This is a genomic window from Paenibacillus aestuarii, from assembly GCF_027789125.1.
Lineage (GTDB): Bacteria > Bacillota > Bacilli > Paenibacillales > NBRC-103111 > Paenibacillus_E > Paenibacillus_E aestuarii.
This window is the reverse complement of record NZ_JAQFVF010000080.1, coordinates 1-57,671: the sequence shown is the minus strand read 5'-3', so window position 1 is coordinate 57,671 and position 57,671 is coordinate 1. Positions and strand designations below refer to the sequence as shown.

Here is a 57,671-nt window from a genome sequence, read left to right as displayed (position 1 = left end):
ACGAGGACTTGGACGTGGTCATCGAACATGGGGCCAGGGATGAGTTTGGGTATTTATATGCACGTTTTAACCAGATGGTAGCTACGCTTCGTTCGCTGATCGACCAAGTCTATAAACAGAAAATTCTTGCGCAGCGAGCCGAATTGAAGCAGCTGCAATCCCAGATTAATCCCCATTTTCTCTTTAATAGCTTATTTATTCTCAGAACTATGGCGAAGACGGGGGATGTGGATCGGATCGAACAGTTCACGACGCAGTTGGGGGAATACTTTCAATTCGTAACTCGCAACGCTTCGGACGAAGTCTCGCTCAAACAAGAAATCCATCATGCCCGTACATATACCGAAATCCAGCAAATGCGCTTCTCCAGACGGATTCGAGTGATATTCGAGGATCTTCCGGAGGAAATCGAGCAAGTATCCGTACCTCGGTTAATCGTCCAACCGCTTATCGAGAATGCATTCGAGCATAGTTTGGAACGCAAGGTGGCTAACGGCCTTATGAGAGTTCAATTCGAGACAGATGGATCCGACATTCGCATCTTAGTCGAGGACAATGGGGATGACTTAACGGATGAGGTGCTACGCCGAATATCGGAGTCCTTAGCCAAGAGTGATGATCGAGTGGAGACGACAGGAATGGTTAATATTCATAAACGTCTGTTGATCACCTTCGGTCATACTTATGGATTAGAGGTAGAACGAAGCGAATTAGGTGGATTGAAGGCGACCATTCGCCTTCCCAATATAAGGGGGGATGCCCGTGTATCGGATGCTGATCGTCGATGATGAAGAGATTATCACCGAGGGACTTTACGACGTATTCCGCAAAATGGATCTCGACCTTGATCTCTGCAAAGCTTATTCTGGACAGGAAGCGCTTGAATGGATGTACCGGACTAGGGTGGACATCGTGTTGTCCGATATCCGAATGCCTGGTATGGGCGGCTTGGAGCTTATGGAGAATATCCGTAAAAACTGGCCGCATTGCAAGCTGATTTTTCTGACCGGATATAACGACTTTGATTATGTTTATACCGCTATTCAAACTAAGGGAGTCCGCTATCTGCTCAAAAGCGAGGGCTACGATAAAATCATTCGCGCCGTAACCGAAGCGATCACCGACTTAGAGAATAGCCTTAAGATGGATAATTTGCTTCAAAGGTCGAGAGAGAATCTTCATACACTCGAAACCTTGGCTCAAGGAAATTACTTCCGATATTTGCTTCAAGGGGGGAATGCTACGGGTGATTTGGAGGGGGATTTCCGCAAGCTCTCTATCACCTTGGATCCCGCATTTCCCGTCCTGATTGCAATAGGTGATGTGAAGAACGGGTCCTTGTATTCATCGTTTGCCGAGCGGCAGGAAATGACGCTTGCCGTCAAGTTCCTGGCACAGGATTTTCTCGAGGCAAGGACGAAGAGTCTCGGAATCATCGACCGGTATGGTAACCTTTTTTGGCTTATTCAACCGCTTCATCATCCAGGAATGGGGGAAGGGGATGAATATACGCGAACGGTACATTTCCTGGAAGGTCAATTCGAGATGATCCAACGGGTTTGCAAAGAATCACTGGATGTTTCGGTTGTGGTAACCGTTGGCAGTGATGCGTGCGAATGGGGTCAATTGCCTTCCTGGTACGACAAGATCAGAAGTCAACAGCATCTGAGAGCCGGCGACGGGACGGAGATGGTAGAAACGGTCCGTTTAGATATAACGGAACCGGTGAGCGCCAGCCGGGAGCGGCCGCTGAGAGATAGATCGGAAGCGCTTACGGCGCATTTGGAGGGAGGAAGGAAAGAAGAATTTCTCAAGCTTTTCGACGATCTCACGCAGCCCGCTCTCGATGTCCGGGCTAAGGGAATCCCTTACCTAATCGAACTTTATTACACGGTGGCGTTGGTTCTGTTATCTTACCTTAATCGTTGGAAACATGATGACAATATAGATGCTAATGCACTTATGAAGTATGATCTGCAGGCCTCTTGGCACGAGAGCTTCCGTTACTTGAGAAAGACGGCGGAATCTTTGTTCGATTTCAGGCAAAGCAGTGAACGTAACCGGGCAGCTGCCGCAATTGACAAAGTTCGAGCTTACATTGCGGAACATATTGCGGAAGATTTGTCCCTTGTTCACCTTGGCAACGTTATACATTTTAACCCATCCTATTTATCCCGATTGTTCAAGCAGGAATGTGGCGTCAATTTGTCGGATTACATCGAAGAGATGAGGATCGAGAAGGCAAAGGAATTGCTCAGAAGGAACGATCTCAAGATCGCGGATGTTGGTTCTCTTACCGGTTATGAGGCTGCACACTCCTTTACCCGCTTCTTCAAGAAAATGACCGGCGTGACACCTCAGGAATATCGGGAAATGCAGAGAAATTGAGATTATATATAATCGAGTCACTCGAAAATATCTAATGAAAGGAACAATTCTTTATGAGCCAAAAAGCAATCATCAATACGGACATCACCGCTGGTATCATTAATAAAAACATTTACGGCCACTTTGCTGAACATCTCGGCAGATGCATTTATGAAGGAATCTGGGTAGGAGAGGATTCGCCGATTCCTAATACGCAGGGCATACGCAATGATGTGGTGCAGGCGCTGAAAAAGATCCAAATTCCCGTATTACGCTGGCCGGGCGGCTGCTTCGCCGACGAATATCATTGGAAGGATGGGATCGGTCCGCGGGAAAACCGAAAAAGAATGCTTAATACCCACTGGGGCGGTGTCATTGAGAATAACCATTTTGGCACGCATGAATTTATGCTGTTGTGTGAGATGCTGGGCTGCGAGCCGTATATCAATGGTAATGTGGGCAGTGGAACGGTGCAGGAAATGCAGGAATGGGTAGAATATATGACGTTCGACGGGGAATCCCCGATGGCTAATCTGCGAAGAGAAAACGGTAGACATACTCCTTGGCACGTCAAATATTTCGGTGTCGGAAACGAAAATTGGGGATGCGGTGGCAATATGCGCCCGGAGTATTATGCGGATGAGTTTCGGCGTTACCAGACCTATGTGCGAAATTATGGAGACAATAAAATATATAAAATCGCCTGTGGATCCCATGATCATAACTATGAGTGGACGGAAGTCCTAATGAGAGAAGCTGCACGCTTTATGAACGGTTTAAGCCTGCATTATTACACAATTACCGGTACATGGCAGCACAAAGGGTCGGCAACGGACTTTACCGAGGATGAATGGTTTACTACCATTAAGAAAGCACTTGTTATGGATGAAATCATTTCTAAGCATGCAACGATTATGGATAAATATGATCCGGACAAACGAGTCGGAATGATTGTCGATGAATGGGGAACCTGGTTTGATGTAGAGCCCGGCACGAACCCGGGATTTCTATATCAGCAAAACACGCTTCGGGATGCCTTGGTAGCGGCTGTCACGTTGAATATTTTCCACAACCATTGTGAACGCGTGCAAATGGCGAATATTGCCCAAACCATCAATGTCCTTCAAGCAATGATTTTAACCGAAGGGGAAAAAATGATCGTTACGCCGACTTACCATGTGTTCGACATGTATAAAGTGCATCAGGATGCAGCTCGCTTGCCGGTAGAATTCAGCAGCGACACCTATGAGCATAATGGTGAGCATATTCCTCAGGTAAGCATTTCCGCATCCAGGAATGCGCAAGGTCAAATTCATATCAGCTTATGCAATATCGATCCTAAATCTGAAGCCAATCTGTCTATTGAATTGCGCGGATTGGAGGAAACAGCGAAATTGACCGGCACCGTGTTAACTGCAGCGGATATGCATCTGCATAACACATTCGAACAGCCCGAGGCGCTAAAGCCCGCTGATTTTCATGGTGCAACACTAATGGGGCAAGGTTTAAGCGCGAAATTGCCGCCGATGTCCGTCGTTGTTTTAACCATTGAGTGAAAACAATATGACTAATCAATCGAGAGATCATTCGTGCAAAGGGTGTTCGGCTAATGTCAACGTGACCGAACAGCAGATCGATCGAATGTTAGCTTCCCTGAACAGGAAGGGCTTCGACTGCGTATCAGATGAGATATATCAAGAAAGGCTCGCCGTGTGCAGGGAATGCCCTTCCCTGGCATACGGAAACACTTGTTTGCATTGCGGCTGCATTGTACAGATTAGGGCCAAATTCAAGGAAAAGGGATGCCCAAATCCTGGCTATTCCAAATGGCAGGAGTAAGATGGAGATGGGAGGTCCCAGCGTTTCTATATAGCTTTCCGCATCTCAGGTCTTAAGATGATCATGAGGTGTGCAAGGCTATTTTACCTTCCGGGATAATTATTTTGTTCCCCGAGGAAATATGACGTTACAAAATGAAACGCTTACAACAAGACGACATCGGGTAAAGAATGTAAAGAGTTGTACATTGTTTTGGCATTTAATCCCACCCTATAATGAAAACGTATACATCTACAGGGTGTATAACACAAGAGGATAATAAAGGTCTAGTCAAGACTGGGGCTCTTCCTTTTGCTACAGGAGATGATATGCCGCAGTGGGATCCCTATTAGCACGAAGCAACATATGGAATGATTTTCAAAGATATATCAGGAGTTTGTAGTTTGGTAGGAATCAACCGAGTGATTTAATGAAATCCCTTGTTAAGTAATATTTCAAGAACATATCAATGGAGGAGTATCTATGAAGCTGGTATGCGGAGACTATACCCTTGTCTTTAAGGACGGCGGTATTGAGGTACAAAAAAATAACATACCTCTATATTTCAACAAACGCCCGATGTTTGTGACGGTAAAGACGGTATTTGCCGTTAGCGAGTTTTACGATACTGCTTACAGCGAGATTGAAGATTCCGGTGATAAAATCATTGCCAAAGGTACATTGATCGTGCCTTCAGGCTCTGAATTTTCCTTTGCGGATGTATATGAAAGAGCTGGCGTTGGATTTAAAGTAAGCCGGAATGTCAAGGTGTTGAAAGAGGGGGATGATCTTGGTTTTTCCACAAAGTTATCGTTGGTGATGACGGAATCGGACGATCCCCATGACTATAACTGCTTCGCTCCCGGTGTGTGGTATAAGCAAAACGAATATGCTCCTGATTACGCGATTGGCAAAGACCTGGATTGCGAATATTTCTATCGGATGGAGACCAGTTATGCCTTGCCTTTGTTTGCCATGCAAAACATTGCGTCGGGAGAAACGGCGACTCTATCGCGATGGGCTGCAGACGTAACCATGCAGTCTGTGGACATTGTGAGGTCCGAAAATAGCTTGGACCGGAAGTTGACGATCGGCGCCATCGGCATGAGCAGGCCGGAAAGCAGGACCTTGAATTACCTGTATTATGGCTTTGCCGTGCGCAAGGAATTCGAGACAAAGGTTGACGGCCTGTCAATAGATTATATGTATCCCGGCTGCGATGGGCAGATGCCTAGAAGAAATCAGTATGCAGGTCTCGACTACAGCGGGAAATCAAAAAACTTTCAGCGCGTTTACCACCCTGTGGAGGTCGGATTTGAGCAAAACTACGCGGTTTCAGTAAATGTTGGTCATTACAGTAACTTCCAGCTGATGATGAGAGATGCCTGGCGCTTAGCATATGACCGGATGCGGGACAAGTTATTTGAGGTTGATAACGGGCTCCATTTCCACAACTGCATGAAGATCCTCACTAAATATACACGGCAATACGGAGATTCGTACGGTTTACCCTTTGCATGCCAGCTGCCCGACATGGACATCTCTTGTGTGTCATTCCAGTTTGGTTTTGTAGGGCAGCAGCCCGGTATCGGATATCAGTTGCTGCGTTACGGCGATAAGGAAAATGTGCCTGAAGCCTTTGAAAAGGGCGAGAAGATCATTGAGTTTTGGGTGAATACGGCCATGACCGAATTCGGCCTGCCGCAAATGTGCTACAATCCCAACATCAAGGCGTTTGAGCCGTATCCGCATTATGTACGCATGCTTGCCGACGGGATCGAAGCCATTTTGGACGCATACCTCTATATGCGCAGGAAGGGCGATGAGCGGCCGGCTTGGCTGGAATTCTGCAGAAAAACCGCTGATTGGCTTGTAAATATTCAAAACGAAGACGGCAGCTTTTACCGTGCGTACAACACCGATAATTCCATCCGCATGAACTCCAAGTCGAACACGCCCAGTGTGATTCGTTACCTCATACAGTTCTATCTGGTCTCCGGTGACGATAGATATAAAACCGCAGCGATCAAGGCCGGTAAATGGTCTTTCGATAACAATTACCGGAACATGGAATACCGGGGAGGCACATGTGACAACATGGACATCCTGGATAAAGAGGCCGGCATCTATGCTTTATTCGGTTTCCTTGCCCTGTTTGATTTGACCGGCGAGGACATATGGTTGGAAGGCGCGATCGGTGCCGCCGATTATACCGAAACCTGGACCTATGCCTGGGCATTTCCAATACGTACCCTTTGGCCGAAGCATCCCTTCAATAAGTATTCTATTAGCGGACAGAGCATCATTACCATCGGCGGAGGCGCCGACGTATATATGGCAGCCTGCGCGTATACTTACTACAGGCTTTATGTAATTACAGGCGACGAGCATTATCTCGATTTTGCCGAGTTCATCCATAAGAACACCCGCCAGTCCAATGACGTGGATGGCAGTAATGGATACATCATGCCCGGCCTGGGACACGAAAGCGGCAACTTTACCAGCCAGACCCTGCAAAGCCATTACCACTGGCTGCCTTGGTGCACTTATGTGGAAGTTGACCCTGCATCGAGGCTCTATGATACCTTTGGCGGCTATGAGATTGCAGACGCGCAAAGACTCAGCCCAGAGGAGAGGGTCAAGAGAAACCGTATCTATGAGACATTTGTTTAACCGATAGGAAATGGGGAGCCCTATGAGCCAAACTCAGACGAAAATCAAACTGCCTCACCTGCTCAGTGAAGGAATGGTGCTGCAAATCCAAAAGGTTCTACTTTTCGTTTTGGCATCCATAGGAACAGAATTCAAAAAAACCTATTTTATGAAACAACAATGGTCAGCGAGGGAAGCGTAGTTGCAAAAGATTTCAGGGAGGATTGCATAATATGAAAATTACGGATATTAAAACCTATTTAGTATCTACAACTAGACAGAATTGGTTATTTGTCAAAGTATTAACAGATGAAGGAATCTACGGCTGGGGAGAGGCCAGTGTTGAAGGTCAGGAGAAGGCGGTTGAGCAGAGTATTCATGATTTGGCGCAACGCAGCGTGATCGGTGAAGATCCCCGCAATATTGAGAAGATATGGCAGAAGATGTATCGCCACGGCTTTTGGAAAGGCGGATTTATCTATATGTCTGCCCTTAGCGGGATTGACCAGGCACTGTGGGATATTACCGGCAAAATTTATAATGTACCGGTATATATGCTTCTCGGCGGAGCTGTGCGTGATAAAATCCGTACTTATACACATGCAAGCGATGCGGAGTCCGCGCGGAAGGCGGTAGAAGCGGGCTTTGACGGCATTAAAACGGGTGGGGGGAAAGCCGGAGCCACTTACGATCCGGATACCGACGTCGAATTTCTGGATGAGAATCTTGCATCGATCCGCAGGGCGATTGGCAAGGATAAAGTCCTATGTATCGACAATCATGGCCAAGGGACACCGGCTGAAGCTATCAAGCAGCTCGAGGTAGCGGCCAAACACAACATTTATTTCTTCGAAGAGCCGATCGCTCCCGAAAACACGACCGCCTACAAAAGAATCCGCGAGACTTCGGGTAAAGTCCCGATAGCAGCCGGTGAACGACTTTTTAGCCGATTTGAGTACCGGGAGGTCGTCGAAAACCAGCTATTCGATTTCGTACAACCCGATATTTGCCACTGCGGCGGCATTACCGAAATCCGCAAAATCGCTTCGATGGTGGAGCCCTATCATATCAAGTTCGCCCCTCACAACCCGAATGGTCCGGTTGCAACTGCAGCGAGTCTGCACGTCAGCGCCGCCACACAAAATTTCGCAATCCTGGAATTTGCGGCCCATTCCGTTTACGCGAGGCCGGACATCTACAATATATCCCTAAAGCCTGAAAATGGGTATTTTCCTTTGCCGCAAGGACCTGGCTTGGGGATAGAGCTAAATGAAGAGGCGTTTGAAAAATACCCATACACATCTAAACAATATGAACCACGTTATAGCTTGGATGGAAGCGTGGCAGAAATTTAGGAACTGCTCTTTCATAATAACGACGTAACATGGAAAGAGAAAATTCAACCGGGATAACCCTGCCGGCTTTTCGCCGGTGGAAGTCGTCATTCGTAAATAGACCCAGCAATAGATTATAAATGATGGAGGTATTATAGATGAGTACAATTGTCAATCCCATTTTAAGAGGTTTTAATCCTGATCCTTCCATTTGCCGGGTTGGAGATGATTATTATATCGCTACCTCCACGTTCGAGTGGTTTCCTGGTGTTCAAATCCATCACTCTAGGGATCTGATCCACTGGAGATTGTTAACACATGTGCTGACGAGGAAATCGCAGCTTGATATGCAGGGGAATATCGATTCGGGTGGAGTATGGGCTCCTTGCTTAAGCTATGATAACGGAACCTTTTATCTGATTTATACGGATGTTAAAAGCAGAATTGGCGCTTACAAGGATACCCATAATTACTTGGTAACGGCAACCCATATTGAAGGCCCCTGGTCGGAACCCGTATACCTGAATAGCAGCGGCTTTGATCCTTCACTATTTCACGATGAGGATGGACGGAAATGGATCGTTAACATGCTCTGGGATTCCCGTAAAGGACACAACAGATTCGCCGGCGTTGTTCTTCAGGAATATTCCTTGAAGGAACAAAAGCTGATCGGCCCGATTACGAATATTTTCAGGGGAACGGAACTGAAGCTGACGGAGGGGCCTCACCTTTATAAATACAACGGCTATTATTACTTATTGACCGCAGAGGGAGGGACGCAGTACAACCATGCCGCCACGATGGCGCGTTCCAGAAATATTCAGGGACCGTATGAAGTCGACCCTACAAATCCGATTCTGACGTCTGCGGGAAGACCCGATCTTGCGCTGCAAAAGGCGGGGCATGCCAGCCTAGTGGATACTCCAGCAGGGGAGTGGTATATGGTTCACTTATGCGGGCGGCCAGTCAAGGATAAGTTTTGCAACCTTGGAAGAGAAACCGCGATCCAGCGCTGCGATTGGACGGGGGATGGATGGCTGCGTCTTTCTGGCGGGAGCCGCTATCCTCAGGTTCATGTGCAAGCACCCGATCTGGCGCCCCACCCGTTTGAACCTGAATCTGCAAAAGACGATTTCAACGCACCGGCGCTGAATATGAATTGGAGTACGCTGCGGATTCCCGCCGATCCGTCTTGGTTAAGCCTGGAGGAACGGCCCGGTTACCTTAGGCTGCGAGGAATGGAATCGATGATCTCAACGCATAAGCAAAGCCTGGTGGCCCGTCGGCAGCAGGCATTCCGCTGCGAGGCGGAGACGTATCTGGAATTTGCACCTGATCATTTCCAACAAATGGCGGGGCTCATTCTTTATTATGATACGAAAGATTACGTCTATTTGCGTGTCACGTATCATGAAGAACGGGGAGTTGGCTTGGGAATTTTGCAATCCGTTAATGGGGTTCAGGACGAGTTATTGGAAGCGGATGTTAGCATGAACGGCATCTCCAGATTCCGCTTGAAGGTCGTTATTGATCGCGAGATCGCCCAATTTTATTACATGAACACGGAAGAACATTGGACTGCCATTGGCGGACTAATCGACATTACTCATCTGTCCGACGACTATCCGGACTATATCCGCTTTACGGGGACATTCATCGGGATGTGTGTACAGGATCTGAGCGGGACCCGAAAGTACGCCGATTTCGACTATTTTGTTTATACCGAAAACGGGCAGTAACTCTGATTGGATTGCAAGCAGTTGCAGCGGAAGCTGAAAAGACTCCGGTGAAAACCGCCATAGGAGATTGCTTGATATTACTCGTTGTATGGACTCGATTGCGGCCAAGTATACAGATTTTGTAAGAAGTCTTGACCGCAATCCAAGTCGCTTGATGAACATTCCCGAAGGAGGCAGTAGTTATGCATCGTTTATACTATACTTCACCGGCAAAGGAGTGGACATTGATGTAAACCATCGCCACGTTTCGCACTTATTTGGCATTTATCCTGGAAGCAAACTAACTAGACCAGAAAACGCGGATTGCAGTCCCACAATGGTGTTCTTCGTTTGCTCCCGGCTCTACCCGACGCATGGCCAAAGGGACACTTTAAAGGCTGAGGGCAAGAGGAGGCTTTGAGCTTGAACTGGAATGGGAAAATGGGCAATGGAGTACCTGCACGCTTCGATACGAATCAGATGGAGAATGCACAATATCTTCCTCTCGACCATTTTTGGTGCAAGGGCAAGAAATCAAAGAAGTATTCTCCGAGGGGAATCCATCTACGTTCTAGTAAGATCAGATGAAGTTTATATTTTAACTGCTGCAGATCAAGGAGCTTAGGTTCAAATTCGGAGAATCTAAAATAAATAAAACGCTTTCAAATTGGTAAAGAGATGGTAACTAAGTAAAGATATGTACATTGTTGACCATTCTTTCCCATTTTATAATGAGAGCACAGTGGTCGAGAAGTTGTGCAGACGTTTTTTGAAAGCGGTGTATTCTAATAAAAGGAGAAGAATCAATGCTAACGAAAATTCGAATGAATGTTGATATGCCACTGAGTACGATCGATCGCAATATCTATGGGCATTTTTCCGAACACCTGGGTCGTTGCATCTATGAAGGAATTTGGGTGGGCGTGGATTCCCCGATCCCAAATACGGAAGGCTTTCGCACGGATGTCATTGAGGCGCTCAGGCACCTTCAGATTCCTATTTTGCGCTGGCCTGGCGGCTGCTTTGCTGACGAATACCACTGGAAGGATGGAGTGGGACCAAAGGAAAAGCGCAAGCGGATGATCAACACACATTGGGGCGGTGTCATTGAAAACAACCATTTCGGAACGCATGAGTTTATTAGGTTCTGCGAGTTGATCAACGCTGAACCTTATATTTGCGGAAATGTGGGAAGCGGGACTGTCTCCGAAATGTCTGAGTGGGTCGAATATGTAACTTTCGGCGGCGAATCTCCAATGGCGAATTGGCGGCAGGAGAACGGAAGAAAGGAGCCTTGGAAGCTGAAGTACTTCGGCGTCGGGAATGAGAACTGGGGATGCGGCGGCCATATGCGTCCCGAATATTACGCCGATTTGTTTCGGCAATATGCATGCTACGTGCGAAACTATGGTGAAAACAAGATTTTCAAAATCGCTTGTGGGCCAAACGTAGATGACTACCATTGGACGGAAGTGTTGATGAGCCAGGCTGGGCGCTACATGGACGGCTTGAGCCTGCATTATTACACCTTTCCGAATGGCTACGGGAAAGAAAAAGGATCGGCCACCGAGTTCGATGAAACCTGGTGGTTCAGGACGTTAAAGAGAACCTTGTACATGGAAGAGTTAATTGAACGGCATGACACCATTATGACGCGATACGATCTAGACAAACGGGTAGCCCTGATTGTGGACGAATGGGGAACCTGGTATAACGTCGAGCCCGGTACAACCCCGGGCTTCCTGTATCAGCAGAATACAATGCGCGATGCACTCGTTGCCGGCATCAACCTGAATATCTTTCACCGGCACAGCGATCGGGTGCGGATGGCCAATTTGGCTCAACTTATCAACGTGCTGCAATCCGTCATACTGACTGAAGGCGCGAGCATGTTATTGACCCCGACTTTCCACGTCTTCGATATGTACAAGGTGCATCAAGGAGCGAAGTCGATCCCGCTTCATGTAGATAGTCCGGCTTACGAAATGAACGGGGAACGGATCGACAGGATTCATGCTTCGGCATCGGTAAATGACAGTGGAATCCTGCATGTGTCGTTATGCAATCTCGATCATGCAGCTGCGGAGGAAATTGAGATCGACATTCGAGGTAAAAAAGCTACTCATGTAACAGGAACAATTCTGACCTCCGAAGCGATCCAGGACCACAATACATTCGATGTACCAGATAGGGTAAGCCCGTGTGCATTCAGAGACTACCGACTAGAAGACGATCGGTTGATTGTCCGGATGCCCTCTAAGTCAGTCGTCGTCCTCGCCGTGGAGTGGTAGGAATTAGGGAAACCAATTCAAGATGCATATCCCCCAAGAACTATTAGTATTTCCAGTTCACATCCAATGATTGTTGGTCATAAATGCGTTATTGAAAGCGGTTTCAATTATAATATGCATTAGTTCAAAGCAATTTTTTGATCGAGTAGGAAGTCCTAAAAACGATTCAAAACCCATGAAAGGAGCTGATGAATAAATGGCACATACACAAACAGCATTGAATACTGCTGCCGTTAACACTAAAGTTGCCAAGAAGAAAGAGAGACTCAGACTGCTAAAACAAATGCGGCAAGATTATCAATTGTATTTAATTGTTTTATTGCCTGTTGCCTGGCTAATCCTTTTTCAATATGTTCCCATGTACGGTCTACAGCTAGCGTTCAAGAATTTTAGAATCCTGGAAGGCATATGGGGCAGCCCGTGGATCGGACTGAAACATTTTGAGAAATTTTTCATGTCCTATCAATTCGTTAAGGTATTAAAAAATACGATTGTGATTAGCTTATACGAGCTAATAGCTGGATTTCCGCTTCCGATTATTTTAGCTTTAGCGCTGAATGCAACTTTAAGAACGAGATTCAAGCAAACCGTTCAATTTATCACTTATATGCCTTTCTTTATTTCTACGGTTGTCATGGTCGGAATGATCCTGCAGTTTTTGAATCCCCGTATCGGGATTGTCAATATAGGGCTCGGTTTATTTGGAGTTGAGCCGATTAACTTTATGGGCAACCCTGATTGGTTTAAGTCCATCTACGTATGGTCTGGAATTTGGCAAAGCATGGGATGGGGGACAATCATCTACCTTGCTGCGTTGTCAGGAATCAGCCAGGAGGTTCATGAGGCTGCTACGATTGACGGAGCAAGCCGGTTCCAGCGAATCTTGCACGTTGACCTTCCGGGCATTATGCCAACGATTGTAACACTTCTGATCTTAAATGTCGGAACCATTATGGGAATAGGATTTGAAAAAATTTACTTGATGCAAAATCCGTTGAACATCAGCTCTTCTGAAGTTATATCCACTTATGTTTATTCAGTTAGCCTTGCATCCAGCGCTCCGGATTACGCTTATGCAACTGCTATCGGACTATTTAATTCCGTAGTAAATATGATCCTACTGTTAATCGTCAACCAAATAGCCAAGAAAGTAGGAGATACCAGTCTGTGGTAAATAAGGAGGTAGCGGCATGAGAGCTAATAAAGTCAGGCTTGCGAAATCGGATAAAATATTTTATTTGATTAATGATTTGATCTTGTTAATTGCGCTGCTGCTGGTTCTTTATCCGCTTGTTTATGTAATCAGCGCTTCGTTTAGCGACAAGCTTGCCATTATATCCGGGAAAGTATTCTTATGGCCGGTCAACTTTTCTTGGGAAGGTTATATCGCCGTTTTTAAAGATTCGCGGATCATGCCGGCCTATGGTAATACGGTATTTTACACGGCTGTTGGTACTACTATCAATGTGTTGTTGACGATCCTCGCCGCCTACCCGCTTTCACGTAAAACGATGGTTGGCCGCAACCTGATTATGTACCTGTTCGCGTTTACCATGCTCTTTCACGGCGGGTTGATTCCCAACTATCTACTGATGAAATCACTGGGGATGATTGATACGAGATGGGCGATGCTGCTCCCCGGCGCACTTGCCGTTTGGAATATGATTATCGCGCGTACTTTCTTCCAGTCCACCATCAGCCAAGAGCTTTATGAAGCTGCAGCAATGGACGGATGCTCACACATAAGATTTTTATGGAGCATCGTACTACCGCTCTCGAAAGCAATCATTGCAGTTATGGTGTTGTTTTATGGAGTATCGCATTGGAATGCTTACTTTAATGCTTTCATTTACTTAAAGAATAAGGATTTGTTCCCTTTACAAATTGTACTAAGAGATATCCTTATTCAGAGTGAAATTGATCCGACCAGTATTACGGATACGGAAACGATGACGAGAAAACAAGGCTTGGCCGATTTGCTCAAATACTCCATCATCATTGTGGCAAGCTTGCCGGTCTGGCTCGTTTATCCGTTCGTTCAAAAGCACTTTGTTAAAGGTGTCATGATCGGGTCCATCAAAGGTTAGAGGCAATAAATCGGCTTATTCCAACCCTAAATAAAGGCCGGTTTCATTGTATAAAGCAACAAATAACTGAAGGGAGAATGGATATGAAGAGAAGGGTGTTAACCAGAATTTTGGTTCCGATGCTATCCGCTTCTATGCTCTTAAGTGCTTGCAGCTCCGAAAATGCGGGTAATCCTGGAAAGAGGGAATCTAAGGAATCGGCAAGTCTGTCTGCGGCTGGTCAATTGCCGATTTCTAAGGAGAAGATTAACATCACCGTAACGGTGCCTTCAAGTCCCTACGTGTTGTCATGGGATTATGGAAAGAATGAGTTTACGACCTGGATAGAGGACCAGACTAATATTCATATTAACTGGAATCTTTATCCTGCAGCTGATGCCAAAACAAAACTGAATTTGGAGCTTTCATCCGGAGGAGATCTTGGTGATCTGGTTATGGGTAACTTTAGCCTTGACAACTCCATGGTGGCAACATACGGCTCTCAAGGACTTCTGTTAAATATCAAGGATTTAATTGAGAAACAGGGATCAAATCTGAAAAAAATGTATAGCGAGTACCCTTCTATTAAACAGGCCTCGACAGCACCTGACGGAAATATATATGGAGTACCTGAAGTAGGTGTCTGCTATAATTGCGACCGTGCGATGCGGTTCTGGGTGAACAAAAACTTTCTTAAAACTTTGAACATGTCCGTGCCGACAACGACGGACGAGCTGTATCAATATTTAAAGGCGGTTAAAGAAAAGGATCCAAACGGCAACGGCAAGAAGGACGAAATCGGGTTGGTAGGCTCACCAAAGAGCTGGTTTTCGAATGTACACCAGTTTATTATGAATGCGTTTACTTACCATGACAGCAATGAACTTTATGTAAAAGATGATAAAGTTGTTGCCGCATATACCACTCCGGAATGGAGAGAAGGATTAAGATACCTGAACAAGCTTTACAAAGAAGGGCTGATTGACCAGTCATCGTTTACAAACGATGAACCTCAGCTAAGACAGTTAGTAGAGTTAAATAACGGGAATACTGTCGGTGCGGTCGGTAATGGAGGCCCGCATGCGTTTGCAGCAAATGATTCCACTAAGTTTAATTATGAAATCGTACCTCCTTTAAAGGGGCCAAACGGTTTTCAAACTTCCTATTACAACGAGTATGGCATGGTCGGTGGATACAGGTTCGTCATTCCGGCCAAGAGCAAGCACCCAGAAGCGGTCATGAAGTTGATCGATTTTCTGTATTCTAATGAGGCTTATTTGAGAGGTCGCTATGGCGTGCCTGGAGTAAACTGGGAGGTGCCTAAGGATACAATTGCAGCTAATGGTGAACCGGCTAAATTCAAACTGATCGGCAAAGATTTGTGGGGGCAGCCGCAAAATGCACACTGGTCAGGTGCTAACGGGGGTTGGCCGCCTTTCGGTTCCGACGCAAGAGAAGCTCTGAAGTCCGGTTATGATTTAGAAACTGTACTGTTCGACGCAGCAAAAATGTATGACAAATATGCACCGAAGGTCTCCGTACCGAAGTTCTTTTTTGATCCGGATACTTCAAAAAGACATAACGAATTGCAAACGGAAATTAAGAAACGGGTCGATGCGGCTACAGCTGATTTTATCGTTGGTAACATGAATATTGAGACCGATTGGGATAAATTCCAGGCAGAGTTGAAACAAATGGGCGTTGAAGAGTACGTTTCCATCATGCAAAAGGAATACGATGCGAAATGGAAGAGTTCCAAGAAATAAAATATGGTATGCGGCTGCAGGGTGAACTTACAGGTTTACCCTGCTCTTATGCAATAACTATTTGTTGTGATTTCATTTAGAAAGGATGCGAAAGGAATGGCTGATTCGCAAACAATGGACCGTAATGTGTGCTCCAATCTTCGCTCCATGAAAATCGGTGTGCAAGGCAGTTTCTATCCAGCACCAGCAGGGATGTCTAAAGGCGACATCACGGAATGGCAGATCCGCCGGCTGGCTGCTATGGGGTGTACGGTGCACCAGATTGGATTTGGATTTCTTTCGGAAGACACAAACAAACTGCTCGAACTCAAGGCGCTTACTGATTCGCTCGGGATTGAACTGGAGCTTACGGTCCCAGGTGCGTTCGGCGTAAGCGGTCCTTATGCGGATGCCGAGGAGAAGTCTCGTTTCTTGAAAGCGATCCAAAATGCCAGCCTTTTTGGGATGCCTGTTGTGCGAACCGGATACGGTCGGCTGAATGTTAAGACAAGTCGCTTCAATAAGAGCTTTAGCGTTCGCGAGCACTTGGATTCCCTTGTTCCCTCTTTGCGTGAGGCTGGAAAAATCACCGCAGACGCAGGTATGGCATTGGCGGTTGAAAATCATTGCGATTTTACCGGGCGTGAGCTGGTGTATCTGTTCGATACTACGGACTTGGCAAATGTCGGAGCTGCTCTTGATACGGCCAATGGGTTTACGGTGTTTTGTGATCCGCATGATGATATTGAAGCATTGGCGCCTTACACATTTACAACCCATATCAAGGACATGGCCATTGTGGATATGCCTTTGCGTGGATACATTCCGATGACTGCGCAGGGTTGCACTCTCGGTGAAGGCCATGTCAATTTATCACGAACCATCGATCTGCTTGTGAGGCATAGTCCTTGTGCCAAAGGCTTGCACTTATTGATCGAGCCAGGCTGGATGGCGTGGGACCCTAACCGTAACCGTCTTGAACAGGAATACGAATATTTTGAGAAAGGCATTCAGTATATGAAAGATTTGCTGGAAGCGAAGGTGAAGGAGGCGGAGAATAGCTTATGACCAAGCGTAACATTCGAATCGGGCATACAGCCATAACTTGGGATAATAAAGAAGTAGATCAAGCTGTAGCAGCCATAGGCTCCTGCGGCTATTGGGGGACGGAAACGTTTGGTTGGGTGCTAGAGGAATGGGAGAATAGCGGGCGCAATCTGCGTGAGGTCTTTCAGCGTAACGAGCTGCACTTGACTTCTTTGTATTGCCATTTGGATATTGTAGACCCAGGCAAGCGCGAAGAAGGTATACAGCAGGTCATGGATTGGGTCGAATCGTACAAGAAATTCAACGGTTCTGTGGTGGTCGTCGGAGGTATGATGCTGCAGCGCAGTGGCTTTGCCATTTCGGAACATTTACCCAATATTATTACGACCTTAAATGAGCTAGCCAAGCGGATTACGGAGCAAAATCTTCTTTGCTGTTTCCATCCACATACTGGAACGCCTGTTGAAACGGAAGATGAAATTCACTGGGTCATGAACTCGGTTGATTCGAGCGTTGTCAAATTCGCTCCGGATCTCGGCCAAATTGCCAAGGGAGGCTCAGACCCGTTTCAGTTTGTAAAGGAGTACTTTGAGCTGATCCGCATGATTCATATTAAGGATTATATCGGAGGCCCAATCGAACGGGATGCCCAGGAGCGGGAAATCGATAAAACCGGATTTTTAGGGTATACGCCGCTTGGTATGGGGGTTGTTGATATCCGAGGCATCCTCGAATATTTGGAGGAACGAGATTACGGTCATAATGCGTTGGTTGAGCTTGATGGCAATCAATGGAGCTCAACACGGAAAGGTCATCCGATGATGCCGCAGCTTGAAGCGATTCAAACAAGCAAGCGTTATTTAGAGCAATTGGGATATAGTAACTTTCGAACCGTGTCACGCATTTGACAATAGTCAAATAAAGAGAGAAGGTGCTTTAACTGATGATCACAAATAAAAAAGTATTGGTAACCGGAGGGGCCGGACGATTGGCCCGTTATACGGTCGATTACTTGCTGGAGCGTAATTATCAGGTGACGGCGTATGACGTGACTTCGCCCGACTCCGAAACTTTTCCGAAAGAAGTACAGTTTGTCAAAGGAGACTTAACCTCACTCGAGGATAATATGCGCGCGATTCACCTGTCTGATGCGGAAGCAATTATCCATCTTGGAGCCATTACGCATGATACGACATTGCAGCCCGGACGTGCAAGAATTCAGCGTATGCCGGAAGATGAGACGATGCGGGTAAACACGATGGGTACCTATTATTTAATGGATGCGGCTCGAAGATTTAATGTGAAGACCGTGGTTGCTGCGTCCTCGTATTATGTGCTGGGATTGGGTTTCCGTATTAGCAATAAACCTTTCCAAGTCGATTATCTGCCAATTGACGAAGAGCATCCCCTTCGGCCTGAGGATTCTTACAGCCTTTCCAAGATGATCAACGAGGAAACTTTGAAGGCATTCGGATTGGCGTACGGCATCCGAACCGTTGCCTTCCGCCTTAATGGTGTTGATTACCCGTCCCAGCGTCATATGTATAAATATAAGATAACACCTGAATCACGCCCGAATCACGTCGGCGGACCGATCGGCACGACACATCAGTATATTGATCCGCGCGATGCGGCGCAGGCGTTCCTACTGGCATTGGAAGCTACGAATCTCGATTTGTTTGAAGTATTCTACCTGCACACAGACAGTAGGCACTGGGAGGATACAAAAACGGTCGTCGAACGCCACTGGCCAGATCTGAAAGTGATGGCAGCTGATTTGAAAGGGACAGAAGGCTTGATTACATGCCGAAAGCTACATGAAAAGCTGGGCTATCAGCCGCAATATTCTTGGCGAAATCCTCGAAATGACTTCTAGAGTAATCTTGCACCTGGTAAAGATCACGACGGATATGGATTTATTGGTATATAGGAGCAAACGTTCATGGTGAATAGAAAATATTAAACTTCAGTTTACAGGGAGCAGATTGCCTAAGCTCCCTGCTCCATATCTTAATTCTTGTTAGATATTAAGTTTCCGGGTACCTATCCATTTCACCATTTCAGGATCGCGATGTGAAAAGAACAGGCTCTGTTTCGTATCTAACGTAGAGATCGACTTGATATCCTCTTGATTTAATTCAAAATCAAAGATATTGAAGTTTTCAATGATTCTCTCTTTACGAACAGACTTTGGAATCACAACAACTTCTCTTTGGGTTAACCAACGTAAAACAACCTGCGCAACGGATTTATTGTACTTTTCAGCTAAGGATACCAGTACTTCATTCTGAAACAAGTCATTTCTTCCTTCAGCAAATGGTGCCCAGGATTCGATCTGAACATGATTCTCTTTCATGAATTTTGCATTTTCAATTTGTTGATTGAAAGGGTGAGTTTCAACCTGGTTAACAGATGGGATAACTTCATTATGAATAATTAAATCGATCAGGCGATCCTCATGGAAGTTACTAACGCCAATTGCACGGACCTTTCCTTCTCGATACAACTCCTCCATAGCACGCCAAGAGCCATGTACATCGCCAAATGGCTGATGAATTAAATACAAATCTAAATAATCCGTTTGCAATCTTTCAAGTGATTTTTCAAATGCTTTTTTTGTGCGCTCGTACCCGGTATCCTGGACCCAAAGTTTTGTAGTGATAAATAACTCATCTCTTGCGACGCCACTACGTTTGATCGCTCTGCCAACTGCTTCTTCGTTTTGATAAGAGGCAGCGGTATCAATCAGTCGATAGCCTGCCATAATAGCGTCATAGACGCTTTGCTCACATTCATTATGATCTTTAATCTGATAAACACCAAACCCGAGAATAGGCATCTCAACACCATTGTTTAAAATTACTTTTTGCATTTGAAATCCTCCGTTTCTTTATATTTATTTGTTGACTGATTCAAACTTATTCCGCGTGTATCGGGAAATTAAGGTTCAGAGATTCACTCATGATTCTCTATTGCAGACTACCGGACTCAGACTGCGTTTGTCCTGTTTGTACTCCGATTTCCGCACCTAACCTCGTTCTCCATAAGATAAACAGCGAGAATATCACAAGGGCCAGACATACCCAATAAACATGACGAAACCCTGCAAACTGAGCTATGACACCCCCGCCCAAATTTCCCACTAACCTTCCAATAATAGACCCGTTGGAATAAATAGTTGTGGACAGCCCCGGTGAATTCGGTAGCAAATTCATGAAATAACTTAGTCCATTTCCAAGAACCATAGCTATAAACGATGCCTGCAAAAGCTGAGCTGCAATCAACTGCCATGATTGGGTCGAAACACTTATCATAATGTAGTAGATAATAGCGATAACGCAGGCGGTCATCATCAGGGTATGGTTTGATATTTTTCTTCCCAGGGCACCGAGCACAAGCATAATGGGAATTTCCAGACCAGCGCAAACACTGACCACGAGTCCGACATCCGTATGTGTACCATGAAGCTCATTCATAATAAAAAGCGGTGTATTGAGTGAGTTAATGGCAATGACCGCGAACAGAAAAATAAAGGCGATAAACGGCAGCCAGATCTGCCTGTTTTTGAGCGAAGCGGTAGCTATGCTCTTTCTCTTTCCGGTACTCTTTTCGACTGCATGTTTTTTCAGAAACAGGAATACGAGAGAGGCAATGATTAGATAAATGCTGGTTGTCCCTAGAAAGAGCCCCTTGTAACCCATCCATGATAAAAACAATGTCCCTGCTAATGGTCCGATTAAAAAACCGAGAGAAAAAAGGGAGCGCAGTGTGGACATGGCAAACGTTTTATCATCGGAATGGCTTGCATTTGCAGATTCCTGTGCATAGGCAAAGATTTGCGGCATGATAGGAGCCCCTAATCCACTAAATAAACTGACAACAATCAAAAGAATAAAGTAGTTATGAAACACTAAATACGAGGCATATCCCAAAGCAGATGAAATTATGGCAAACATGATGATCCATTTTCGGTCCAACCCGCGATCCGAACGTCTAGCAATGAGCGAGTTCACCACCACGCCACTTAATGAACTCACTGTCATGAAAACGCCAAATGCTCCCGCACTCATGCCAATATCTTCTGTAAAATACAAGGATAAATAGGGCATAGTGATCGATACCCCAGTGCCGAGCAGCAGCATACAAATGACGAATAACTTGTATCCTTTGATCGCAAATAATTTTGTTAATCGTGTATACAGCTTCTAATCCTCCTTTGTATTCTTGATGAAATTCATGAATGATGATCTAAACCGCACCAACAACAGGGTGGGGAACATACGGCTCTTCTAATGAAGCAATGTCTTCGGGTGTTAACGTAATTGATAGAGCAGCTACGGCTTCTTCGAGCTGTGACACTTTTGTAGCACCGATAATAGGAGCTGAAACGGGTTCTTTTTGAAGCAACCAAGCAAGCGCTATATGAATGCGGGGAACGCCATATTTTTCTGCGATGGCTGTAACTCGCTCTACGACCAATCGATCCTGAGCTGCTGTCGCATCGTATTTAATTTTTTGCATCTGATCGGTTTCGGAACGAAGCGTTGTTTCCGACCAATCACGTGCCAGTCTCCCTGATGCAAGCGGGCTATATGGGATTACACCGATTTTTTCTGATTTGCAAAGCGGCAGCATCTCTCTTTCCTCTTCACGATAGATAAGATTTAAATGATTCTGCATGGACACAAATCGAGTCCAACCATTTTTCTCAGCTACATGAAGAGCCTTCAGAAACTGCCAGGCGTACATAGCAGATGCACCAATATATCTTGCCTTACCCGCTTTCACAACATCGTGTAATGCTTCCATAGTTTCTTCAATGGGGGTATTGTAGTCCCAGCGATGGATTTGATAAAGGTCAACATAATTGGTTCCCAATCTCATAAGGCTCTTATCAATCTCACTCATGATTGCTTTTCGGGAAAGACCTGCACCATTTGGACCTTGATGCATACGAAAATGAACTTTCGACGCGATGACAATTTCATCTCGGTTCGCATAATCCTTTAGAGCACGCCCGATAATTTCCTCACTGGTTCCGTCTGCATAAACATTGGCCGTATCGAAAAAGTTAACACCTAATTCGAGGGCTTGTTTGATAATTGGACGACTGCGCTCTTCATTAAGTATCCAAGGATGATGCCACCGCTCTGCGACACCAAAGCTCATACAGCCAAGACAAATCCGTGATACATCCAAGCCTGTATTTCCAAGTTTCACATAATCCATTTATCGATACGCTCCTTTGTTTCATTCTGATAACGGTGTAATAACCTTATTATGCAACAGATAACCAAGCGACCGTTAACCCATTCATGCCAAATGTTTGCCTAATCCTCTCACTACACTTATCTAACTGTTGATTATGGAATATAATCAATCTACTAGGATTGACGGAACAAGGAGGATCTTATGTCTGAAGTAATAGCTAAACAGCAGAATGAACTTGCCAAACTAATTGAACGATATTCAGCTCAGGACGGTGTGCATGCAACTGCTATTCCGACTTTATTTTTCATAAGGCGTTCTAAATTGACTGGACCAACTTACGGAATGTACAAACCCTCCTTATGTGTCGTAGTACAAGGAGCGAAGGAGGTATGGCTGGCGCAAGAGCGTTTCAAGTATGATCCTGCAGATTACCTTATTGCATCAGTTGACTTGCCAGTTACTGCCCAAGTCACTGAAGCTTCTTCCGACATTCCGTATTTGGGTTTTAGACTTGAATTTACGGCGAGTGAAATCTTTGAGGTGCTAACTGCTTCTGATCTTCATTTCACCCCGAAAGGCAATGCGGAGCGAGCAATATTTGTTGGTCAAATGGAGGAGCCTCTAATGGACTCCATATTCAGATTAGCTCGGTTGTTAGACAATCCGAAAGAAATTCCGTTCCTTGCTCCTTTCTATACAAAGGAAATTCTATTCAGGCTACTTCATGGGCAGTATGGAGTCGCTCTGTCACAAATCGCTTTGGAAGGAAGCGGTACCTATGGAATCAGGGATGCTATTAGACAAATTGGCAGTAACTATAATAAACCTTTGCGTATTGAAGAGCTTGCTGATATTGCCCGTATGAGTATTTCTACTTTTCATAGACACTTCAAAGAGGTGACTGCTATGAGCCCTATTCAATTTCAAAAACAGCTGCGATTGCAAGAAGCACGTCGCTTATTATTAACAGAATTAGCAGATGCCTCTGATGTGGCATTTCAAGTAGGCTATGAAAGCCCCTCACAATTTAGCCGTGAATATTCTCGCATGTTTGGATTTCCACCTCGACAAGATATAAATCGTTTCAGAGCATAAAAAAGCTTAAAAATAAAACGAAACCAGTTGAGGTAAAACTTTAAGCGAAGTTAAGTTGGACAGATGTTTACTTCAATGAACTTTGAAGAGGACGCTTATCGGGCGCCGATTCTGGAGGAAGTCCAGCGAGCTTACGATCCAGGCAGTGTCGGGCGGCAGATTGCTGCTATCGCTGTCTCTGGTGACCGTCGTCCGCGGCTGGCGACCATAAAAGTACCGGCACTTGTCATAGCGGAGGGTGTGTTCTCGCTAATATCTTGATAAAAATGAATTTACCCCCATAGCAAGCAATGGGACGTTTAACCGGATTAGATTGGCTTCTCATGCACAAGTAACCCCCGATTATGCTTTATATATTTCACTTTTACTAATATAGCAACAGAATTTGACCGTGAGAGATGGACAATTTGCGTATGGAAGTGAGGGAAATCAACTGAAAAGTGTAACGCAGCTGTCACGAAGTATCTACGTTTGCGGCCAAATATACGGATAAAGAAATCTATAGCAGCGCTCAACCCGCACATCCGGTCTCATGGAGCAGTGTTTAATGAACACAAATATATAGCAGGATTGTGTGAATAGTTAGCAGGATCCTTTCTCTTATAATCTTTATCCTAACTGTATAATATTGATATGTTGAATATCACTAGTAGCAGAAAAAAGGGAGATAAAAGACATGACAAGTAAGTACCGAGTGCTAACTTATGAGCAAAAGCGGCAGTTTGAAACAGATGGTTATTTAATAGTCAAAGGATTGTTTACGGAGGTTCAGCTAGCGGAGATCGATATTACCTTTGAGGAGATTAGCCATCAGGTGATCCTGGGGCATTTTGAGCCGGATTTGCAGAAGGAAACGAGCGATCCGTTAAAACGTTATCCGAGGGTCATGCATCCGCATCGGTTTAATGAAACAGCCAAACGATACATGCTGCATCAACCGGTAATGGATGTGCTTGCTGATTTGTATGAGGAAGAACCGTTGGCGGCCCAAAGCATGTTCTATTATAAGCCTCCGGGGGCACGGGGACAGGCGCTTCATCAAGATAACTTCTATTTAAAGGTGGAGCCAGGCAACTGCATCGCCGCTTGGACGGCAATCGATCCGGCTCATGAGGAGAATGGTGGACTGTTAGTTGTACCTAGGACGAGTTCGTATGATATCGTATGTCCTGATTTGTCCGATGCCAAAGAATCGTTCACAACGCATTACGTGAAGCCGCCAAAGGATCAGAAAGCAATTCCGGTTGTGATGGAGCGTGGTGATGTGCTCTTTTTCAATGGAAATCTGATTCACGGCTCGTACCGCAATAAGACGAAAGATCGTTTCCGACGCTCGTTCATTTGCCACTATGCCAACAGTTCGGCCACACGCATTGCTACGCATTACCGTCCTCTATTCCGTGCCGATGGCACGCCGGTGGAACTGGAGATCAATCCGAATGGAGGACCATGCGGCGTTGAGTATGATACACCATATATCCACTAAGCGTGAACCACGGCTCGAGGTGCTAATGTCCTGGTGGGGGATGAACGGGCTGGGCGTCCAAGATGGTGCAGGTAACGAATGGAGCATGGAGGAGAAGGTGCAGCATATCGCCGAAGCGGGCTACGACGGCATTAACGGCATGCTGCCGGAGGGCGAGGAGGCCGAACGATGGCACCGGTTGCTGGATCGATACAACCTTTCCTACAGCGTAAATGCTTATCCGAAAACGGTGGAGGAACTGGACGTGTTTCTTTGCAAGGCGAAATCGTTCGGAAAGGTCGGTTTTGTCAACGTACAGGTGATGAGGCCGTTTCTGGTCGGAGAGCAGGCGGTGCAACTGCTTGCGGGCATGGCGGAGGTGTCACGGTCTGCGGGTATCCCGGCATATATCGAAACGCACCGTGGTACGATTACGCAGGATCTGCTGCGAACGATAGAGTATGTTCACCGCTTGCCGGGTCTTGAGCTGACAATTGACTTCTCACATTATGTCGTTGCTGGGGAAATGCGTACGGTGTCGGATGAGGCAGAAGAACTGCTCCAGGCGCTGCTCCCTCGGACGAAGAGCATCCACGCTCGCGTATCCAACGGAGAGCAAGTGCAAATCGACGTGCCGATGTTTGAAAGCGCGGATGAGGAGGGGGCCGCAGACAGCGAGTTCGAACACCCGATGTTGAAGCACTTTCGACGTTGGTGGCTCAGAGGGATGTGCAATTGGCGTCAAGTGGCACTGGACGGCGAGGTTCTGCCGTTTGTCTGCGAGTTGGGGCCGCCGCCTTATGCGATCACGGTGGGCAACCTGCACGACAAGCAGTACGAGGTGAGCGACCGCTGGACGCAAGCGCTGTTATTTGCAAAGATCGCCCGGTCCTTATGGGAACGATCGAGAAGCGGGCGTGGATGAAGCTGTATCATGAGTTAGCTATTTGGCTGTTATAAAGATATTGATGAAAGTAACAAATGGCTGCTCGTTGAGCGGCTTTTTTGCATGGATGCAATATCTGGCCGGGTGAATTTTTTCATGAATATTTTTATATTTAGGAATTGCAGGATAATTCAGTCCCTTTCAGGAATACAAAGTAATCTGATCCTTGGGATCTCTCACAGAATTAAATATTAGCGATTATTTAGCTGGAGTGATGATCATGAAACTGCTGGATAAAGGAAGATTCAAATCCTTACGTTTTCAGATTGGTTTGGGCATTTGCTTGATCGTAATTCCGTTACTGGTACTTTTAATATACGGTGATAGTTATGCCACGAAGGTTGTACGAAATCAAGTTGCCTTGGCAAATACCAATTTGGTCACTCTAAATATGCGGGAGATTGATCAGAATCTCACAGAGGTCGATAAGTATTTGTACAGTATGGCTGCTGTGGAAACCGATCTCCAGGTTCTCGATGTATCAAACACAGATCAGAGCCAGAACTACTATATGGCAAAAATCCGCTTAGATAACCGACTTTCAAGCAATATACTGAATTATAGGAATATCGATTCCTTCTTTGTCTATTCCATCCGTAACGACGATCTATTATCAGCGAAGACCAATACATACTATGAAGATTTTAGCAGGGTTCAAACGCAATTACAGAGTATGCTTCAGGATCCTAAGAGGGTTGAGGAAGATTGTCTGAAAAAATGGTGTGATAAGGAGATAGATGGCAATTATTATCTCCTCCATGTGGTGAAGGTAGGGAATGTATACATTGGAGCATGGTGTAACGTTCAACGCCTGATGACTTCCATGAATATGATTCGTTTTGGAAAAACAGGAGTCGCCATATTGGCTACAGAACAATTTTTGCCTATGACGAACAAAGATTTTGCTCTTGAGAATAAGATTGATCTCCGCGAGTTCGAGGATAATCATCAATTAAGCGGGAAGGATGGACAATTCCTGGTCGTAGGTACTCAGTCGGGGATGGGTGGATTTCATTTATTGGCTGTTACTCCAGGCAAGGAAATACTAGAGAATCTCCCACTTTTGCATCAGATGATTCAAGCGATTTTGTACGGCTCCGTGATCGTTGCAATCTTGTTTTTGTTTATGCTTCGGCAGATTATTTTAAAACCACTAAATCACATACTGGCCGCAATGCGCAGAATAAGGGAAGGGAATTGGGACACGGAAGTCGCTTCTACTTCAAGAACAAATGAGTTTGAGCTCATGAACATTACATTTAATAGCATGATTTCCGAAATTCAAAAGCTGAAAATTGATATCTACGAAGAGCAAATCAATAAACAGAGGGCCGAATTAAGACACCTGCAGCTTCAAATCAACCCGCACTTTTTCTTGAACTCATTAAATATCGTTTATCATTTGGCAAGAGCAAGGGATTATGAGCTAATTGAAGAGTTATCCCTAAGTTTGGTCGAATATTTCCGTTTCATGTTCCGAAGCAATTTGAAGTTCGTCCGCCTAGAGGAAGAGCTGCAACATGTTTGTAATTACTTGAAAATTCAAGAAATGAGGTTCCCTGACTATTTAACCTTTGAGATATTGGCCTCGGAGCAGCTCCGTGACGTTCTTGTTCCTCCGCTTCTTATTCAGACGTTTGTAGAAAATACAATAAAGCATGTTGTATCCACGCAGCACACAACGCGGATCGGCATCTTTATCGAAAGCTTTATTGACGATGAGATTTTGATCCGAATCACGGATACTGGACCAGGCTTTTCAACCGATGTACTCCAACGTTTGATAACGGGGCAAATGGAGGTTAATGAACAAGGCGAACATATCGGAATTTGGAATGCACGGCGAAGACTCGCTCTCTTATACGAAGACAGGGCGGATATCAATTTCAGCAATGGAGACGGTGAGTACGGTGGAGCGACGATAGACATTAGTCTTCCGGTATTGGATAAGGTTGCTAAGGGGGAAATCGTATGTACGAGCTGATGATCGTCGATGATGAGTGGTATGCGGCTAGAGGAGTGGCTAATGGGATCGATTGGAGCAAGCTTGGATTCTCGTATGTGCACGTTGCAACGAATATCAGCCGTGCTAAAGAAATAATAAACGAACGCCAAATTGATGTGATTATCTGCGACATTGAGATGCCCATGGGAAACGGCATCGAACTGCTCGAATGGATAAACGAGCGCGGGCTCGCAATCCGAACCTTATTGCTAACTTGCCACACTGAATTTGAGTACGCGAAGAAGGCCGTTCAGCTTGGGACATTGGACTATTTGGTCAAGCCTATTCGTTATGAAGATTTGGCCTCCATCATGGAGAAGGTGGTCGCCAGAATGTCTGAAGACCGGCAAAAGGAAGCTTTCTTACAAATGCTTCGTGCAAATTATGATTCGTGGCTCAGGCACCAGCCTCTAGTCATTGAACGTTTCTGGACGGATGTATTACTGTATAACGGGACGCTAAATGAGCTCGAAATTCGGGACATGATTGCGGACAAGCACATTCCTTTCCGGCCATCGGCGAGGTTCATCCCGATCCTTTTCTCGATCCGCGGATGCAGGAAAGAGCTGCCTCTGCGAGCTTTTCAAGCGATGGCATACGCTTTGCGCAAGGAAATGGAAGAAACGATTTTTCAGTCCGGGATGACGGGGCAGGCTATTCATCCATCCTCCGCTCATCTTCTCGCCGTTCTCCCGATTGATCATGATCAAATATATAACCTAAATCAATTAAAGGATAATTGTCAGCGGTTCATCAACAAAAGTAATGAGCAATTCTATTGTGACGTAGCTTGCTATATAGGAGAGCCGGTCGAACTCAAAAAAGTCAAGGCTGAGGTAGAGAGGTTATACGAAAGAGATGCTGGAAATGTCACAATTATGAATCAGGTAAGCTGGATGATCAAGGATAAAGGTGTTCATGTCACCAAGCATAAACCCGATTTTTCGACTTGGTTGCAGCTGCTCAAGAAAGGAGGACAAGATGAGCTGCTGGCTGAAATCGACGAGTTTATTGCCACCCTTCAAAAGGATGGCTGTAGTCTGGAACAATTAAAGGAAATCTGTCAGGATTTCCTTCAAATGTCCCATCATGTATTGCAGCTGAAAGAGCTGCATGCAGGGAGCGTTTTTGGAGACAATGCAGGAATAGCCATCGCTGGGGCGGCTCGATCTATCGACAATTTTAGAAGTTGGGTCCATGAGATCGTGGTGACGGCCATAGAAGCCATTCGCTCTGTGGAACAATCGCAAACGATTGTGGAGAGAGTAGACCGTTATATCATGGACAATTTGGACAGGGGGCTATCGAGGGAATCGATCGCTGAGCACGTATGCCTGAATCCTGATTATCTAAATCGTTTCTTCAAAAAAGAAACCGGACATACGATATCGGAGTTTATCCTGGAGAGGCGAATAAAAGTGGCGAAAGAAAAATTAATGAATTCGTCCATGTCCGTAGCGAATGTCGCTGCGTCCATCGGTTATGCGAATTTCTCCCACTTTTCCATGATTTTCAAACGTGCAACCGGTGTAACCCCCGCTGAATACCGAAAAAAGACCTAATCCATGAATAGGTCTGAAAATCGGTAAAAAGAAGTCTGATTTTCGGTAGGTTACCGTATACGAAATCTATACAATGGAATTCAAGAGCTAATCAATCTTGAGTTCCATTTTTATATCAAGGGGGGGCTGTATATGGCTCATACGAGGGCCAGGCGTTTTATGCCATTATATCTAATGGCCATTCCAGGATTATTGTATTTATTTATCAACAATTATCTACCGCTATTCGGAATCGTAATCGCTTTCAAAAACCTTGATTACACGAAGGGGATTTTGGGAAGTCCCTGGGCCGGGCTGCAGAACTTTGAGTTTTTGTTTCGAACGAGCGATGCCTTTGTCATCACGAGGAATACCATCCTGTATAATGTCGTTTTTATTGCGCTCAATTTTTGCTTAGCGATTGTCTTAGCCATTATGTTTAATGAGTTAAGAAGCCGCTTTAAATCCCGCTTTTATCAAAGCGTCATTTTACTTCCGCATCTGATTTCTACCGTCATTATTGGCTACTTGGTTCTGTCACTGCTTAGCTCGGAGTGGGGTCTGATGAACAAGTCTGTTCTGCCACTGTTAGGGATCAAAGAAATAGACTGGTATAGTGATCCGAAATTTTGGCCCTATATTCTGACGATTGTAAGCGTATGGAAAGGGGCCGGCTACTTCAGCATTATTTTTCTGGCGGCGATCATTGGAATCGACCATGAATATTATGAGGCGGCTAAGATCGACGGGGCAAGCAAGTGGCAGCAAATTTGGAATATAACACTCCCTTCCATCGTTCCGGTGATTGTCATGATGTGTTTAATAGCGGTCGGTCGTATTTTCTATTCAGACTTTGGCTTGTTCTACCAAGTTCCGCTTGATGCAGGGCCACTGCAGCCGACAACCAATGTGATTGACACTTACGTATATCGCTCTTTTCTAGCGATCGGTGATATAGGCATGTCTTCTGCAGCAGGGGCCTATCAGTCGGTTGTCGGATTTATTCTAGTACTAAGCACGAACTATATCATTCGTAAAGTGAATCGCGACAACGCCATGTTCTAATGGAGGATCAGACTATGAGTATGCCAGTGAAACAGTTGCGTCGGCAGCGGCGTGTTCTAACCAAGGATCTGATGATGGGAGCGCAAGCCAAACGATTGCGGCCCCAATGGGGAATGAATCTCATCTTGATCGTGATCTCTGCGACCGTTATTCTCCCATTCCTTTTACTGATCATCACCTCCTTCACGGATGAGAACTCAATCATTCGGAACGGATATTCATTCATCCCTGAAAGGCTCAGTTTGAAAGCGTATTCTTATCTGTTTCGTGACGCGAGTACGATTGTACATGCATATGGGATATCTATTTTAGTAACCCTGGTCGGCACCTTTGTGAGCTTGCTGCTAATTACACTGCTTGCATACCCAATTTCTCGCAAGGATTTGCCGTACCGAAACGCTATGGCCTTCTATGTATTCCTTACCATGCTGTTTAACGGCGGTCTTGTACCGACCTACATGGTTTATACCCAACTATTCGATATCAAGAATACGATTTTTGCACTTTTGGTACCGTATTTGCTGTTGAACGGATTCTACGTTTTATTGGTACGCACGTTCTTCGCAACTTCGATTCCTGCGGCCATTATAGAGTCTGCTTATATCGACGGTGCAGGGGAATTCCGAATTTTTTACGGGATCATCCTTCCGCTATCGCTTCCCATTCTGGCAACGATCGGGCTATTCCAGATGATTGCTTATTGGAATGACTGGTTCAACAGCTTGATTTTTATTACGGATAGCAAATTATTCAGTCTCCAATACTTATTGAACAAGTTATTGCTGGATATTCAGTTCCTTGCGGTAGCCAATCAGTCGGGAAGTACACAAATGGTGGCAGATCTCCCCAAAGAAAGCGTTCGCATGGCAATGGCTGTCATCGGTACCGTTCCGTTATTGATCGCATACCCGTTTCTGCAAAAGTATTTCATTAAGGGTTTAACCGTTGGAGCAGTGAAAGGATAGGCTATATCCGGCCAATTGCCGGTTAGCATAAAGATCAGAAATGTAAATGGGAGGGATTAAGCATGGTAGGAATCAAAAAGCTCCGATTATTATCTGCATGCGTAACCATGGCTGTTATGTTTACTGGCTGTGCATCTGGATCAGGGGGTACACAAACAGGGAGCGCCGGCGGGACCAACAACGGTGCAACTGCAACGCAATCGGGATCCTCCTCCAAGACAGATGCATCCTCCGGAACCAGTCTTAAGCCGGCTGAGCTTACGGTAGCCTTCTTCACTCTATCCTCTCAAACCAAAGGCATTCCGGAGGTTGAAGCGGCTATTAACAAAATTACGAAAGAGAAAATCAACGCGACGGTAAAGCTGTTACCTATCAGCTTCGGATCTTATGTCCAGCAGCTCAATCTGATGAACGCTTCAGGCGAGAAGCTAGATTTACTTGTCGGCGCCGTTCAAGGCGGACCTTCCTATAACAACATGGTCTCAACCGGACAAATTGTTCCGCTTAATGATCTGTTGGATAAGTACGGGCAAGGGATTAAAGAAGCGATGGGCCCCTTTCTGGATGCCACCAAGATTGGCGGCAAGATTTATGCCATTCCCCGGAATTCGGACCTTGCGCAGGGCTACGGTATTGCCATGAGAAAGGATCTTATTGATAAACATCATATCGATATCACAAAAATTAAATCTCTTGACGATCTAACTCCGGTATTTAAGACCATCAAGGAGAACGAGCCCGGCGTAACTCCTTTCGTCGAGTACGCTCCTGGAGGATCTGCATTTGTTCCCATGGGTACCTTCAACCTTCTTGGCGACGGTTTAGGTGCACTGCAATACGGTGGAGACGAGAAGAAGGTCGTCAATATCTACGAGACTGATGCTTATGCGAAGCAGCTGAAGCGGATTCGCGAATGGTATCAGGCTGGCTATATTCAAAAGGATGCAGCGACTACGAAAGATATCGGCAACGACTTGATTAAAGCGAACCGTGCATTTTCGTATTTCACGAACCTGAAGCCTGGGTATGATGTGCAAGCTTCGAAGCAGGCGGGAACGGAAATGGTTTCCGTACAATTGGTGAAACCTGTGCTTGAACAGGTGACCTCTTTCTCCTGGTCGGTTTCCAAGAACTCTAAGGATCAAGACAGAGCCGTGATGCTCTTGAATCTGATGTACGCCGACAAAGATCTCATTAATCTGTTAGACTGGGGCATCGAAGGAAGGGACTATGTCAAAGTTCAGGGGAAGGATAATATCATCAAGTATCCGGATGGTACTTCAGCGACGACAGTACCGTATGGATTGAACACGGGGTGGCTTTTCGGCAATCAGTTAAAATCATACGTATTTGAAGGCGATGACCCGAACGTCTGGAAGCAGATGGACGATTTCAATAAGAACGCTGTCAAATCCTTGGCTCTTGGCTTTACCTATGACAACACGCCGGTTAAGAATGAGACTGCTGCTGTGACCAACGTGTTGAAGCAATATAAGATTGGGATCGAGACAGGGACGCTGGATCCGGATGCGACTTTGCCGCAGTTTATCAAGAAGCTGAAGGACGCCGGGATCGATACGATCGTTGCCGAGAAGCAGAAGCAATTTGACGAGTGGCTCAAAACCAAATAATTCAAAAACAGGAGGGTTATTATCATGAGCTTAGAGCTGGGATTACAGTTGTATTCGGTACGGGAGTCACTGCGGCAAAATCCGATCGATACGCTACAGCGTATTGCGGAGATTGGTTATAAAAACCTGGAGCTGGCGCTCCAGAACAAGGATGCCAACATCCAGGCAGCAGGGATGTCCGCAGCTGACTTCCGCAGAGAAATCGAAGGACTAGGGATGAAGACGGTAAGCTGCCATGCCAGGGTTAACGAGGATGACATGGATCGATTGCTCGATTTCCTGCAAGAGATTGGCAGTCCGACGGTCGTTATCCCAATGGCCTTGTTGAATGGGAGACAACACGCTCTTGATTACTGCCGGACGCTGAATAAGTATGGGGAAGCTGCACGTAAACGTGATATATCCCTGTATTACCATAATCACTTTCAGGAGTTTCAAGAATTTGAGGGCGAGAAAATTATGGACACTCTGATCAATAACACAGATCCGGAGTTAGTTAAATTTGAGCTCGATACGTACTGGACGGTAAGGGGCGGTGAGGATCCGATTCATTGGATCCGCAAGCTAGGAAACCGTTGTGATTTGTTCCATCAGAAGGATTTGCCGAATTCGGTCGAGCAGGTTAATTTCTTCGAAGTATTCGGCACGGATGCACCGATCACGATGGACATGATGTACCAAACCCAGATTCCTGCACAATTTACGGAATCCGGCGAGGGCGTACTGGACATTGCATCGTATGTGAAAGAAATTCGCAGCTTGAATCAGGCGAAATATATCTTTATCGAGCAGGATATGACAAGTCGTGGGGAATTGGAAAGCATCGCGATCAGCTATCGGAATATGACGGAATTGCTGAAGGGGTAAGGTGTAAAGGGGAGGCCCCATCCTCCCCTTCGTAATAGTCCGGAAGAGTCGACCTATCCAAAGAGGAGAGATTTGCATGGATCGCAACGACGTGAATTGGAAGGGCTATATCCCCGCAATTACTACGCCCTTTGACAAGGAGGGCAATATTGATTGGAAGGGTTGGGAACACTTACTCGAATGGCTGCTGCAGGAAGGCGTTCACGGCATTGTGGTCAACGGTACGAGCGGTGAGTGGTTTAGCCAAACGGTTGAGGAACAGAGGGATCTCCTTCGAAGAGTGATCGATAAGTATCGACTGCGATACGGCAGGCGGGTGCTTCGGCTTCATCGCCTCCTCCGAGCTTGCAAGACTCGCCGGCTGTGATATGCGTTTTGACAGGGAGCAAGGCGGCTGGATCGCCTCTCACGATGAATGGATGCAGTCCAGTGTTCTTCCGATTTTCGTTGCGGGAGAAATCATCGGAGTGGGAGGGGCGGAAATCGCTGAGCTTGAGGGTGAATTGGCCGGAATCGGTATCCTTCAATTACTCGGTTACGAGGAAGAGAAGCTGCGGGTTAGGGCGAAGCATCTACAAAATCAGCTAAGCTCCTGGCGAAGGTTTGCGCGCCTCCTGGGCGAGGCGACTACACTCAAGCCAGAGACCTTGACATCGATTCGAACCGATACCACGCTAATATGCCGCTGCGAGGAAATTTCGGCAGGAATGATCCGGCAGGCCATATCAACGAATCAAATCGAAGATGTCAACGCAATCAAGCAGTTAACCCGCTGCGGCATGGGATTATGCCAGGGAAGATACTGCGAGAATTCCTAGCTTGAGGAACTCTCACCCCACCTGCATGGTGAAGGAAGCGGTAAGTTTAATTCCAGGCAGCCCGTTAAACCGGTTCTTATTAGTGAGCTTCTTCAGTGAAAATCATGGTAAAGGAAGAGGGATTCGTATGGAACAAAAGCTGAATATTGGAATTATCGGTTGCGGCGCTATCGCCAATCAAAAGCATATGCCTTCGCTTGCGAAGCTGGATCATTTGGGCAAAATGGTCGCATTTTGCGACGTTGTGATGGATAGAGCAGCGAAAGCTGCAGCTGAGTTTGGGGATGAGGAGGCCAAAATTTACGAGGATTATAAGGAGCTGCTGAAGGACGAATCGATCGACGTCGTGCATGTGCTCACCCCGAATTTGTATCATTCGCAAATTACGGTGGACGCTTTAGAGGCAGGCAAGCATGTCATGTGTGAAAAGCCGATGGCCATTAACTCCGCCGAAGCGAAAAGGATGCTGGACGCTGCGCAAAAAAGCGGCAAGAAACTGTCGATAGGCTACCAGAATCGCTTCCATGAAGAGTCGCAAGTCGTGAAGCGAGCCTGCAGCTCCGGTGACTTGGGCGAGATCTATATGGCTAAAGCTCACGCCGTACGCAGAAAAGGAGTTCCCACCTGGGGCGTATTTACGGATAAAAGGCTGCAAGGCGGGGGTGCCTTGATCGATATTGGGACTCATGCTTTGGATTTGACGCTTTGGTGCATGGACAATTATAAGCCGAAATCGGTATCAGGCTCCGTTTACTACAAGATGAAGGATAATATGGAGGGCAATTTATTCGGACCTTGGGATCCGGCAGCTTTTGATGTTGAAGATTCGGCTTTCGCTTTTATCAAAATGGAGGACGGAGCCACGATATTCCTGGAATGCTCTTGGGCACTTAACACGACAGATGCGAAAGAAGCAAAGACTTCATTGTTTGGAGTTGCAGGCGGTGCTGAAATGAAGGTGAAACCGGACAAAACAACCGAGCTTGTGTTTAATACGGCCAAGTACGGCAAACTGGTGGACTTTAACCCGAACACGCGCTCCAATGTCGCTTATTTCAGCGGAGGAGAAGACAACCCCGGATTCTTAGAGGCGAAGCAATGGCTGGAATGTATCATCCATGATACGGAGCCGCTCGTCACGGCAGAACAAGCATATGTAGTTACCCGAATCCTGGAGGCGGTATATCAGTCAGCCGAAACCGGGCAAACGGTGGAGTTATCCGAAAATCTATAAGCCAGGAGGTTTCCTATGAGCAAAGTAAAAGCAGGTGTTATCGGCTGCGGCAATATAAGTTCGATCTATTTTCAAGCTGGGCAAACCTTTGACATATTGGATATCGTCGCTTGCGCCGACCTGGATCTGGAACGGGCACAAACGTGTGCGGAGCAGTTTCAAATCCCTAAGGCCTGTACGACGGAGGAGCTTCTGTCCGATCCGGACATTCAGCTTATTATTAACTTGACGATTCCGGCGGCACATGCCGACATTCATTTGCGTGCCCTGGAGGCAGGAAAGCATACATATGGTGAGAAGCCGTTGGCAGTCGAGCTCGAAGACGGGCGGCGGATTCTTTCATTAGCGCAGGAAAAAGGGTTATTAATCGGCTCGGCTCCGGATACCTTCCTGGGGGGCGGCATCCAAACCTGCCGCAAGCTGATTGATGACGGCTGGATTGGCGAGCCAATTGCTGCAACAGCGTTTATGATGTATCGGGGTCCGGAGAGCTTCCATCCCAATCCTGATTTTCTGTATCAAAAAGGGGCCGGACCGATGTTTGATATGGGGCCCTATTACCTTACCGCTTTGATAAATCTGATTGGCCCTGTTTGTCGCATTACTGGTACAGCCAAGACGACGTTTGAAGAACGCATGGTACGGACCGAAACGAATTACGGCAGGAGGTTTCCGGTGGAAACCCCGACTCATATCGCTGGGATCTTGGAATTTGAGAATGGGGCCGTAGGGACGATCGTCACGAGCTTCGATGTTTGGGGGACGCGGGTGCCGCATATTGAAATTCATGGTACGACGGGATCGATCATGGTGCCGGATCCGAATCAGTTCGGCGGTCCGGTCTATATCAAGAGACAGGAGCATCCCGATTTCGTCGAAGTGCCGTTAACTCATGGCTTTACGGCTAACAGCAGGGGACTTGGTGTGATGGACATGGCCCATGCCATCGTTCACGGGGGCAGGCATCGAGCGAATGGGGAAATGGCTTATCATGTACTGGAAATTATGCACGGCTTCCACATTGCCTCCAACGATGGAAAGCATTACACAGTAAAGAGCACCTGCTCGAAGCCGGCGCCTTTGAATATGAATTTGCTCAAAAACGGTTTGGCGAACGAACTGAAATAGCAGGGTTTCGGCCTGTTATTAAACGATGGGAGAGATGAACATGAGCTTATTAATCGGGCTGCAAGTGTTTTCGATTCGAAAGGAATTGGCCAAAGATTTCTGGGGGACGCTCGAAAAGGTTGCCGAAATCGGGTATAGGAACATTGAGTTTGCCAACCATACGGCCGGTACCGATTATGGCGTAGGCTTTCATATCGATGCCGATACGTTGAAGCAAGGGCTGGATCGACTGGGGCTGAAAGCGATATCCGCTCATGTTCATCCGATGAGCTTGGACATCATTGACGGTACGATCGATTACCATCAGGCTATCGGCAACAAGTCACTGGTATGCGGGATCGGCTTTTGGAAAAACAAGGATGATGTTCTGGCCTTCAGTAAGCAGCTTAATCTCATTGGCGAGAAATGCCGCAAGAAAGGGATGGACTTCTATTATCACAATCATTTTATGGAATTTCAGGCTTTCGGCGGCCAAACCGTCATGGACCTTATTCTGGAGCATACGGACAAAGATTTTGTTAAGATCGAATTTGATACCTACTGGGCGATAAGAGGCGGGATTGATCCGGTCGCATACCTTAGCAAAATGGGTGATCGATGCGATCTCATCCATCAAAAGGATTTAACTGTGGCGGCAAATCCAGCTAATGTATTCGAGACTATCGGTCATAGCACTGAAATCGACGCCGATAGATTCCGAGAATTCTCCAAAGTGGAGTATTTCACTGAAGTCGGCGAAGGCACGATCGACATCCGTTCCATAATCAAGGAAGCTAAGAAAATCGGGGCAGCCAAGTACATCATCGTAGAGCAGGACCATTCAAGTAGAAATGAACTTGACAGCATTGCGATAAGCTATCGTAACCTGACAAAGCTTTTGGACGAAAGTATCTCTCAATAAATTTCCGTATTAGCCATACTTACGAAACGGCTGGTTAATGGACAATGAAGATAGATCGACATGATCGCATTATTGGCGAACGTAAGTCGGGGATACATCGACATCGCTTAGAAGCTAAGGGAACAATCAATGCGAAGCTTGCCTTATATTTGGTTGGCGTTACTTGCTTAATTAGCGGTTTTGCTCAGTTTTTTTATAACCCAATTTTGCCGTTCGTGCAGGCAGAGTTACAAACAACATTAACCTGGGTGAACCTGACGGTAACGGTTTATACGGTTTCGATGGCCTGCATGCAGGTTGTGTTCGGTTCGGTTGCTGATCGTAGAGGCAGGCGGCGCGCACTTCTAATCGGGCTGACCTTGTTCGTTATTGCTTCTTTCGGCGCTGCATTTGCGAAGTCCATCTATGCCTTGTTGATAGCTAGAGCGCTGCAAGGTATGGGAGCGGCATCGGTCCCTGTCGTGGCTGCGGCTGTGATCGGGGATTTATTCGAAGGGAAGGAACGAACAAAGGCTATGGGAACCTACCAGGTAATTATGGCCTTAGCGCCTGCGATCGGTCCTTTGATCGGTGGTATCATTGGCGGGAACTATGGATATTTCGGTGTATTTTTATTTCTTGCCCTAACAGCTGTAATCCTGCTGCTCGCGAATGCTGTTTGGCTTAAAGAGAGCAAGCCCAACATAACTGCCGATGCGGCCAGACTGTCCGTTAAATCCTTCAAAGTATTTCTGATTCGTCGCAAAAGCCGGGCCATCATGCTAATAGGTCTTACACAAGCATTTTCGTCAACCATTCTGATGGTTTTCATCCCGACGATATTCAGCCAATATTTTAAGGCAACTCCGGGAATCATCGGGGCTTCGTTTCTGCTCATGTCTCTATGTTTTATCATCAGTTTGAAAGCCGGCCATAAGCTTGAGCATTTATGGGGCGCGGAAAAAAGCTTTGTTTACGGATGCTGGCTCAACGCTGTGTCGGTCGTTTTGTTCGCATTCGTGATCTGGGTTTCCTTACCTTTTGGTATTCTTTTATTTTGTTTCTACGGCGCTACATATGGGATTTCAATGCCTCCACCGCTTACCATGCTGACGGAATTATTTAAAGAGGAACGGGCCACCGCCGTCTCCATATATAATTTGTGCCGTAATGCAGGTATGGCTTTAGCGCCGATGATCGGAGCGCTGCTCTATTCTTCGCAATCTACCTGGTTGTTATTTGGAACCGTTTTTGTTGTCTATGGAATAGGCATTTCGCTATGCCGGTATCTTCTTCATGATAACAATCAACCCCTCCGTTAGCAGGAGGGCTTTTTTTACGTAGCGGTTCTACAAGAAATCATACCTCAGAATCTGTCCACAACGTCAAAAAATTCGACAATACCGAAGAGGACCTGGAGGATCTCATCTCCATTGGTACCATTGGACTCATCTTGTAGTTAACATAATGGCAAGTTACTATCATAACAGAGCAAACGCTTTCCATCCTTAATTTTGAATTAAGAGGGAAATTTTGGTTGACAGTTTTTAGTTGTCACGTGTAAGATAATTCTTAAGTTAATAATTGTGATGGAGTCAAGGAGATCTCACTTAAATTGCATGCGTTTAGGCATGGCATTTTATGTGTTTTTTTTTCGCTCTTTTCACACTATCCATTCGAGTAAAAGGGACTAGAAGAAACGAGTTGTTAAAAAAGAGACAGGAGAAAAGAAAGGGGTATGCAGATTGTCGAGAAATGAAAGCGTTTTATCTGAAAGGAATCAAGGCTTATCAGCAACTATGAAACAGAAGTTAGCAGAAAATCTATTAGCTTATTTATTTTTAGTACCATCCTTAGTGTTATTTGTGATGTTTCTTTTTTATCCAATGGTAAAATCAATATATTTAAGCATGACCCTCACAGACCCGCGAGGCAGAATTGTTGAATTTGTTGGACTGAATAATTTCACCGATTTACTTGCATCAGGGCAATTTTATTCAAATTTAAAAGTAACGTTGCTATTTATTTTGTTGACTGTACCTACCTCGATCGTATGGTCACTTTTTTTGGCAGCAATTACACATAACAAGCTGCGTGGCATGAAAATATTCCAATTCATTTTTTCACTGCCCATTGTCATCTCCGTAGGTACGGGATCTATCATCTGGTTTCTGTTATTTCATCCGACTGCAGGCATGTTGAATTACTTTTTGAGTATTGCACACATAGATCCGATACCGTGGTTAACGAGTCCAACGTGGGCATTGGTTTCGATATCCTTGATGACAATCTGGATGAACATGGGATTTCTTTTCATTGTACTATCTAGCGGTCTTCAGGGAGTACCTGAAGAAATTTATGAAAGCGCTAAAATTGACGGTTCAAGCCCAATTCGAACATTTATTCAAATCGTTCTGCCTCTTTTATCACCAACGATATTTTTTGCGCTTATCGTGTCTGTAATAAGTGCCTTCCAAGCGTTTGGACAAATTCATATTCTGACAAAAGGCGGTCCGATAAATTCGACTAATGTGATCGTATATTCCATCTACCAGGACGCTTTTATTAATTTCCGCTTTGGCAGCGGCAGTGCACAAGCCTTGGTCCTCTTTGTGATCATCATGATTCTAACTGTGGTTCAATTTAAAGTTTTAGAAAAGAAGGTGCATTATCAATGATAACGAGGAAGATTACACCTACGCTAAATTACCTACTGCTCGTTGCAATAGCACTACTCGTTTTATATCCACTGTTATTTACTATTTCTTCATCGTTTATGACAGAGAAGGAAGTTTCGAACTTCCCACCGCCCTTACTTCCTTCTCATTTATACTTAGATAACTTTAAGAACGCTATATCGGGCTTTCCGATCGTACGCTTCATCTTAAACAGTTTTATTGTTTCTTCGGGGATTATGATCAGTCAGCTAATTACCTCCAGTTTGGCGGCTTATGCATTTTCATTTCTGAATTTCCATGGGAAGAAAGCGTTGTTTGCCATTTTTCTATCGACCATGATGATTCCGTGGGAAGTCACGATTATTCCTAATTACTTGACGATTAAGAATTGGGGATGGATGGATAGTTACCAAGGGTTAATTGTACCTTTTATGGCTGGTGCTTTTGGTGTTTTTCTCCTTCGCCAGTTTTTCCTTCAGCTGCCGCATGAACTGTTTGATGCGGCAAAAATCGACGGATGCGGCCATCTGCGTAACTTTTATTCCATTGTGCTGCCGTTATCTCGTCCCGCACTATCGACACTAGCCGTTTATGTCTTCCTTACACATTGGAACCATTATCTATGGCCGTTATTAATTACCAATAAAGCGGCTATGAGAACAGTGCAAATTGGGGTTTCAATGCTTCAACATGCTGAAGTGATGTCTTGGAACTTAATATTGGCGGGGGTTACGATTGTCCTGCTGCCATCATTCCTTTTATTGGCATTAGGAGTGAAACAATTGGTCCGTGGTATTACCGCAGGTGCAATTAAAGGCTAAGGAATCGATGATCCGTCTGTTTCCACAGACTAATCATATATAGTTATCTATTTTAAGCGAGGAGAGATAGAAACAATGGGGAAAAAAACGTTAACAGGTATGGCATTAACGGCAACAATGGTTTTTCTTGCAGCGTGTAGCGTAAATATGGGGGAAGGCACAGAGAGCAAGACGCCTGAGGCAACGAAATCTGGGGTAGCTGAGACGGCGAAATCGGGAGAACCTGCGGCAACACAACCGAAGAAAGTCGTTTTCTGGCATGCAATGGGTGGAGCCAATACGAAAGTAGTTGATCAATTAGTTGCTGATTATAACGCTTCTCAGAATAAAATCAAGGTAGAGGCAGTGTTTCAAGGAACTTACGATGACCTGCTTAGCAAATTAAAGGCGTCAATGGGGACTAATGATGGCCCTTCTGTTGTGCAAATGTATGAGATCGGTAGCCGCTTCATGATAGATTCCAAAGCCATCACACCTATGCAGAAATTCATTGATGCTGATAAGTGGGATATATCACAGTTAGAACCTAATATTGCTGGATACTATACTTTAGAAGGTAAACTATATTCGATGCCTTTCAATACTTCGAACCCGATTCTTTACTATAACAAAGATTTGTTTAAGGCAGCCGGTCTAGATCCAGCGAAGCCTCCGAAAACTTTTGAGGAATTGAAGAGCGCAGCGGATGCAATTACTAAGTCAGGCAAGGCTGTAGGAGCTAACTTTGCGATATATGGCTGGTTCATGGAGCAGTTCTTTGCTAATCAAGGTGCCGAATACGTTAATAATGGAAATGGCCGAACCTCGATTGCTACACAATCGCTTGTGAATACAGAGCCGGGTGTAAAAGTTTTGACTTGGTGGAAGGACTTGATCGATACCAAAGCCGCCAACAATCTGGGGAGAAAAACAGATGATTCTAAAAAAGCTTTCTCTGCAGGTCAGGTTGGCATGATCTTGGAGTCTACTGCTGCCCTCAAGGGTTTAGTAGACAGTGCTAGTGGCAAGTTTGAAGTAGGAACTAGTTTCTTGCCGAAACCAGCAGATGCCAAAGAAGGCGGTGTGGTCGTCGGCGGAGCCAGTTTATGGGTCATGAATAATCGTCCAGATGACGAACAGCAAGCTACGTGGGATTTCATTAAATTTTTGACTACACCTAAAGAACAAGCTTACTGGCATGTAAATACAGGATATTTTCCGATTTCTAAGAAGGCCTATGATGAGGATTTGGTGAAAGAAAATCTGAAGAAATTTCCTCAGTTCCAGACTGCCATCGATCAACTTCACCAAACGAAATTGAATACAGCCACACAAGGGGCGGTCATGGGTGTATTCCCTGAAGCAAGGCAAGTTGTTGAAGGCGCGATTGAAGAAGTGCTTAATAATAAGAAGTCGCCTAAAGAAGCTTTGGATGCAGCGGAGAAAGAAATCACTTCGAAGATTCAGATTTATAACAAAACTGTCAAATAGATAATCGTGTTAAAGTACAGTACGAGAAAGGAAACAAAGCTGATGAACAAACCAATGATCATAGCTCACCGTGGGGCTAAAGGGATGGCTCCTGAGAATACGCTCGCTAGTTTTCAGCTCGGGTTAAGTCAAGGATGTGAAGGAATTGAGCTTGATGTCCAGCTGACTGCTGATGAGGAAATCGTTGTATGCCACGATATGACCTTAGACCGGACGACGAATGGCCATGGTTTGATCGTAGAGAAAACCTTAACCGAAATTAAGACTTATGATGCCGGATATTGGTTTGGAGATGAATTCAAAGGTGAAAAGATACCTACGCTAGATGAGGTCTTTGATTTAGTCTCTGAAAACATCATGATCAATGTTGAAGTGAAACACGCTTACGAGGGGAGAATGGAGCTTAAGCTGATTGAGTTGCTACGCAGACGTAACCGCTTGAATCAGGTGATCATTTCTTCATTCGATCATAAGTGTATCAGAAGGTTAAAGCAAATGGAGCCTGAAGCCAGAATTGGGCTTTTATATCAGGCTAATTTATTGGATCCGGTAGCTTATGCAAGAAGTTTTGATGTGGAAGTGTATTCACTTCATCCTTATTATCAATTGCTGGATGCCGAGGACGTGCGTAAAGCCAAGGAAAACAATCTGTATGTCTACCCTTATACGGCGAACGAAGAGAAAGACTTGTTGAAATTAACAGAAGCTGGTGTTTCGGGTATCATTACGGATTTCCCTGCTAGACTTGTAAGTTTGTTAGGTTAACTCTTTGAGCAAAAGCCCCGGTTTCCGGGGTTTTCCTTTTTATTGTTTTGACCGAGAGTCAGACTGGAGAAAGGTCGATGATGATTGGGTGCAGACGATATTATTGAAGGAATTATCAGGAGTATGAATCATTTGCGTCTACACGTCCGAATTTACGAATGGAATAAGGAATAGTTCGATATTTTATTGCATCTGAATTCGTCCTCCAAGGAAGTGATTGCATAATGAACGAAGTTTTAAGCCTATGGCATATCACGCATGGAGAACTGCTATTAAGGATGTTTATCGCAGTTGTGTTGGGTGGTTTGGTCGGCATTGAAAGGGAATGGAACCACCATGCAGCTGGGTTCCGCACACACATCCTTGTTTGCTTAGGATCGGCGTTGATTATGCTCCTATCCATATATGGATTTTCTGATTTTGTTACTGAGTCCAACGTTCGAATGGATCCAGCACGATTGGCAGCTCAAGTGATAAGTGGCATTGGTTTTCTAGGTGCTGGCGCCATTTTGCGGAATGGTTCCGTTATTAGCGGATTAACTACCGCTGCTTCCATTTGGGTCGTTGCGGGAATTGGGTTATGCGTGGGAGCTGGATTCTTGTATGCCGCTTTCATTTGTACGCTCTTGGTGTTAATCAGCTTGTTGTTGCTCAATAAGTGGGAGAACTATTTGATGCGACACCGAAGAAAGTATGAAATTAAGATTAAGGCTTATGATCAACCAGGAATTATTGGTCAGGTGACCTCTGCTTTAGAAGAACATGGTATTCAAATGGATACGATTAAAATTGAGCATGAAATTGAAAAAGAAAGCAAACAGAGGTACGTCCTGCTCTGTTTCCAAATGAAGTCTAGCCACCATGAGAAGTTTATCGCAGCTCTGGAGCAAATACAGGCATTCCATTTCGTGTCAAGCGTGGAGTCAGGGAGTACTCCTTTTCTAATTGGTAAAAAGAATCAGCCCGTGGAAAGTAACATGCAGGTATAGTTTAACACGGAAAAACCGGCTAAAAGTAGCCGGTTTTTGGTAACCGCAAATCATGATCATCAATAGACTGACGCTTTTATATCTTTTTAACAAATTCAGATTTTAATTTCATAGCTCCAAAACCATCAATATTGCAATCAATATCATGATCTCCATCAACCAAACGTATATTTTTTACTTTTGTGCCTATTTTTACGACTAATGAACTTCCTTTTACTTTAAGGTCTTTGATTACGGTAATAGAATCACCATCTTGCAAAACATTTCCATTGGCATCTTTGAAAATCTTTATGTCTTCATTAACATCAGTTTCTATTTCTAAAGTCCACTCATGTCCACATTCTGGGCAAACAAAGAGACTTCCATCTTCGTAAGTGTATTCTGAATTACATTTTGGGCAATTTGGCAAATCTAACATAATTTCATTTCCTCCATTTGTCGGATAAGTGGATCGCTCCCACTCGATTTCTTCTTTCAATCATGATCCTCTTCATCCCATTTGCGGGAATAGGCCTTTTTCGTAGCCCAGAAGGTCAAGCCCAATATGATGAAAAGGGAAATAACTCCTAAGATGATAGCACCAACCATTCCCCGCAGCTCTCCTCTTTTGCTTAAATGTCCAATCCTAACCTCTTAGTTTTGAATAACAAAATATTTGATTTTTTGAATATTTATAACTATACTATAACTGAAAAGTATTTAAATATGCAAAGGTTCTTTTTGAACTTGTGATATGATAATATACATATTCAAATTTTCGAATATTTTAAAAAGGAGGAGACGTTATGTATCAAGAAATACAACATTTTAAAGCTGATTTTTTCAAAGCGTTAGCACACCCTTTACGTATAAGAATCCTTGAAGTTTTAGCCGAAGGCGACAAGAACGTTAATGAGATACAAACTATATTGAGCAGTGAAGGTTCTGCCGTTTCACAACAGTTAGCCGTATTAAGAAGTAAAAACGTTGTTCGTGGGATTAAGGACGGAACCTCTGTGATATACTCACTAACAGATCCTCTAATTAAAGACTTGCTTATTGTTGCCAAGCAGATTTTTGACAATCACCTTATTAATGCGATTTCAATGTTGGAAAATATAAAAAATCAGTAATTCATTAAGAAAGGGAGTAAATCGGGGTTTTGATCTCGATTTGCTTCCTTTTTTATTTATTTCGATGATTTATCTGCGGAATATGAAATTGACACCTGATTATTTTAGATATATGATTTTATATATATTCAAATAATCAAATATTTATGAGTTGGTGGGATTGGATATGAAAATCTCGTTTAGAGGTAGGTTCCAGGGGTATAATGGGAAAAAATTTCAAAAAGACTTGATTTCAGGTTTGATTGTAGGTATTGTCGCCATTCCACTAGGAATGGCGTTTGCAATTGCTTCAGGGGTAAAGCCTCAATATGGCTTATATACAACAATCGTAGCAGGAATACTGATCTCATTATTTGGAGGATCGAAATTTCAAATCGGCGGTCCGACGGGAGCATTTATCCCTATTCTATTTGCAATTGTTATGCAATATGGGTACGAAAACTTGCTTATCGCAGGTTTTATGGCAGGGGTCATTTTGCTATTCATGGGGATATTTAAATTAGGCAGTGTAATAAAATTTATTCCACGTCCTGTCACAATAGGTTTTACTGCAGGAATTGCCGTTACCATATTCACAGGGCAAATTGCCAATTTTCTTGGGCTGCGCAATCTGCAAAAGCATCAAGATTTTCTAGCCAATATGAAAGAAATAGGCATTCATATTTCAACAATCAACATGTACAGTGTCGTGACTGCTTTGATTTGCTTGGTGCTCATCTTTATAACACCAAGACTGCTTCCTAAAATTCCTGGCTCATTGGTGGGATTATTGGTTTCTACTGTTACAGCGGCCATATTTTATCCTGATATGGTTGCAACCATTGGTTCTACCTATGGGGCTATTCCAAATAGTTTGCCTAGTATACACTTTCCTCCACTCTCAATTGAAAACATGCAATCTTTAATAAAACCCGCTCTTGTAATTGCAATGTTAGGCGGTATTGAATCCTTACTTTCGGCCGTAGTTGCTGATGGAATAGCAGGAACCAGACATAACAGCAACCGTGAATTAATTGGTCAAGGTATTGCCAATATGATAAATCCGTTGTTCGGGGGTATTCCTGCAACGGGGGCTATCGCACGCACTGCAACAAATATTAAAAACGGAGCGGAATCTCCTTTCTCTGGAGTCATTCACGCGATTGTCGTCCTGTTGGTTTTGTTCTTTTTCGCCCCATATGCTTCAAACATTCCTCTTGCGAGTATGGCGCCCATTTTAATGGTTGTTGCTTGGAATATGAGCGAACGCAGAGAGTTTGCTCACGTTTTAAAAACCAGAACTGCGGAGTCATTCGTTTTATTTATTACCTTTCTTCTTACTGTTCTTACGGATCTGACAACCGCTGTTGAAGTTGGATTAATCTTATCAGGTATCATTTTCGTGAAACACATGAGCAAACTTCTTATTACTGCTAAAGTCTTGCCCGACCCTTCCGATAAGAACGAAAAAGTATCCGAGCATATGGTTCATGAGCAGCATAATTGCCCCCAAATCAGTATTTACACCGTTGAAGGCGCTTTGTTCTTTGGGGTTGCAAATATGTTTGAGAAAACCATTTTGGATGAAATCAATTACAAACCCAAAGTGCTGATATTGAAAATGGGTAATGTTCCCTATGTAGACACAACAGGGGAAGCCAATTTATCAAGTATCGTCAAGCACTTTAAAAAGCACGGTGGCACCGTAATCATTTCCGAAATACAAAGCCAACCACGCCTAATGCTTCAAAAAACAAAACTTGATGAATTCATAGGGCAGGAAAACATTTTCGAAAAAACAGGTGACGCGGTTAGCTATTCATTAACAAAACTTAATCAAGCTCAATGTCTTGGATGCAAACATTTTGCGTTTCGTGAATGCCAGCAATTATCAAACCCAATTTGATTAAATAAACGTTTCTCTCTGTCTTTCCGACATCGTATTCGAGAAGTCTGAAAAAATTTTTAAAACGCTACTGACACACTGTTGTCAGTAGCGTTTTGTTATATTGGGCTTAGATCCAAATATGAATAAGAGGAGTTGTTTGATTCATGAGAAGAACAGCGGTAGCATTGCAGGCATTTGAGGAGATAGTAGGGCGTTATTTGATCGAATTGGAGAGCATCGATATGGAGCAGCTGATAAAAAAACCGAATGAGGAGGAATGGTCGATTGGTCAAATGTATATGCATTTGATTCAATCGGCACAATTCATGCATTTGCACAATGTTGATCAATGTTTGGCTGGAAGTGAAGCTACATTAAACGCTATGGAGGAAAAAACGGAGAGCGGCAAGGAAGTCTTTGAACTAGGAAGTTTTCCGCCCGTTCGGATTCGGGTCCCCGCTTCACCGCAATACACTCCCAAACAGCCGGAGAGCAAAGAGCAACTCATAGAAGGTTTTCATGGTGTAGTGGAGCGGATGAAACGTACTGAACCCGGTTTAAGTATAGTGCTCGAATGCCAAAAGAAAATTCTTCATCCTAGATTCGGCGCACTAAACGCCAACGAGTGGTTTTTGCTTATAGAAATGCATTACAGGCACCATCTATTGCAGCTGGAGCGTTTGAAATCCTTTATGGGAATGAATGCATAAATGACTATGAAAGAAGGGGACGAGGCGATGCAGAGTGTATTTGGTCAGCCAACCCGTTGTTGGATTGGCGTTGTGTCTGCTTCTCATGTTAAACGGGCGGTACAGGGTGGATTCGCTCAACTCTGCCATGGCAAGGCAGCGCCCTTGCGCCGCATGAGTCGTCATGATTGGCTGATCTACTACTCTCCACGAACGGATATGTCAAAGGGAGAGAAGCTCCAAGCATTTACGGCTATTGGACAGGTTACCGACGACAGAGTCTACGAATATCAGATGTCTGAAGTGTTCGTTCCATTCCGTCGAGATATTCGCTATATTCCATGTCGAGAAGTAATGATTGCCGATCTGTTGGAGCAGCTTACCTTTACACGCGGGAATCGCAACTGGGGATATAACTTCCGCTATGGTCATTTCGAGATCAAATACGAAGATTTTCTGACAATCGCTGGCTTTATGTTGGGCAACGCAGGAGTTTAACGGGACAATAGCTTGGGATGGAAAACTGCAGGGTGACAAGAATATGATCTTATTAAATGCCGCTTAAATAGCGGTTTTTATTTTTATGGGATAAAGTTCTTGTCAAAACAAATGACAAGAGCTTTATCCCATTCCCAACGGGGGGCTGGGAGGAGGTGAGGTCATTTGTAATCATGACTTATTCGTTAAACTACCGGGCAGGATCGTGAAACAGAGTGGAATTTCATCAGGTTATGAGTTTTGGTTGAAGCTATGATTTAAAAAAGATATAAGTGCTGTGGTTCCTGAAGTGTCTGAATCTAAGGTGAGGGTCCCGCCCACTTCATGAATAATCTGTTTAGAAATAAATAGTCCAAGTCCGTTGCCTGACGGCTTCGTAGTAAAAAAAGGGTTAAATATTTGATACTTAATCTCATCTGGAATCCCTGGCCCGCTATCCTTGATTGAAATTGTTAACATTGCACCGGAACTTGCTCCTGAAATGATGAGGATCCCCCCTTCATTCATGGCTTCAATTCCATTTTTACATAGATTCAAAATGACTTGCTTCAAGACAGCGGAGTTTCCTTTCATGATTAGGCCAGTAAAATCATAATCCAAAATAATCTGAATGCTCTTCAGGTTTGCTTCGACAGTGACTAGAGGAAGAATTTCACTAATCATCGTGGAGACAGCGAACGTTTCTTGCGGATTTTGAGTATCTTTAGGCTTCCGCAGCCACAGCATTTCACTGACAAGATCATTGATCCGTGTGAGCTCGGTCATAATTAAGTCCACATATTCTTTGCCTTTATCAATTCCATTTTTATCCAATATCTCGCCAAGTAAATGAACAAATCCCTTAATTGAAGTTAACGGATTTCTAATTTCATGAGCAACCCCCAAGGCAAGCTGTCCCAATGAGGCACTGATCTCAGAAGTCTGCAGCAAGCGTGCTAAATCTTTCTGTTCAGTGATATCAATCGCAGATCCGATGATGCCCGTGATTTGGTTATGCTCCCAATAAGGTGAGAGAGTTTTATAGAGGATTCGATCTCCCAATTTTATTTCAAAATTTACCGTATGACCTTTTAGCGCTTGTTTATAATAATCACCTTCAATTTCCATTAACCCGGGGAATAGCTCATTAACGGTTTTTCCATAGCTATTTAATGTTGTATATCCAAGTTGTTCGGCTAATTTGCCTTCTGCCAATACATAAACCAATTGACCATCTGCCCGTTTCTTCAGCTTTATGATAAGACTATTAATGGCGTTAACGGTTTGGCGTAATTCTTCAACCATTTGATTATGATGGAATTCTTCCAAGCTCGTCTTTTGAGAAATATCCCGGCCCGATGTCAAGATACATTCAACGTCAAATAGCTTGATCAGCTCAGCAGAAAGTATGTATGTAATTACACGTCCATGTTTATCGCGAAAGCTTTGTTCAAAGCCCTCAATGGTTCCGTTTTTTTTCAGTAGCTCAATGAATGGCCCTCTATTATTGGCAGTTTCCCATATATTCAAATCAATCACAGAAGAAGATAGTGCTTTATCTTTACCGTACCCAACTCTGTCGAGAAAAGCCTGATTGACAAATATGATATCCCCTTCTTGAAGGGAGGTTATACACATAAATTCAGAACTTAAATTCAAAAAACGATGAAATAAATCATGAATTAATTCGGGATTTTTGTTGATTAGTTCTTCTTTAAGTTTAGATCTCAGTATGTCCATACGGCCTCCGAAGATAATATTTTTGATTTATTATAGCAGAGGATCAGCGGACTACACAGAACGGAAATTTTTGTAAAAAGTAAAAGGGTCCGATAAGGACCCTGGAGTGATTACATCCGAGGGGGTGGCTACACTAACGGGGACGAAGGTTCAGATGATATTTTGGATATACAATTAATGGTTCAGATGAGCAACAAAGAAAGGCAGTTGCAAGCCGTCCCTTATGACAAAAAAGGAAGCAGGAGTATACCTCACTCAGACTGACGAGAAAAATTTGACAATCTATTCATACTTTTATCTTGCGAGCAGCTATATTCATAATAAATGACTTCATGACTTTATTGGTTTTATTACACAATTTTCGTCAAATTTACTAACAACTCTGAGCTTGAGGTAATCTCCTCTAAGGATGCGGCTATTTGTTCAGTAGCAGCGGCTTGTGATTCTGCCCCCATATTTGTGCTACTAATCTCATTAATAATTCCATCAATAGACTTTCTCATCTCTACAAGTATCTGTGTTATTTTCTTTGCTGATTCACCGCTGGTTTGTGAGAGTTTTCGCATTTCGTCTGCAACAACGGCAAAACCCTTTCCTGCTTCTCCCACTCTTGCCGCTTCGATTGCTGCATTTAAAGCCAACAGGTTTGATTGGGTAGAAATATCTTTTATTAAATTCAGTATTGAATCTGTTTCTTTTATTTTTTGTTCCGCTGAGTTAGCAGACTCAACAATGTTATTCATTGAAGATGAGAGATTTTGGGCAGTTGATGCAATCTCTTCGACACTTGCATTTGTCTGTTCTAACGAGCTAAACATAATTTGTGCCGCTTCTTCGATTTTCGCTTGGTTGATCAAGCTTTTGGAAATCGCAATGGCGCCAATAACTTCCCCAGCGAATCCTTTGATTGGAGTGGCAATACCTTTAAAGAGAACACCATAAAACTCTTTAGGCACTATTCCAGCACATTGCCAGTCTTCATGAATTACTTTGTATATAGGTTCTTCCACATTTATTTTATCTCCAGGCTTAATTTTATGGTCAAGGGTATCGCCAGGTCTATAATACACCCATGCTGTAGTATCTGATATAGCAACTGCTACGTCATCCTGTAAGAGATCTTTTAAAACTGAACCAACTTTAATGAATGTTTCTAATTCGCTGTTCACTATTTTTCTCCTTTTTTCTACAAAAGTAAAATTTATTAGTATTGTTGAATAAAATACGTCGCTATTGCAAAAGTCATCGAAAAAAAATTACCAAGGAAAGATCCACGATAAATTGATATAACAAAATGGACTCTCGGCTAATTGTCGAAAAATGAAATGGTTTAAAGGGTGTAAACAAAATACGACAAGTTACTATAGACAAGTGTATAATAGTAAACATTTCACTACTTAGCTTAGTGTACGTTTTTTCGTGTTCTGTTGGCGGATCCCCTAAATAAACAAAGGTCTTGTCCTGTCGCCAGTTGTTTAGCGATAGAATAGAAAGCTTTACTGTGCTTAGGCGGAACGCCAAGTTCTATGATGACTACAGGACGTTTCCTGCCGTGATCATCTTCGACGCATGCAAGCCTTCCAAACTCGTCTTTGCGGTATCCTGATATGAATACCTTTGCCTCTTCGTACCAAACAATCTTTAACCAATCCTGGCTGCGACGGCTAACGTAAGGACTATCTTTCAGCTTGGCCACGTGCCATTCCATTAACGACTTGCGCGCCTTTCGCAATCTATTGAACAACCGTCTCCTTTCTGTATATCATGTTTTTTAAATTCAGACCACGATTGCAGGTGCAGACTATATGATAACCCTTCAATATTACATAAGTATTAAGAAAAACTTACAATATTTTACTAAAGTGCTTAAAGAGGTGCTAACAATGGCATGGAATCTTACTTTGTATAAAGGCGGATCCAACTGTCGTCGAAAATGAAACTTATCCGTTACTATGAGATCAGCCCTTGGAGTTGATCATGTAGAGCCTTGGACATTAATTTTTGATATAAACGCCCGATTTATATTTAATGAGAAGTTTCCACTTGAAGCATCAAAGAAATTTAAAGCTAAGATATTTTGGATTTCAGAATCACTAATTTACAGAGATTATCCTTTCGGTATTTTCAAATAAAGGTGGAATTAAAACGGAAGTTAATGGGATTGAAGAAGGACTAAAATATCTGTCTTCAAAGGGGATAAAAGCTGATTCCAGCTCACAGTCTTATTGGGGGCCAATGTTTGCCATGTCGGTATTGTCACTTATTCCGTGTTTCACCATATTTATTGTATGTTAGAAATACTTTGTCGAAGGGATTGCCACTTCTGGGATTAAGGACGAGACGCTCGCTACGTGAGCTTTTTAGAACTTACCACTCTAGATGATCGCGAGAAGAGGTCGTAGTAGTAGTATCTTTTTTTAAAAAATAATAACTAATATCGGCTGTGGTTCCACTAACTGAAAGAACTATAGTTCAATCACGATATGAAGGCAGCCGGTACGAACGGCCGCCTTTGTTTGTTGAAGTAACAGGCAGAAGAGTTTAATGAGACTCATGCAGCTGCTATTAGTACAAAACATTAGCTGATTCTGCAGTAAACGGTATTAACTCGCTCCATCGACCATCACGAAGCTTGACTGCCCAAGCGGGATCAGCGAGCAAGGATCTCCCTACGGATACCAAATCGAATTCCTCCTGGGCCAGTCTCCCAATCAGTTTGTCGATGCTGGAGATCTCTGCCCCTGAGCCTTTTCCTTCACCTAAGTAAGTTATGACGTCACTATCCAGCCCGACCGATCCAACCGTTATGGTAGGTTTGCCAGTCAGCTTCTTGACCCAACCTGCCAGATTCAGATCAGAACCGTCAAATTCGGGCTCCCAGAAGCGGCGGGTGGAGCAGTGGAATACGTCCACACCGGCTCTAACCAGCGGCGTGAGAAATTGATCGAGTTGCTCGGGCGTTTCAGCCAGCTTGGCCGTAAAATCCGATGATTTCCATTGTGACAGTCTCAGCACGATCGGAAAATCCGGTCCGACGGCCCGGCGGCAAGCCTCAATTAACTCTACAGCAAACTGTGTTCGTGATACGATATCACCGCCATAACGGTCCGTGCGCTGATTCGTTTTTTTCCAGAAGAATTGATCGATCAGGAATCCATGTGCTCCTTGGAGTTCAATACCGTCAAAACCAAGCCGTTGGGCATCGGCTGCCGCCTGCGCGAACGCTTCGATTATTTTCGTAATCTCCGCTTCCGTAAGCACTGTCACATTACGGTTTGGGTCTGTGCCGCCCGCATGGAATAATTGCGGAATAATCTTACCTCCCGCTGCATGAACTTCTTCCACTACCTTTGACCACCCAAGCAGTGCTTTTTCCCCATAAAAGTGCGGCAAATTGACGCCAGGCTGCTGATGAGCATCCGGATGGTTCACAACCGTTCCCTCCGTCACAATAAGACCTACACCATTCTCGGCCCTGCGCCGATAATAGGCAGCGACATCCGAACCTGGAATGCCTTCAGGGGAAAAAGCGCGTGTCATCGGAGCCATCACGATGCGGCTTTGTAGTGTCATATTTCCTATGACAACAGGTTTAAACAATTCCTGAACTGATTGAGTTGTATTCATAATTCCCTCCAACAATGTGTTATTTGTACCGTAGGTAAGTCCTTAATCGTAAATTTACCACTGTGAAATCTTTTTCGTATAGCTGTGTCCTATTTCAATTGGAGCTAATTAGGGGGGGGTTCGATGATGTACAGTACAGTTGCCATGATTCAAACTTCCCTTCTGTAATTAAAATGATTAACTTCATGCGCTTATCATATAATACATACTTATTTATCGTAAGTAGGCACAATAATGTGGTATAGTATAAAAAAAGGTACCTGTACTGGAGGCAAACGTATGCAAAAGAACCCTAATAAATGCCAATTCGTTGGGACGCTGGATACGATCGTCGGCAAATGGAAGCCGTTAATCATTTATCTCTTGCTTCAAGGTGAACCTTTGCGGTTCAATGAGTTAAGAAGATTGCTACCCGGTATCACGCAAAGGATGCTTACGCTCCATCTGCGCGAATTGGAGGAGGAAGGGATCGTTAAACGAGTCATTTATCCGCAAGTCCCTCCGAAAGTGGAATACTCCATCACGGAATACGGCATGAGCCTGTCTCCGGTGATGGAGACTATACATCAATGGGGAGCCATCCATGTTGAGCGAAAGAAGCTCACAAACCAAATCACAACAAGTAACTCAGCCGACTTGTAAGTTGAACCTTAATTTAATTTTTTCGAGTTAGCCTCCTCGTTAGCGGAGAAAAGGTAGCCGATCCGGCGGACATATGTACAATATTAAAAGGAGCTGCGCGGCAGCTCCTTCGTCGTTTATGAAGCAGTTCTTTTTTCGCTATCGTTCCCAGTAAGCTTAATCGTTTCCAGTTTGGGTCACGTGTGTCTGCTTCGGAGGTTTTTCTGACAAACGATAAATCCTTCTTCACAAGCACTAAATTTCTCATAGTTTTTTTGAACTTGTCTCAAAGAAGCCTCATTTGCACCACCTTCATAGACAGGTTTGCAAACTGAACGATGTCCTCTTTTTCAGTGATAAATTAATCAGGTTTTAATCGTTATGATCACGCTGAATTGTGTGTCTTAATCGTTGAGCTAAACATAGCTGTATAGCCTAAGAAATGGGCTTTGTCAAAAAAAGGAGCGCCTCGGTATGATGGGTTTGTCGACGGGTAATTACCCAACACCATCAAGGAGGCGCTCTTATTATGAGGTTAACTTCAGCTAGACCACTCGTGAGCCCTGTAAGTCTGTAATTGGATTCGAGTGACGCAAGTAATTTATTACTTCACTTTTACTAACATATCCCTTTTGTTTGCAATCTCCTGGTTGTACCTCAACCCCCAGTCTCTCATGAGATTAATAATGGGTTCTAAGGTACGACCGAACTCCGTCAACGAATATTCAACCTTTGGCGGAACCTCTTTATAAACCTCCCTGTGTACTACTCCACCATCTTCTAATTCACGAAGCTGAAGGGTCAACATTCGCTGTGTGATATCTGGCATTAACCTGCGAAATTCATTAAAGCGCCTTGTCTCCGACAGTAAATGATATAAAATAACGCCCTTCCATTTACCTCCAACCACCTCTAATGTGGTTTCTACTGGACATCCGCGGGGGTCAGGACAAGATGGATACTCAGTATTAATACTTTTCATTTGTATGCCTCCATTCAAGTCTTAGTATAAAAAAGTACACTATACAACAAAAATGTGCGTACTTACATAAAGTAGCTAACTGCATTATTATAACAGAAGTCGGAACATAAACGGTAACCAACTCCCATTTTTATACCGTTAAAAAAACTCTAAAGACTTAGACGAGAGGATGAAATGTACTATGGAAACAATGAAGGCCGTTGGATTGCATCGTTATTTGCCTATTGAAAACCCAGAAAGTTTGTTGGATCTAAAAATTGAAAAGCCAGTTGCTACTGGCCGAGATCTACTCGTTCGTGTAAAAGCTGTGGCCGTTAATCCAGTTGATTACAAGGTTCGATCACCTAAAGAAAAGGTTGAAGAAAACCCCAAAGTTTTAGGCTGGGACGTGGCGGGTATTGTTGAAGAAGTTGGCCCGGATTGCACGTTGTTCCGTCCAGGTGATGAGGTTTATTACGCTGGTGACATTACTCGGCAAGGGGGTAATAGTGAATTCCATCTTATTGACGAGAGAATTGTAGGGAAAAAGCCAAAATCTTTGGACTTTGCACAAGCTGCTGCCCTGCCGTTAACGACGCTGACTGCTTACGAGGCATTGTTTGAACGAATGAACATTAGTCGTGAACCCAACGAAAATAAGAATAAAGCGATTCTTATCATTGGAGCAGCAGGCGGAGTCGGATCTATAGCTGTCCAATTAGCAAAATGGGCTGGACTGACCGTTATTGGAACTGCCTCCAGACCTGATTCCGTTGCTTGGGCAAAAGAGCAAGGGGCTGACTACACCATCAACCACTTCGAGGAGTTCGTCCCCCAATTAAAGCAGTTAGGATATGAAACCGTTCCGTACATTCTTTGTCTTAACGCAACAGCTAAGCATTGGAAAAACATGGCGAACGCGATTGCACCTCAAGGAACCATTTGCTCAATCGTTGCAGACGGGCCGCTTGATATGCTCTCGCTAGTAAACAAAAGTGCAACCTTTGTTTGGGAGTGGATGTTTACAAGAGCCATGTTTCAAACGGAAGACATGATTCAACAACACATGCTCTTGAACGAAGTAGCTGATTTAATTGATAGTAAAAAGATAAAAACTACCCTGAGCGAACGACTTTCCCCTATCCATGCTGAGAATTTACGAAAAGCTCATTCATTGCTGGAAACGGGCAGAGTTATTGGTAAAATTGCCATTGAAAATTTTTAATGCACTCAAAAACGATATCAGAAATTCCAAACCCTACTAAAAGGAAGTGCTTATCATGAACCTGATTCAACTCTCAGAACATGTATATAAATGTGAATCTGTAGTCACTGAACCTATCCATATCCCTGTCAATACTTGGTTAATTAAAGATCATGATGATGTTTATATCATCGATACAGGTCTAGAAGGATTAGTAGATGCTCAAATGAGGGCAGCCACAGCTATTGGTACTCCCAAAGCCATTCTACTTACCCATGGCCACAGTGATCATATTCAAGGTGCTGCGAAGTGGTTAGAGAAGTTCAATATTCCTATATATGCCCATGAGAAAGAACTTATATATATCAATGGAGAAGCACCTTATCCGAACTTCAATACCCTTGAGAATACAGGGGTAGCCAATAGGGTTCTGCCATTAACAGAGCAAACACTTGCAAACCTGCCTATCCAATACTATCTAACACCTGGGCACTCTCCTGGGCATGTCATCTACCATCATGAAACGGACAATGTACTTCTAACAGGAGATCTCTTTATTACAAGTAAGGAGGATTTACATCCACCCATTAGAAGTTTTAGCATCGATATCAACGAGAACATCGATAGCGCCGTTATTATTGATGAAATCAAACCCGCACTACTCAGCTCATCACATGGACATGAACTTCTCTACAATGATGAATTGTATGCAAATCATGTGCTACGGTATCGAGACTAAAAAAGTCAATATATCCAATGAA

50 protein-coding genes and 3 pseudogenes (1 of these 53 running past the window's edge) are annotated in these 57,671 nt (G+C 44.4%); 44 read left to right on the top strand and 9 right to left on the bottom strand.

Annotated elements, in window-relative coordinates:
* From O9139_RS27010 to O9139_RS26945, 15 genes and pseudogenes are all read left to right on the top strand, one after another.
* Positions 1-788: the 3' end of a sensor histidine kinase gene (locus O9139_RS27010; RefSeq protein ID WP_270884859.1), read on the top strand. 985 nt of this gene lie to the left of the window's left edge; 788 of the gene's 1,773 nt are visible here — the last part of the coding sequence; its start codon lies off the left edge, out of view; the stop codon is at positions 786-788.
* Positions 772-2,388: a response regulator transcription factor gene (locus O9139_RS27005; RefSeq protein WP_377525349.1), complete on the top strand. Its 1,617-nt coding sequence runs from the start codon at positions 772-774 to the stop codon at positions 2,386-2,388. Before O9139_RS27010 ends, O9139_RS27005 begins: the two co-directional genes overlap by 17 nt.
* Before the next feature lie 53 nt (positions 2,389-2,441).
* On the top strand, positions 2,442-3,923 hold the full coding sequence (locus O9139_RS27000; protein ID WP_270884857.1) for an alpha-N-arabinofuranosidase: 1,482 nt from the start codon (positions 2,442-2,444) through the stop codon (positions 3,921-3,923).
* Positions 3,924-3,930: 7 nt separating this feature from the next.
* Positions 3,931-4,206: a DUF6171 family protein gene (locus O9139_RS26995; RefSeq protein WP_333742960.1), complete on the top strand. Its 276-nt coding sequence runs from the start codon at positions 3,931-3,933 to the stop codon at positions 4,204-4,206.
* A gap of 462 nt (positions 4,207-4,668) precedes the next feature.
* Positions 4,669-6,858 (top strand): glycoside hydrolase family protein, encoded by a 2,190-nt coding sequence (locus tag O9139_RS26990; RefSeq protein WP_270884855.1) that lies wholly within the window; start codon positions 4,669-4,671, stop codon positions 6,856-6,858.
* A 212-nt stretch (positions 6,859-7,070) separates the two neighbouring features.
* A complete protein-coding gene (gene dgoD / locus O9139_RS26985; protein WP_270884854.1) occupies positions 7,071-8,192 on the top strand; it encodes a galactonate dehydratase in 1,122 nt (373 codons plus the stop codon).
* Positions 8,193-8,329: 137 nt separating this feature from the next.
* The gene (locus O9139_RS26980) at positions 8,330-9,910 is read left to right on the top strand and encodes a glycoside hydrolase family 43 protein (protein ID WP_270884853.1); all 1,581 of its coding nucleotides are present in this window, start codon (positions 8,330-8,332) and stop codon (positions 9,908-9,910) included.
* 303 nt (positions 9,911-10,213) lie between these two features.
* Positions 10,214-10,464, top strand: a pseudogene (locus O9139_RS33215) (glycoside hydrolase family 95-like protein).
* 231 nt (positions 10,465-10,695) lie between these two features.
* Positions 10,696-12,180, top strand: a complete 1,485-nt coding sequence (locus tag O9139_RS26975; RefSeq protein ID WP_270884852.1) for an alpha-N-arabinofuranosidase — start codon at positions 10,696-10,698, stop codon at positions 12,178-12,180.
* A 196-nt stretch (positions 12,181-12,376) separates the two neighbouring features.
* Positions 12,377-13,354: an ABC transporter permease gene (locus tag O9139_RS26970; RefSeq protein WP_270884851.1), complete on the top strand. Its 978-nt coding sequence runs from the start codon at positions 12,377-12,379 to the stop codon at positions 13,352-13,354.
* A gap of 16 nt (positions 13,355-13,370) precedes the next feature.
* Complete coding sequence (locus O9139_RS26965; RefSeq protein WP_270884850.1) at positions 13,371-14,267, top strand: carbohydrate ABC transporter permease; 897 nt, start codon at positions 13,371-13,373, stop codon at positions 14,265-14,267.
* Positions 14,268-14,350: 83 nt separating this feature from the next.
* Positions 14,351-16,012, top strand: coding sequence for an extracellular solute-binding protein (locus O9139_RS26960; RefSeq protein WP_270884849.1), 1,662 nt, complete (start codon positions 14,351-14,353; stop codon positions 16,010-16,012).
* Between the two features lie 96 nt (positions 16,013-16,108).
* On the top strand, positions 16,109-17,059 hold the full coding sequence (locus O9139_RS26955; RefSeq protein WP_270884848.1) for a sugar phosphate isomerase/epimerase family protein: 951 nt from the start codon (positions 16,109-16,111) through the stop codon (positions 17,057-17,059).
* Positions 17,056-17,946 (top strand): sugar phosphate isomerase/epimerase family protein, encoded by an 891-nt coding sequence (locus tag O9139_RS26950; RefSeq protein ID WP_270884847.1) that lies wholly within the window; start codon positions 17,056-17,058, stop codon positions 17,944-17,946. Before O9139_RS26955 ends, O9139_RS26950 begins: the two co-directional genes overlap by 4 nt.
* 35 nt (positions 17,947-17,981) lie before the next feature.
* Complete coding sequence (locus O9139_RS26945) at positions 17,982-18,914, top strand: NAD-dependent epimerase/dehydratase family protein (RefSeq protein ID WP_270884846.1); 933 nt, start codon at positions 17,982-17,984, stop codon at positions 18,912-18,914.
* A 144-nt stretch (positions 18,915-19,058) separates the two neighbouring features.
* On the opposite strand, the gene O9139_RS26940 is transcribed toward O9139_RS26945, so the two are convergent.
* The 3 genes from O9139_RS26940 to O9139_RS26930 form a co-directional block, all read right to left on the bottom strand.
* The gene (locus O9139_RS26940) at positions 19,059-19,910 is read right to left on the bottom strand and encodes an aldo/keto reductase (protein ID WP_270884845.1); all 852 of its coding nucleotides are present in this window, start codon (positions 19,908-19,910) and stop codon (positions 19,059-19,061) included.
* A gap of 97 nt (positions 19,911-20,007) precedes the next feature.
* On the bottom strand, positions 20,008-21,180 hold the full coding sequence (locus tag O9139_RS26935; protein ID WP_270884844.1) for a sugar efflux transporter: 1,173 nt from the start codon (positions 21,178-21,180) through the stop codon (positions 20,008-20,010).
* A 106-nt stretch (positions 21,181-21,286) separates the two neighbouring features.
* Complete coding sequence (locus tag O9139_RS26930) at positions 21,287-22,267, bottom strand: aldo/keto reductase (protein ID WP_270884843.1); 981 nt, start codon at positions 22,265-22,267, stop codon at positions 21,287-21,289.
* 183 nt (positions 22,268-22,450) lie between these two features.
* Between O9139_RS26930 and O9139_RS26925 the strand changes: the two genes are divergently transcribed.
* The 22 genes and pseudogenes from O9139_RS26925 (at position 22,451) to O9139_RS26820 (ending at position 44,612) form a co-directional block, all read left to right on the top strand.
* On the top strand, positions 22,451-23,344 hold the full coding sequence (locus O9139_RS26925) for an AraC family transcriptional regulator (protein WP_270884842.1): 894 nt from the start codon (positions 22,451-22,453) through the stop codon (positions 23,342-23,344).
* Between the two features lie 75 nt (positions 23,345-23,419).
* Positions 23,420-23,605 carry a hypothetical protein gene (locus tag O9139_RS26920; protein ID WP_270884841.1) on the top strand — a complete coding sequence of 62 codons (186 nt, stop codon included), beginning with the start codon at positions 23,420-23,422 and terminating at the stop codon, positions 23,603-23,605.
* Between the two features lie 415 nt (positions 23,606-24,020).
* Positions 24,021-24,830 (top strand): phytanoyl-CoA dioxygenase family protein, encoded by an 810-nt coding sequence (locus tag O9139_RS26915; RefSeq protein ID WP_270884840.1) that lies wholly within the window; start codon positions 24,021-24,023, stop codon positions 24,828-24,830.
* A complete protein-coding gene (locus O9139_RS26910; RefSeq protein ID WP_270885014.1) occupies positions 24,808-25,734 on the top strand; it encodes a sugar phosphate isomerase/epimerase family protein in 927 nt (308 codons plus the stop codon). The genes O9139_RS26915 and O9139_RS26910 overlap by 23 nt, the downstream gene beginning before the upstream one ends.
* 241 nt (positions 25,735-25,975) lie before the next feature.
* Positions 25,976-27,739 (top strand): sensor histidine kinase, encoded by a 1,764-nt coding sequence (locus O9139_RS26905; protein ID WP_270884839.1) that lies wholly within the window; start codon positions 25,976-25,978, stop codon positions 27,737-27,739.
* Entirely contained in the window at positions 27,727-29,322 is a 1,596-nt protein-coding gene (locus O9139_RS26900) for a response regulator transcription factor (protein WP_270884838.1), read from the top strand. The genes O9139_RS26905 and O9139_RS26900 overlap by 13 nt, the downstream gene beginning before the upstream one ends.
* Before the next feature lie 132 nt (positions 29,323-29,454).
* A complete protein-coding gene (locus tag O9139_RS26895) occupies positions 29,455-30,366 on the top strand; it encodes an ABC transporter permease (protein WP_270884837.1) in 912 nt (303 codons plus the stop codon).
* Positions 30,367-30,440: 74 nt separating this feature from the next.
* On the top strand, positions 30,441-31,331 hold the full coding sequence (locus tag O9139_RS26890) for a carbohydrate ABC transporter permease (protein ID WP_270885013.1): 891 nt from the start codon (positions 30,441-30,443) through the stop codon (positions 31,329-31,331).
* A gap of 62 nt (positions 31,332-31,393) precedes the next feature.
* Positions 31,394-32,962: an ABC transporter substrate-binding protein gene (locus tag O9139_RS26885; protein ID WP_270884836.1), complete on the top strand. Its 1,569-nt coding sequence runs from the start codon at positions 31,394-31,396 to the stop codon at positions 32,960-32,962.
* 24 nt (positions 32,963-32,986) lie between these two features.
* Positions 32,987-33,829 carry a sugar phosphate isomerase/epimerase family protein gene (locus tag O9139_RS26880; RefSeq protein WP_270884835.1) on the top strand — a complete coding sequence of 281 codons (843 nt, stop codon included), beginning with the start codon at positions 32,987-32,989 and terminating at the stop codon, positions 33,827-33,829.
* Positions 33,830-33,905: 76 nt separating this feature from the next.
* The gene (locus O9139_RS26875) at positions 33,906-34,196 is read left to right on the top strand and encodes a dihydrodipicolinate synthase family protein (RefSeq protein WP_270884834.1); all 291 of its coding nucleotides are present in this window, start codon (positions 33,906-33,908) and stop codon (positions 34,194-34,196) included.
* Between the two features lies 1 nt (position 34,197).
* A complete protein-coding gene (locus O9139_RS26870) occupies positions 34,198-34,647 on the top strand; it encodes a (2Fe-2S)-binding protein (RefSeq protein WP_270884833.1) in 450 nt (149 codons plus the stop codon).
* A gap of 127 nt (positions 34,648-34,774) precedes the next feature.
* Positions 34,775-35,881 carry a Gfo/Idh/MocA family protein gene (locus O9139_RS26865; RefSeq protein ID WP_270884832.1) on the top strand — a complete coding sequence of 369 codons (1,107 nt, stop codon included), beginning with the start codon at positions 34,775-34,777 and terminating at the stop codon, positions 35,879-35,881.
* Positions 35,882-35,896: 15 nt separating this feature from the next.
* The gene (locus O9139_RS26860) at positions 35,897-37,009 is read left to right on the top strand and encodes a Gfo/Idh/MocA family protein (RefSeq protein WP_270884831.1); all 1,113 of its coding nucleotides are present in this window, start codon (positions 35,897-35,899) and stop codon (positions 37,007-37,009) included.
* A 40-nt stretch (positions 37,010-37,049) separates the two neighbouring features.
* Positions 37,050-37,910, top strand: coding sequence for a sugar phosphate isomerase/epimerase family protein (locus tag O9139_RS26855; RefSeq protein WP_270884830.1), 861 nt, complete (start codon positions 37,050-37,052; stop codon positions 37,908-37,910).
* 44 nt (positions 37,911-37,954) lie between these two features.
* Positions 37,955-39,211 carry an MFS transporter gene (locus O9139_RS26850; RefSeq protein WP_270884829.1) on the top strand — a complete coding sequence of 419 codons (1,257 nt, stop codon included), beginning with the start codon at positions 37,955-37,957 and terminating at the stop codon, positions 39,209-39,211.
* 56 nt (positions 39,212-39,267) lie between these two features.
* Positions 39,268-39,342 (top strand): annotated as a pseudogene (locus tag O9139_RS26845) (flagellar biosynthesis protein FliA); the annotation flags it as partial.
* A 346-nt stretch (positions 39,343-39,688) separates the two neighbouring features.
* Positions 39,689-40,567, top strand: coding sequence for a carbohydrate ABC transporter permease (locus tag O9139_RS26840; RefSeq protein WP_270885012.1), 879 nt, complete (start codon positions 39,689-39,691; stop codon positions 40,565-40,567).
* Positions 40,564-41,388, top strand: coding sequence for a carbohydrate ABC transporter permease (locus tag O9139_RS26835; RefSeq protein WP_270884828.1), 825 nt, complete (start codon positions 40,564-40,566; stop codon positions 41,386-41,388). Before O9139_RS26840 ends, O9139_RS26835 begins: the two co-directional genes overlap by 4 nt.
* A 75-nt stretch (positions 41,389-41,463) precedes the next feature.
* Positions 41,464-42,858 carry an ABC transporter substrate-binding protein gene (locus O9139_RS26830; RefSeq protein ID WP_270884827.1) on the top strand — a complete coding sequence of 465 codons (1,395 nt, stop codon included), beginning with the start codon at positions 41,464-41,466 and terminating at the stop codon, positions 42,856-42,858.
* A gap of 42 nt (positions 42,859-42,900) precedes the next feature.
* Complete coding sequence (locus O9139_RS26825; RefSeq protein WP_270884826.1) at positions 42,901-43,623, top strand: glycerophosphodiester phosphodiesterase; 723 nt, start codon at positions 42,901-42,903, stop codon at positions 43,621-43,623.
* A gap of 221 nt (positions 43,624-43,844) precedes the next feature.
* Positions 43,845-44,612 (top strand): MgtC/SapB family protein, encoded by a 768-nt coding sequence (locus tag O9139_RS26820; RefSeq protein WP_377525345.1) that lies wholly within the window; start codon positions 43,845-43,847, stop codon positions 44,610-44,612.
* 76 nt (positions 44,613-44,688) lie between these two features.
* Here the strand turns inward: O9139_RS26820 and O9139_RS26815 are convergent, their stop codons facing one another.
* Complete coding sequence (locus tag O9139_RS26815; protein ID WP_270885011.1) at positions 44,689-45,030, bottom strand: zinc ribbon domain-containing protein YjdM; 342 nt, start codon at positions 45,028-45,030, stop codon at positions 44,689-44,691.
* Positions 45,031-45,397: 367 nt separating this feature from the next.
* Between O9139_RS26815 and O9139_RS26810 the strand changes: the two genes are divergently transcribed.
* The 4 genes from O9139_RS26810 (at position 45,398) to O9139_RS26795 (ending at position 48,778) form a co-directional block, all read left to right on the top strand.
* Positions 45,398-45,724 (top strand): ArsR/SmtB family transcription factor, encoded by a 327-nt coding sequence (locus O9139_RS26810; RefSeq protein ID WP_270884824.1) that lies wholly within the window; start codon positions 45,398-45,400, stop codon positions 45,722-45,724.
* Positions 45,725-45,890: 166 nt separating this feature from the next.
* Positions 45,891-47,609, top strand: coding sequence for a SulP family inorganic anion transporter (locus tag O9139_RS26805; RefSeq protein ID WP_270884823.1), 1,719 nt, complete (start codon positions 45,891-45,893; stop codon positions 47,607-47,609).
* Positions 47,610-47,755: 146 nt separating this feature from the next.
* Complete coding sequence (locus tag O9139_RS26800; RefSeq protein ID WP_270884822.1) at positions 47,756-48,301, top strand: DinB family protein; 546 nt, start codon at positions 47,756-47,758, stop codon at positions 48,299-48,301.
* Positions 48,302-48,778 carry an EVE domain-containing protein gene (locus tag O9139_RS26795; RefSeq protein WP_270884821.1) on the top strand — a complete coding sequence of 159 codons (477 nt, stop codon included), beginning with the start codon at positions 48,302-48,304 and terminating at the stop codon, positions 48,776-48,778.
* Positions 48,779-49,009: 231 nt separating this feature from the next.
* Here O9139_RS26795 and O9139_RS26790 read toward each other — a convergent pair whose 3' ends face one another.
* The 3 genes from O9139_RS26790 to O9139_RS26780 form a co-directional block, all read right to left on the bottom strand.
* On the bottom strand, positions 49,010-50,497 hold the full coding sequence (locus tag O9139_RS26790; RefSeq protein ID WP_270884820.1) for an ATP-binding protein: 1,488 nt from the start codon (positions 50,495-50,497) through the stop codon (positions 49,010-49,012).
* Positions 50,498-50,847: 350 nt separating this feature from the next.
* On the bottom strand, positions 50,848-51,666 hold the full coding sequence (locus O9139_RS26785) for a methyl-accepting chemotaxis protein (protein ID WP_270884819.1): 819 nt from the start codon (positions 51,664-51,666) through the stop codon (positions 50,848-50,850).
* 1,396 nt (positions 51,667-53,062) lie between these two features.
* Positions 53,063-54,124 carry an NADH:flavin oxidoreductase gene (locus O9139_RS26780; RefSeq protein WP_270884818.1) on the bottom strand — a complete coding sequence of 354 codons (1,062 nt, stop codon included), beginning with the start codon at positions 54,122-54,124 and terminating at the stop codon, positions 53,063-53,065.
* A gap of 279 nt (positions 54,125-54,403) precedes the next feature.
* On the opposite strand from O9139_RS26780, the gene O9139_RS26775 reads away from it, so the two are divergent.
* The gene (locus O9139_RS26775; RefSeq protein WP_270884817.1) at positions 54,404-54,766 is read left to right on the top strand and encodes a winged helix-turn-helix transcriptional regulator; all 363 of its coding nucleotides are present in this window, start codon (positions 54,404-54,406) and stop codon (positions 54,764-54,766) included.
* Between the two features lie 176 nt (positions 54,767-54,942).
* Here O9139_RS26775 and O9139_RS33455 read toward each other — a convergent pair.
* Both O9139_RS33455 and O9139_RS26770 read right to left on the bottom strand, forming a co-directional pair.
* Positions 54,943-55,059, bottom strand: a pseudogene (locus O9139_RS33455) (CPCC family cysteine-rich protein); the annotation flags it as partial.
* Positions 55,060-55,349: 290 nt separating this feature from the next.
* Complete coding sequence (locus O9139_RS26770; RefSeq protein WP_270884816.1) at positions 55,350-55,727, bottom strand: winged helix-turn-helix transcriptional regulator; 378 nt, start codon at positions 55,725-55,727, stop codon at positions 55,350-55,352.
* Between the two features lie 181 nt (positions 55,728-55,908).
* On the opposite strand from O9139_RS26770, the gene O9139_RS26765 reads away from it, so the two are divergent.
* Both O9139_RS26765 and O9139_RS26760 read left to right on the top strand, forming a co-directional pair.
* Positions 55,909-56,931: a zinc-binding alcohol dehydrogenase family protein gene (locus O9139_RS26765; protein WP_270884815.1), complete on the top strand. Its 1,023-nt coding sequence runs from the start codon at positions 55,909-55,911 to the stop codon at positions 56,929-56,931.
* A gap of 55 nt (positions 56,932-56,986) precedes the next feature.
* Complete coding sequence (locus O9139_RS26760; RefSeq protein ID WP_270884814.1) at positions 56,987-57,649, top strand: MBL fold metallo-hydrolase; 663 nt, start codon at positions 56,987-56,989, stop codon at positions 57,647-57,649.
* Positions 57,650-57,671: the final 22 nt, after the last annotated feature.

Bases quoted from the DNA above. Each gene is read 5' to 3' on its own strand.
- O9139_RS26970 (WP_270884851.1), top strand. From the start codon at position 12,377: ATGGCACATACACAAACAGCATTGAATACTGCTGCCGTTAACACTAAA.
- O9139_RS26800 (WP_270884822.1), top strand. From the start codon at position 47,756: ATGAGAAGAACAGCGGTAGCATTGCAGGCATTTGAGGAGATAGTAGGG.
- O9139_RS26765 (WP_270884815.1), top strand. From the start codon at position 55,909: ATGGAAACAATGAAGGCCGTTGGATTGCATCGTTATTTGCCTATTGAA.
- O9139_RS26830 (WP_270884827.1), top strand. From the start codon at position 41,464: ATGGGGAAAAAAACGTTAACAGGTATGGCATTAACGGCAACAATGGTT.
- O9139_RS26790 (WP_270884820.1), bottom strand. From the start codon at position 50,497: ATGGACATACTGAGATCTAAACTTAAAGAAGAACTAATCAACAAAAAT.
- O9139_RS26980 (WP_270884853.1), top strand. From the start codon at position 8,330: ATGAGTACAATTGTCAATCCCATTTTAAGAGGTTTTAATCCTGATCCT.
- O9139_RS26850 (WP_270884829.1), top strand. From the start codon at position 37,955: ATGAAGATAGATCGACATGATCGCATTATTGGCGAACGTAAGTCGGGG.
- O9139_RS26840 (WP_270885012.1), top strand. From the start codon at position 39,689: ATGAAACAGAAGTTAGCAGAAAATCTATTAGCTTATTTATTTTTAGTA.
- O9139_RS26990 (WP_270884855.1), top strand. From the start codon at position 4,669: ATGAAGCTGGTATGCGGAGACTATACCCTTGTCTTTAAGGACGGCGGT.
- O9139_RS26935 (WP_270884844.1), bottom strand. From the start codon at position 21,180: ATGCTGCTGCTCGGCACTGGGGTATCGATCACTATGCCCTATTTATCC.
- O9139_RS26930 (WP_270884843.1), bottom strand. From the start codon at position 22,267: ATGGATTATGTGAAACTTGGAAATACAGGCTTGGATGTATCACGGATT.
- O9139_RS26915 (WP_270884840.1), top strand. From the start codon at position 24,021: ATGACAAGTAAGTACCGAGTGCTAACTTATGAGCAAAAGCGGCAGTTT.
- O9139_RS26810 (WP_270884824.1), top strand. From the start codon at position 45,398: ATGTATCAAGAAATACAACATTTTAAAGCTGATTTTTTCAAAGCGTTA.
- O9139_RS27000 (WP_270884857.1), top strand. From the start codon at position 2,442: ATGAGCCAAAAAGCAATCATCAATACGGACATCACCGCTGGTATCATT.
- O9139_RS26825 (WP_270884826.1), top strand. From the start codon at position 42,901: ATGAACAAACCAATGATCATAGCTCACCGTGGGGCTAAAGGGATGGCT.
- O9139_RS26950 (WP_270884847.1), top strand. From the start codon at position 17,056: ATGACCAAGCGTAACATTCGAATCGGGCATACAGCCATAACTTGGGAT.
- O9139_RS26895 (WP_270884837.1), top strand. From the start codon at position 29,455: ATGGCTCATACGAGGGCCAGGCGTTTTATGCCATTATATCTAATGGCC.
- O9139_RS26920 (WP_270884841.1), top strand. From the start codon at position 23,420: ATGAACTTTGAAGAGGACGCTTATCGGGCGCCGATTCTGGAGGAAGTC.
- O9139_RS26925 (WP_270884842.1), top strand. From the start codon at position 22,451: ATGTCTGAAGTAATAGCTAAACAGCAGAATGAACTTGCCAAACTAATT.
- O9139_RS26885 (WP_270884836.1), top strand. From the start codon at position 31,394: ATGGTAGGAATCAAAAAGCTCCGATTATTATCTGCATGCGTAACCATG.
- O9139_RS27005 (WP_377525349.1), top strand. From the start codon at position 772: ATGCTGATCGTCGATGATGAAGAGATTATCACCGAGGGACTTTACGAC.
- O9139_RS26860 (WP_270884831.1), top strand. From the start codon at position 35,897: ATGAGCAAAGTAAAAGCAGGTGTTATCGGCTGCGGCAATATAAGTTCG.
- O9139_RS26770 (WP_270884816.1), bottom strand. From the start codon at position 55,727: ATGAAAAGTATTAATACTGAGTATCCATCTTGTCCTGACCCCCGCGGA.
- O9139_RS26875 (WP_270884834.1), top strand. From the start codon at position 33,906: ATGGATCGCAACGACGTGAATTGGAAGGGCTATATCCCCGCAATTACT.
- O9139_RS26890 (WP_270885013.1), top strand. From the start codon at position 30,441: ATGGGAGCGCAAGCCAAACGATTGCGGCCCCAATGGGGAATGAATCTC.
- O9139_RS26780 (WP_270884818.1), bottom strand. From the start codon at position 54,124: ATGAATACAACTCAATCAGTTCAGGAATTGTTTAAACCTGTTGTCATA.
- O9139_RS26760 (WP_270884814.1), top strand. From the start codon at position 56,987: ATGAACCTGATTCAACTCTCAGAACATGTATATAAATGTGAATCTGTA.
- O9139_RS26815 (WP_270885011.1), bottom strand. From the start codon at position 45,030: ATGTTAGATTTGCCAAATTGCCCAAAATGTAATTCAGAATACACTTAC.
- O9139_RS26940 (WP_270884845.1), bottom strand. From the start codon at position 19,910: ATGCAAAAAGTAATTTTAAACAATGGTGTTGAGATGCCTATTCTCGGG.
- O9139_RS26910 (WP_270885014.1), top strand. From the start codon at position 24,808: ATGATACACCATATATCCACTAAGCGTGAACCACGGCTCGAGGTGCTA.
- O9139_RS26975 (WP_270884852.1), top strand. From the start codon at position 10,696: ATGCTAACGAAAATTCGAATGAATGTTGATATGCCACTGAGTACGATC.
- O9139_RS26855 (WP_270884830.1), top strand. From the start codon at position 37,050: ATGAGCTTATTAATCGGGCTGCAAGTGTTTTCGATTCGAAAGGAATTG.
- O9139_RS26805 (WP_270884823.1), top strand. From the start codon at position 45,891: ATGAAAATCTCGTTTAGAGGTAGGTTCCAGGGGTATAATGGGAAAAAA.
- O9139_RS26905 (WP_270884839.1), top strand. From the start codon at position 25,976: ATGAAACTGCTGGATAAAGGAAGATTCAAATCCTTACGTTTTCAGATT.
- O9139_RS26995 (WP_333742960.1), top strand. From the start codon at position 3,931: ATGACTAATCAATCGAGAGATCATTCGTGCAAAGGGTGTTCGGCTAAT.
- O9139_RS26955 (WP_270884848.1), top strand. From the start codon at position 16,109: ATGGCTGATTCGCAAACAATGGACCGTAATGTGTGCTCCAATCTTCGC.
- O9139_RS26900 (WP_270884838.1), top strand. From the start codon at position 27,727: ATGTACGAGCTGATGATCGTCGATGATGAGTGGTATGCGGCTAGAGGA.
- O9139_RS26775 (WP_270884817.1), top strand. From the start codon at position 54,404: ATGCAAAAGAACCCTAATAAATGCCAATTCGTTGGGACGCTGGATACG.
- O9139_RS26835 (WP_270884828.1), top strand. From the start codon at position 40,564: ATGATAACGAGGAAGATTACACCTACGCTAAATTACCTACTGCTCGTT.
- O9139_RS26880 (WP_270884835.1), top strand. From the start codon at position 32,987: ATGAGCTTAGAGCTGGGATTACAGTTGTATTCGGTACGGGAGTCACTG.
- O9139_RS26870 (WP_270884833.1), top strand. From the start codon at position 34,198: ATGCGTTTTGACAGGGAGCAAGGCGGCTGGATCGCCTCTCACGATGAA.
- O9139_RS26945 (WP_270884846.1), top strand. From the start codon at position 17,982: ATGATCACAAATAAAAAAGTATTGGTAACCGGAGGGGCCGGACGATTG.
- dgoD (WP_270884854.1), top strand. From the start codon at position 7,071: ATGAAAATTACGGATATTAAAACCTATTTAGTATCTACAACTAGACAG.
- O9139_RS26965 (WP_270884850.1), top strand. From the start codon at position 13,371: ATGAGAGCTAATAAAGTCAGGCTTGCGAAATCGGATAAAATATTTTAT.
- O9139_RS26960 (WP_270884849.1), top strand. From the start codon at position 14,351: ATGAAGAGAAGGGTGTTAACCAGAATTTTGGTTCCGATGCTATCCGCT.
- O9139_RS26795 (WP_270884821.1), top strand. From the start codon at position 48,302: ATGACTATGAAAGAAGGGGACGAGGCGATGCAGAGTGTATTTGGTCAG.
- O9139_RS26865 (WP_270884832.1), top strand. From the start codon at position 34,775: ATGGAACAAAAGCTGAATATTGGAATTATCGGTTGCGGCGCTATCGCC.